This is a genomic window from Specibacter sp. NPDC078692 (assembly GCF_040686835.1).
In the GTDB taxonomy this organism is placed as follows: domain Bacteria; phylum Actinomycetota; class Actinomycetes; order Actinomycetales; family Micrococcaceae; genus Specibacter.
In genome coordinates this window covers 1-47,015 of the sequence record NZ_JBFBLV010000031.1, presented here as the reverse complement: position 1 = coordinate 47,015, position 47,015 = coordinate 1, and the positions used below count along the sequence as shown (strand labels likewise).

Here is a 47,015-nt window from a genome sequence, read left to right as displayed (position 1 = left end):
GGATTATCACTCTTCAAAACCCCGGCCCCCACACCGTTCCCGCAATTTGCCACCTGGTCTACCTGTGGCAAATTGCGGGAACGGCGGCATTTTTCGTGGGGTAGGGCCGTTGAGTTACGGGTTGTACGGCTGGCTGGCCCGGCTGAGGACCTGGCCCTTGAAGAACTCCGGGTGGCGCCAATTCATAATCAGCATCAAGACTGCGCCCAACAGAATCACGCCGGCACCGAGGATAAACACCAGACCGAGGCCGGCAATATTGGAGCCCGATCCGTAGTCGGGATCCATGGAGTCGTAAGCGGTCTTGAAGAACATGACCAATAAGATGACTCCGCCCACCAACGGCGCCAAGAACTTGAACAGGAGCTCCGGATTCCGTGGAACGCTTCTGCACGGAAATACCACACGCAGGCCAGTGCAGTGATGCCGTAGTAGAAGCAGATCATCATGCCCAAGGCCGTGATGGTGTCCCACAGAGCATTCTCTGAGAGTGTGCGGGTAATAACATAGAAGGCCGCCGCAGCAATGGCCGCCGCAATGGTGGCGTAGCTAGGCGACTTGTAGGTGGGGCTGATCTTGCCAAAGCTCTTGGGCAACGCCTTGTAGTGCCCCATGGACAGCAACGTTCTGGCCGGGGATACAAACGTTGACTGCAACGACGCTGCGGACGAACTCAAGATGGCCAACGACATCAGAATCGCGAAGGGCCCCATAACCGGTCCAGCCAGAACAGCGAAGATGCTGCCCTGGTTTTCCGGGTTGCCTGCGCCCAGCCCCTCCGTGCCAATGCCCGCGAACGCCAGCGTGGCCAAAGAAACTGTCATGTAAATGACCATGATCACCACCACCGTGACGGTGGCCGCCCGGCCCGGTGTCTTTTCCGGGTTCTTGGTTTCCTCATTCATGGTCAGGGTGACATCCCAGCCCCAGAAAATAAAGATCGACAAGGAAACACCAGCAGCAAACTGCGAGAAAGACTCCACGGCGAAGGGGTTAAACCAATCGGCCTGGATAGCTGTGGCGTCAAAGGCCGTGCCGTTAGCCACATGGGCGAATGCGGCAATAGCAAACCACCCCAACACCAACAGTTGGAATGCCACCAAAACGTACTGGAACGTCTTAGTAGTTTCCATGCCGCGGTAGGAAATCCAGCAGGCACCGGCAATGAAGACCAAGGTTGTGGCGATATTCAGCGGGAGCACGGTGGTTAGATCGGCTAAGGAATCGTTGCTGAAGACTTGGGCCAGCATCAGGTAGAAGAAGTCCACCGCCACGGCCGCCAGGTTGGACAGCACAATGATGGTTGCTGCGATCAAGCCCCAACCGCCCATCCAACCAAGCCACGGCCCAAAGGCGCGCGATGCCCATGTGAAGGAGGTCCCGGCGTCGGGCATGGCATTGTTCAGTTCTCGGTAGCCCAGCGCCACGAGCAGCATCGGGATGAATCCGACCAGGAAGATGGCCGGCAGGTGCACGCCCACCTCGGACACCGTGGGGCCTAGTGCGGCCGTCAAGGTATAGGCCGGCGCGATGCAGGAAACGCCAATCACGACGGCGCCAATCAACCCTACCGATCCGGCTTTCAGGCCCTTCTCGCTCAGCCCGGTAGTGGTTTTTGTGGCAGTTTCTCGGTTACTCATAACGTGGCCTCTTCGTCTGAAAGTGCGAAGTCGCGCGGGACCACGATCATGGGGACCGGCAGTGCGCGCAGGATGCGGTTGGCGGTGGCGCCTAAGAAGATCGATTTGTTCTGGGCCAGCCGGCTGGAGCCAATCATCAACAGCTCCCCGTCCTCCCAGTCGAGCCGGTCCACGGCGTCCTCAATACTCCGCCCGGTGCCAACAACAATCTCGGGTTTGAGTGTTTCCAGCTCTCCGGGCTCCAGATCCTGACTGGCTTCGGCAACGCCGCGCAGGTGGGCCCGGGCGTCATCCACAGAAGCGCCAGGCTCGCTGGCCCCGGGGCCGTCATTGCCAAGGGCCACGAGGGAAACCAGCCGCAAGGGCAGGCCCCGGCGTTTGGCCATTGCGACGCTAACGGTGAGGACTTCTTCAGCCCCGCTGCGAGTGCCCAGTGCGCAGGTCAGGCGTGTGATGGGTTCAATACGGCTGTAACCCGACGGGGCAAGCGCCACCGGAATCATCGAAGCGTGCAGCAAAGAGCTGGCAACCGAACCGATGGAGAACCGCTTGAACAGCCCAGTGCTGCTGGCCCCAATGACCAACAGACCAGCTCCCAACTCTTGCGCTGCAGCAATGAGCGCTTCAGCCTCGGATTCGCCGCGCTGGATGTGAGCCTGAGCTGGGACGTCGTCCGGGATCAGGGCCAAACCCTCCTCTACCCACTGCGAGATCTGTTGGGACATGATGTCGCCGATACCTGAAACCGGCGGGTACGCCCCGTTGTAGGGAGAGTCTTGGGGCATCACCATGACCAGATCCAAGGCGGCACCCTGCCGGCGGGCCAAGGCGACGGCCAGGTTGACGGCATCGCCGCCACGGGCGTTGGCCGTATATCCAACTACATACCGCATAAGGGTCCTCCTCAGGACTTCGTTGTCGCTAAGAGATACAGCTCAGAGATGTCGCTAATTAGTGCTGGTGAACCGGTGTGCTAGGCCAGTTCTTTAATCAGGGCGGCGGCGGTGAACTGTCCCATGCGGACGGCACCGTCCACGTGTTGGTAGCCCTCGGCGGCCAAATCCGAGCAGGACCAATGAATCGGGCCTACGGGGGTGAGCTGATCCGGGCCGTAGCGGTGCAGGCCGCCCAGATCGTAACTGGCCGCATAGGCACCACGGGTCCACTCTTCCGAACCCCAATCGGATTCGTAGTAGACCACCGGTTCCCCAGCGCCATCGCCGAGGAACTCCGCAAGGGACGCGGTAATTTCCTTCTTCCGCTGCTCCGGCGAAAGCGTGAAAGCGTAGTCGGCCTTTTCATCGGAAACGAAGCCAACCAGCGTGCCGCGGGGGTCCTGGTGGTTTGTGTTGTCGTAGACCTCCTGAACCAACGAGGAGGCACTAAAGCCGGTGCCGGACAGCCCGTCTTTCCGCCAGAACGGGGTTTCATAGACCGCATGAACCTTGATGACCAAACCCAAGGATTGGTGCTGATGCATCTGGTGCTGGCGCCGCGGCAGCGGCGGATCGAAGGAGACCCGGCTGTAGAGGTTGGGCGGAACGGCCATGATCACACGCTTGGCGGTGACGGTAGCGCCGTCGGAAGTCACGGTGGCGAGGTATCCGCCGTCGTTCTTCTCCCAACGGACGGTCCGGGCCGGGGAATTGAGGATGACATCGGCACCGAGCTCGGCGGCGATCGCGAGGGATACGCCCTGCATGCCGCCCACCACGCGCTTATCGAGAATGAAGTTGTCGTCGACGAGGTTGCTGAAGGAGCCGGCGGAGGACGCCATGAAGACCGCCTGCAAAGCCGAGAAGGCGTGGGCGGGTTTGGTCAGCATGCCGCCGGCGATGAACAGGCCGATGTTATTGCAGGCCTCCTCATCGTTACTCTGGGTCCGCAGCCAGTGATGAAAGGAGATGATGTCCAGCTCGCGGGCCTGCGGATGGTCCCAGGGTTTGGCCGGATCCATCGCGGCGGCGAGTTCATCCAAGACGGCGATGAGCTTGTTCATTTGCTCCTCGGTGCCGGCGCTGACGGGGAACATTTCACCTGTGTAGCGCGTGCGCGTGCCGTCGGGGGCGATATACACACTGTCGCCGTCGCGGTAGCGCGAGTAGGTGTCCAGGCCAAGTTCCTCGAGCAGTCCAATCAGTGCCGTCTGGTCCGGAGAGACCCACTGGCCGCCAATTTCCAGCCAGGCGCCGTCGATCGTGTTGGACCAGGTGCGTCCACCCACTCGGTCGCGGGCTTCCAGGACGGCCACACTCAGGCCCGCCTTTTTCAGTTCATGCGCGGCGGTCAGGCCTGATGGTCCGGCGCCGATGATAACGACGTCTCGCTCGATCCTGACGGGATTGTCTGCCGATGTCATTGCTTCCCTCTCCTGCAAAACTTCAGTGATGCCCTTCACTAAATGAATGGCGTTCATTTAGAATAGACTGTAACGGACGTCACTGCTGCCGTAAAGGGGCTGGCCAAAGAAAATAAGAAAACTGCGCCTAGGTGCCTGAAGAAGTTGCGCGAGGAGATTGCGTAAGGATAAGGACGGGGATTTACCTTGGTTGAGACCGCAGATCTGCATCATCAAGCACGACGCCGGGCGGGCCGCCCCCCGCAGGCATTGCTGAGTTCTGCGAGGATCACCAAGGCTGCCCTGAAGCTGATCAGCCACGACGGTTATAAGGGTTTGACCATGGCAGCCCTGGCCAAATCGTTGCATGTGGCGCCATCAGCCCTTTACAACCATGTGCGTTCAAAGCAGGACGTATTGCTGCTCGTGGAGGATCACCTCATGGGCCGCGTGGATGTTTCCGCGTTCAGATCCGAGCCATGGGAATCCGCGGTGGCCAGTTGGGCGCGGTCCTATCGGGATGTTTTCGCCGCGCATTTGCCGCTGATCCCCGTTATTGCGCTACTGCCGGTCACCAATGCACCGGCCACCATCACCATGTATGAGGCCGTGACACAAGGCTTTCTTGCTGCCGGCTGGCAGCGTGAATCCATCATTGACGCCATCGTGGCCTTGGAATCATTCATTTACGGATCTGCCTACGACGTCACCGCACCGGATGACATTTTCGACGTCGGATCCCTCGCCTCGGAGGCACCCCACTTCAGCGACGCCGTGCAGCACAGGGGGCTGGGCCCTTCGCCCGCAACGGGCCGGGCCAATGACGCCGACGCCGCGTTCGCGCTGGGACTCAAAGCAATGATCGCCGGACTAGCAGCAACGTTGGGGCCCAGCGCCTGACTACTCTCTGCACAGCTGTTCGTCTTATCGGATGTGCCGCTCAGTCCTCCGCGTGCGTGGCACCCAGCGGGTCCCGGAGACGCGCCGAAATATCGCCAAACGTGCACACCCCTAGCCAATAGGCACGTGCCCGCCATAGTGTGAAAGCTGAAAACACTGCAACTTTTTCATGAACTCAGGAGCACCCTATGGGATTCAGCATCAGCAACGCCGCACTACGACTGGTTTCCGGAGCGTTCATCCTCAACTCCGGTATTGGCAAGCTCAAACTCGCACCCGAACACGCCGCGGGCTTGCAGTCAGCGGCGGAACGGGTCATTCCCCAAGTGAGCAGCTGGACCCCGGCAGAATTTGGCAGCCGGCTCGCTTACTCCGAGATCGCCGTGGGCGCAGTCGTCTTGGCCCCGTTCGTACCGAGCCGTCTGGCCGGGCTGGCGCTCGGAGCATTCTCCGGCGGACTCGTGGCCACCTATCTGAAGTCCCCCGGGATGACCGAGGACGACGGCATCCGCCCCACCGCCGCCGGGACAGCAATGGCCAAAGATTTTTGGCTGGCCGGAATCGCCGTGGCGCTCCTATTCCACCGCAAAAAGCGGCCGATGGCAGGCTGAGCCGGGATCCGGCGTCGGACTTCAGTGGTGAACTTCAGCGGTGGACTTCAGCGTGAACTTCAGTACGGGCCCTAGCCAGATCAGACCAACGGTGACAGGCTTGGAAACAGGCCGTCTGGGGGCCTGACGCATTGTGCGGCGGCCTTCATTGAAAGGGCATCATGGATTCGCCTCAAGCGCCGGAACCCGCCACCGTCCACACCATCGATTTTGGCGCATTGAGCCGCAATCTGGCCGGTACGCTCTATGAGCCGGGCGCCCCCGTGTACGACGACTTAGCCACGCCATGGAATCTTGCCGTGCAAACCTCTCCGGCCGCCGTGGTGGAAGCCGCCAACGCCGCAGACGTGGTTGAATGCGTGAAATTTGCGGCCGCAAACTCACTCCCCGTCGCCGTCCAGGCAACCGGACACGGCATTGCCAGCAACCTCGATGGCGCCCTGCTCATCCACACCCGGTTGCTAGACGCCTGCACCCTCAACAGCGACAGCAACACGGCGCAGATTGGTGCAGGAGTCACGTGGGCGACCGTCCTCGCCCAGGGCGCAGACCTCGGCCTGATCGGTTTATGCGGCTCGGCGCCCGGAGTTGGCGTGGCTGGCTATACGAGCGGCGGCGGCATCGGCCCCATGGTGCGATCCTTCGGCGCGGCCTCCGACAAAGTGCGCTCCTTCGATGTGGTCACCGGCGACGGCGAATTGCGCCATGCCACGGCACAATCGGAGCCCGATCTTTTCTGGGGTCTGCGCGGCGGCAAAGGCTCCCTTGGCATCATCACGGGTATGGAATTCGAACTCCTCGAACTCCCCGTCATCTACGCTGGCGCCCTGTTTTTCGACACGGCCCACGTCGAAAACGTGCTCCGCATCTGGGCCCAATGGTGCCCCACTCTCCCCCACACGGCCACCACCTCCGTAGCCATGATGCAATTGCCGCCCATGCCCGGCGTGCCCGAACCACTCGCGGGCAGGTTCACCATCGCCGTGCGGTACGTCTTCGTCGGAACAGCGGACGACGGCGCCACCTGGCTTGCGCCGATGCGCTCGGCTGGGGTGTTACTTATGGATGCCGTCGGGCCCATGCCTTCCTCCATGATCGGGTTGGTCCACTCCGATCCTGAAGATTCCATGCCCGCTGCGGAGAGATCCACGCTGCTAGCTGACTTCCCCCGTGAGGCCGTCGAGACACTGTTGGAGGCTGCTGGACCCGACAGCTCCTCCCCGCAACTGATGGTTGAGATCAGGCAACTTGGTGGGGTCCTGCCTCAGCTGCCGGAGACACCAAGCGCGCTGTGTCACCGGGAAGCCGGGTTCGGGCTGCACTCGGTCGCTGTTGGTCCACCTCCGGAGCTGCCAGCCTTTGGCGCGCACGCGGAGGCGATGATCCAAAACATGGCTCCCTGGGCATATGGAGGAAGTCTCGCCAACTTCGCAACTGGCAACGGAGCTGGCGCATTTGCGGAAAGCTACACGCCTTCTGTCCTGGCGAAACTATCCACCCTGGCCCGGCACTTTGACCCAGAGAACGTCTTCAGATTGGGTCAGGTCCCGGCCCGGTAGGCTCATAAGCGCCCCACCGGCCAGCCTTCAGGAGTCCGCAGTGCCCAGCAAGCCCCCAACGCCCGCCTCGCCTGCGTCCCCTGCGTCATCTGCGTTTGAAGCTATCCGCTCGCGTCGAGACGTGACGGTCAGCCGCGACAGACTTGCCCTACTCAACACGGCTGGAGTTACACCCCAAGAGGCCATGGTCGCCGATCTTTTGGCCGTTCGTGCGGCGCTGGATAGTGGCGGGATCGAGTACCTGCTGGTGCGCGGCAACGACGAACGGCCAGTGCTGGCGATCGAGCGTTCCCTGCGCGAACGCCTCGAACGGTGCCTGACGGCCGCCTTCATCCAAGAACCGTTTTATGCGCGCAGCGTTGACACCCGCAAATCCACCGTGTTGTTGGCCGAGGGATTGCTGGCCAAACTGCCCGAAACACAGATCGTGCGTCTCTTCCGCCCACGAGTAGCTCCCACTGGAGGGCTGTATTACGGGGCGGCATGGGGAGTACAAATTGAGTTGTGGGCCTTTTCCGCGGACCACATTGACCTGCCGCTGGAAAACTCGCTCACGCGCCGAACGGTGGAACGTGGGGAAGCTAAGCGCAGCACCGTGGAGCTTCACGGATTGAACTGGCCCACCATTGAGAACATGTTCATTGATCATGCCTTTGATGTCCGCTTCGACATCGACATGGTATTTTCCTGGGTTGACGGCAGCGCCGCCTCTTACCAGTCAGCGCGCCGGGAGCTTGAATCAGAAGCGTTGCTAGGCGAGGGCGATGACCATGAAGCCCGGTTTCGCCAAGTAGATGAACTGAAGTACGCACTACGTTCGGTGCATCTTTTTGCCCCGTGGATCCGGCACATCTTCATTGCCACGGATTCGCCGGCTCCGCAGTGGCTTGCCGAGCACCCGAAAGTCTCCCTGGTCCGCAGCCAGGAGCACTTTGCCGACACCTCAGTCTTACCAACGCACAATTCCATGGCGGTGGAGTCTCAGCTGCACCACATCGAGGGCCTAGCGGAACACTTCCTATATTCCAATGACGACATGTTTTTGGGTCGCCCGCTTTCACCGGACCTCTTCTTTACCCCTGGAGGAATCACCCGCTTCATGCTCTCCCCCAACCGGATCGGGCTGGGCGAAAGCGATGTGCAACGCAGTGGTTTTGAGAACTCGGCCCGCGTCAACCGCAGGCTTTTATGGGAACGTTTTGGCACCTTCACAACCCATCATCTGGAACACAGCGCGGCGCCGCTGCGCCGTTCGGTCCTGGCTGAACTGGAACAGGAATTTGCACCGGAGTTCGTGGCCACGGCCGCCAGCACATTCCGGGCAGCAGGAAACATTTCGGTGACCAACTCCCTTTACCACTACTACGCCTTGCTGACCGGCCGGGCCGTCATGCACAAGGACGGTCGGGGAGTTTACGTGGATACGGCAAATATGGCAGGGCTCGCCGACTTGCCGCAGGTGCTGGCTCGGCGCAATGCCGACTTTTTGTGCCTCAATGACGGCAGTTTCGGCGACGCCGCCCCGGAAAAGCGTAGGGAACTGGTCACCGACTTTTTGGAACAGTACTTCCCGTTCAAGGCGCCGTGGGAAAAATAACGGTTCGAACACACCAAAGAGGTGGTTGTCACCGCTCGCCACCGGTGAACCGGCAGTGAGCGGTGACAACTACCCACGAACGTCTGCGTCCGGCTAGCCCAGATACCCGTTCGGGTTCAGGACGTACTTGGTGGCGGCACCGGCGTCGAACTCGGCATAGCCGCGCGGCGCGTCGGTGAGGGAAATGGCCTGGGCGTTGACGTTCTTGGCGATCTGCACCTTGTCGTGCAGGATTGCCATCATCAGGCCGCGGTTGTACTTCATGACGGGGCACTGTCCTGTTGTGAATGCGAGGGACTTTGCCCAGCCGGTGCCCAGGCTCAGCGACAGCGAACCCTTTTGTGCGGCGGCGTCGATGCCGCCCGGATCGCCGGTCACATACAGGCCGGGAATGCCCAGCGAGCCGCCGGCTGCTGTGATGTCCATGAGGTCGTTCAACACCGTAGCCGGCGCCTCACCGGCACCGGAACCGTGGCCCTTGGCCTCGAAGCCAACGGCATCGACCGCGCAGTCGACCTCGGGCACGCCGAGGATCTGCTCGATCTGCTCCGCCGGCCCGCCCTTGCTAAGATCCACGGTTTCACAACCAAACGCTCGTGCTGCCGCCAGACGATCAGCGTTCATGTCAGCGACAATGACGACGGCGGCACCCAGCAGATGGGCGGATGTTGCCGCCGCGAGGCCCACTGGCCCGGCGCCGGCAATGTAGACGGTGGAGCCGACAGTCACGCCGGCCGACACTGCACCATGGAAGCCGGTCGGGAAGATGTCGGAGAGCATGGTCAGGTCCATGATCTTCTCCAGCGCCTGGTCCCGGTCCGGGAACTTCAGCAGGTTCCAGTCGGCGTACGGCACCAGCACGTACTCGGCCTGGCCGCCCACCCAGCCGCCCATGTCGACATAGCCGTAGGCACTACCCGGTCGGTCCGGGTTTACGTTGAGGCAGATGCCGGTCTTGCGTTCCTTGCAGTTTCGGCAGCGTCCGCATGAGATGTTGAAGGGGACCGAACAAATGTCCCCCACCTTGATGAATTCAACGCCGGGGCCCACCTCGACCACTTCGCCGGTGATTTCGTGGCCCAAAACCAGATCCGACGGAGCCGTGGTGCGTCCTCGCACCATGTGTTGGTCGGAGCCACAAATGTTGGTGGCCACTGTGCGCAGGATGACACCATGAGGAACTTTTCTTCCCACGTTGGCAGGGTTGACGCCCGGCCCGTCCTTGAGTTCAAACGTGGGGTAATCGATGTCAATAACCTCGACGACTCCGGGTCCCTTGTAGGCAACTGCTTTGTTTCCTGACATGGTTTTTCCTTCCCAGTTATTTCAGAAGACACCTAATTGGCGCTTCAAGTGCAATGAGAAATCAACCCCTGCCGCTTCGTGCAGCACACTGAAAGTGCGCGCCTGCGGCGCGTGATGAGTGGTGGTCAACAGGGTTGTTGTCAGTCTAGGCCTGGCCGGGGAAATATGTAAGGGCACCGGTCTCGGCACGCTCGATCACCGACGGGGCTCCACCTGAAGCGAGTACGCAGGCGCCTGACCTTCCGGCGCCCGAGCTACAAACTTTGCTTCTGCGGACCGTTACGCCGTAACCGTGCGCAGCTCATTGAGTGGCGCCTCATTGTGCCTTAACCACGCGCAGGCGCCAAGTCTCCCTGACTCAGGAGGCCCTTAACATAGGCCGCCTGACCGCCGTGTTGCACGCAGTCATCAAGAATGCTGATGAGCCGAACTCCTAGCGTCACCGGCGGATCCCAGCGTTCATCCACGATTCGGTCCAGCTCGGCATCGCTCAACCCACCAACATATTCCAAACTTCGGGCCAGAACCGCCTCGAGGTACTCACGCAGCAGTTCCGTAGAATCCACATGAACGGCGGTCACCTGCTCTGCCGTGTGTCCGTAGCCGGTATCGGCGGGGTCCAGCCCAAAAGCAAAGCGGTCAGCGTACTCTCCGCTGCGCCACACAGATTCAGTCCCGGCCACCTCGGCAATTTGTTCGTCTTGCCCGCGCGACAGGTGCCACACAAGCCAGGCTATGGAATTACCGCTCCCGCCCGGGCGCCAATTCGCGTTCTGTGGCTCCAGACCGTGTAGGACACCGCCAACAATGGTGCCAATTCTGCCGAAAGCGTCAGTCAACAACTCCGAAGATCTCATGCCTGTCATGCTTCCACCGGGAGCGGCAACTGTCGAGAGTTGGCCTCGACAGGCTCGACCACCGGGACTCGGCGATCGAGCAGCGGAGGCGCTACGTCAGGATAATGACGTCCAGGGTTCGCGGTCCGTGGACGCCCTCAACACGTTCGAGTTCAATATCGCTCGTGGCGCTAGGCCCGCTGATCCAGGTTTGCGGTCGGGTTGCTTCCAAACGGGCAATCGCCTCCGGCAGCACCTCCACAATGTCCCCCGCACGCAGGATGCAGATGTGCCGATCCGGAACGAGGGAGATGATACGCCGACCCTGATCATCACTGCCATCCAGCATGATGGTTCCGGTCTCGGACACGGCCGTCGCGGCAGCGGTGACCACGGCGTCCACAGCATCCAGTTCCGCTACGGTGAGGCGGCTCTCCGGCGAGTCAACATGCACAGCCAACGTCCCGGCGTCGTTCTTCAAAGCTGCAAGCCACTCCTGCGCCAGGCCATGCGGCACCACAATCGAGGCACTGCCGGCGAGCAGTTCGGCCAGCCGTGCGGCAACATCGGAGGTGGGTGTGAGGAACACGTTCGCCTTGTAGTCCACCAGCCTGTCCACGAGCTGCTCCAGGCGCTGCGCCGCGGTCATGTCCGAGCTGCGGCGGTAAATCCGGGGCACCACGGGCGTCACCGGCGCATCACGCAGGGCCGATTTGATCCGGTTCATGATGTCCTCGCGGGCGCTCATGCCTGCTCCCCTTCGCTGGTATTTGAGGTGGTGCTTGAGGTGCCCTCGCCAAGTACGACGGCGGCGCCTGGCTGATGTTCTTTGTCCCACCACTGGCGGAACGACTGGCTGGGTGGGGCCGGGATGTTCCTACTCTGGGTCCAGCCACCAGCGATGCCGGGGAGCCGTTTGATGACTTTGGCGCGTCCGGCAACGAGCTTGCCCAAAGGCAAGCCCTTTTCCAGCAGGGCCAGATGTGAGCCCTTGGAGAACGCCCATTCGGCACCCTTCATCATGAGGTCCATCTGGGTGGGGATCTTGACCTTGGCGCGTTTGGAATCAACGTCTTCGCCGCGTAAGTGGACCAGGATTTCGGGGATGTTGATCTTCACGGGGCAGGCGTCAAAGCAGGCGCCGCAGAGGGAGGAGGCGTAGGGCAGGGAGTTGTTTTCCTCGCTCTTGATACCTGTCATAAGGGGTGAAAGGATCGCGCCGATGGGACCCGGGTAGGTGGATCCGTAAGCGTGTCCTCCGGTGCGTTCGTAGACGGGGCACACGTTCATGCACGCCGAACAACGGATGCAGTTCAGTGCCGTGCGGCCGTATTCATCGGCGAGTGCTGCGGTGCGGCCGTTGTCCAGCATGACCAGGTGGACGTTTTGTGGGCCGTCGCCGGGGGTGACGCCGGTCCACAGCGAGGTGTAGGGGTTCATGCGCTCGCCCGTGGAAGACCGGGGCAGCAATTGCATGAATACTTCAAGATCGGTCCACGACGGCAGCAACTTTTCAATGCCCATGACGGTGATGAGCGTTTCCGGCAGGGTCAGGCACATGCGGCCGTTCCCTTCGGATTCCACCACGGTCAAGGTGCCGGTGTCGGCCAAGCCGAAGTTGGCACCCGAGACGGCCACCTTGGCGGAGAGGAACTTTTTGCGCAGGTGTGTGCGGGCGGCTTCGGCCAGACGGGCCGGGTCATCCGTCAGGTTTGGGTCCACCACGGGCATTTCGCGCAGGAAGATTTCGCGGACCTGGCTGCGGTTTTTGTGGATAGCCGGGACCAGGATGTGACTGGGCTTGTCGTGGTCTAGCTGGACGATCAGCTCAGCCAGGTCAGTCTCGTAGGCCGCTATGCCCTGCTCTTGAAGGTATTCGTTCAAGCCGATTTCCTGGGTGGCCATGGACTTGACCTTGACCACTTCAGTTTCACCGGTCTCGCGGATCAGGGAGGTGACAATCTCATTGGCTTCCTGGGCGTCGCGGGCCCAGTGAATGATGCCGCCGCGGGCGGTGAAGTTCGCTTCGAACTGCTCCAGCAGGGCTGGCAAATTCGCCATGGTGGCGTCCTTGATGGCGCTGCCAGCGTTGCGCATGTCTTCCCAGTCGGGAAGTTCGGCAACAACTTTCAGCCGCTTGTCGCGAATGGTGTGGGTTGCGTGGCCCAGGTTGGCCCGCAATTGCTCATTGCCCAGTTCGCGGTGCGCTGCCTTCGGGAAGGGTTCGGTGGCATTGAGGTTACCGCTGCCGAAAACTGGCAATGTGGGCATGCCCAAAAAGGTGTTGCTCATCGCTTGCTCCCTGCCAATTTCACGTCGCCAGTGACTGTTATGGGGTTTTCAAGAGTGCTCGCCAAGATCTCAGCAAAGTGGAGGGTGCCCACCTCGCTGCCCTGGCGGGACAGTCCGCCACCAATGTGCAGGAGGCAGCTGGCGTCGCCGCCGGAACACAGCTCTGCGCCGGTGCCGCAAATGTTGGCCGCCTTGTCGGCGTTCATGGCGGCGGAAACATCGGCATTCTTCATGGAGAAGGTGCCGCCGAAGCCGCAGCACTGATCGGCTTGGGGCAATTCCACCATCTCGATGCCACCCACGCTTGCCAGCAGGTTCAACTGGCGGTCTTCCAGACGCAACAGCCGCATACCGTGGCAGCTGGGGTGGTAGGTGACCTTATGCGGAAAGTACGAACCCAGCTGTTCTGCCGCATTGGTGATGCCCAGAACATCGGTCAGCAATTGGGAGAGCTCGTAGGTTTTGGCGCCTACCTTGGCAGCTCTGGCCTCAAGTGCAGCATCACCACAGCGGCGGGCCACCATCTCATGCTGGTGCTTAACACTGGCAACACAGGAACCTGAAGGTGCCACGGCGACGTCGTAATCATCGGTGTCGAAGGCTTCGACGTGGTTGGCCACAACGGCGTGGGCTTCCTTGAAGTAGCCGGAGTTGACGTGCATCTGACCGCAGCAGGCCTGCCCAGAGGGGAACACAACCTCATGTCCGAGCCGTTCCAGAAGGGCCACAGTGGCCTGTGCCGTGCGCGGGTACATGGCATCGACGATGCAGGTGGCGAAGAGCGCAATTTTCATGATTTCAACTGTAGGGCAAAACACATTGAATGTGGACTGACCACACCCTAACTTCAATCATAGCGCCACTCCATGGAGCCACTTTTGTACCAGGGCAGGTCCACAAAATCCGGGGCGTGGAGGCTAGAGCGGCAGTCCAGCTCCTGGTTTCAGATTCTTCATGACAAGGGTGGAACTGACGCGCTGCACACCCGGGAGGACCGTCAGCTCATTGTCGAAGCACTGCTGATAGTCACTGAGATCCTTAGCCATGACTCTCAAAATATAGTCAGGGTCGCCAAATAGTCGCTGGGCTGAGGTAATACGAGCATTGGCCGAAACCTGCGCCTCGAACTCGTCCATGGTGGAACGGTCAACGCGCGCAAGAGTCACAAACACCAGCGCCTCAAAACCCAGTCCTACAGCAACCGGATCAATGATGGCGCGGTAACCACTAATGGCGCCGGACGACTCTAAATCTTTGAGCCGACGGTGACATGGCGCAACGGTCAAACCCACCTCAGCAGCCAAGGCAGTCGCACTCATTCGACCGTCGTTTTGAAGTGTGCGCAAAATTTCTTTATCAATGGCATCAATCACAGATATATCTTATCGCGGCACTCGTATTTATGGACAAAAAAGGTAAGCACTTATGTCTCCATTTTCCCTAAGCTTGCCGTAGAAGATCAACAACAATGATCAACAACCGCAGTGATCACGACGAATCTAGGCAGCAGGAGCATCATGGAACCGCAGGCACTCGTAGGCTTCCTCATAGTCGCCATCACCCTGACCTGCACACCTGGCCCGGATTGGGCTTTTGCGATCGCTTCCGGTCTGGGAAAGCGCAGTTTCGTGCCTGCCATTGCAGGGCTTTGTGGCGGCTACGTCCTGCATACCATCTTGCTGGCGGCCGGGATCGCGGCACTCATGGCAGCCATGCCTAGTTTGTTGTTGTGGCTGACAGTTGCCGGAGCCCTCTACCTTTTGTGGCTCGGCTTCATGACCACCAGATCATGGCGAGGCGCCGGATTTGTCACCGTGGGACCGAACGGAGAACTGCCCGTGAATCCGGCTGCGGGAAAAGCCATGACGCCTGAGGACTTGACCCCTACAGCCTCCGCACTCGGCAAACCCAACTCAGCCTGGGGACCGTTCCTGCAAGGCTTTGGTACCAGCAGCATCAACCCGAAGGGGCTGCTGCTGTTCGTTGCCCTCACCCCGCAGTTCATCAAGGTCGACGCCGCATTTTCAGTACCACTTCAGTCGGCCATTCTGGGGCTGTCCTTCGTCGCTATGACCGCCGTCATTTACTCGCTCGTGGCAGTCGGCGCTCGGAAATTGTTGCGATCACGTCCAGCTGCGGCTCGCGGCGTGACACTGACAAGCGGCCTCATCATGTGTGCACTAGGCACCCTCCTACTCATCGAGCAGGTGGGCCCGGTGACACAAGCGGCCGGGGGTCTGCTTGCCCTCGGCTGACTTCCGCCGACCACGTTGATTCTGCCCGAGCCTATCCATCGGACGCCACGAAGAACTCAGTCCTGCGCAGCACTCCAAGCAGCCAGCTCACCCAGCAGTTGATGCTTGCGCTCGTCAGAGGCAAAAGATGAGCGGATGGAGTTGGCCGCCAACAGCTCAACTGTCGCCGAGTCCCATTCGAACTCGTCCACGAGCGCGCCAAAGTTAGCCCCAACGTAGCCGCCAAAATATGCGGGATCATCGGAGTTGACGCAGACGTTCAGCCCCGCCGCAATCATCTGCGGCAGCGGATGGGCGGCCAGGGTATCCACGGTACGCAGCCGGACATTCGAGAGCGGGCACACCGTCAATGGAACCTGCTCAGCCACCAGCCGCTTAACCAAGTATTTGTCTTCTACAGCCCTAATTCCATGGTCGATCCGCTCCACACCGAGCAGGTCCAACGCGTCCTCAACATAGCTGGGCGGGCCCTCTTCGCCGGCGTGAGCCACCAAGCGCAGCCCTGCTTCTGCGGCACGTTTGAACAAGCGGATGAACTTCGACGGCGGATTGCCCACCTCTGCTGAGTCCAGGCCAATGCCGATAATGGGCGCGTTCATAGCCAGCAGCTGCTCCAGAACGGCAAGCGCAGACTCTTCAGATTCATCACGCAAGAATGCGGCGATGAGTCCTGTCGTGATACCAAAGTCCGCCTCGCTGGTGGCGAGGGCAGCGGCGATACCGTTGACCGCCGTCGAAAGTTCCACTCCGCGAGCAACATGAGCCTGGGGATCAAACATGATCTCCGCATGGCGGACTCCAGATTCCTTGGCGCGGGCCAAATAGGCCCCCGTCATGTCGGTAAAGTCAGCCTCCGTGATCAGCACGGCCATGTTGGCGTAATACAGGTTCAGGAACGATTGCAGATCGGTGAACTCATACTGTTCCCGTAATGCTTCCAGTGTGGGAAACGGCAGTGTGATGCCGTTGCGCGCCGCCAGCGCCAGAATCAATTCCGGCTCGAGGGTGCCCTCAATGTGCAGGTGCAGTTCGGCCTTGGGAAGCGCAGCCACGGCTGCAGGATCAACGTTTTCAACAGGAGCCTGGGTCATGAATCCAGTCTATGTGGGAGCCCAAGACCTAGCCGACCGCAACAACCCTCCCCCGCGCCCCGCAAATACGGCCCAAAACACCCAATGTCGGAGGGGTACGGCAAGATGATGCTCAGCAGATTCAATGACAACCGGGAACTTTTCGGAACGGCCAACCATTAGGAATATGTAGCGTGAATGGAGATAATTGAATTTGAACAATCCGGGCCCGTGCCGTGAGGCTTCGTGGCACCGAATCCAGATCGATGAAATCCCTGATCCGTGGCAGGTCTTAGGATTTCCTGAGGAGCTTTTTAGCGCGTGTTCATGAGAACTTTTGGCTGGTCCTTCGGGATCACCGCAGTAGCGCTCACCCTCGCCTTTTTCTACGGCGGCATCGAAGCGCTTATCCTCTGTGCCATCCTCGGTGTTTTGGAAGTCAGCCTCAGCTTTGACAATGCCGTAGTTAACGCCCGCATCTTGGAAAAGATGAGCGCGTTCTGGCAAAAAATGTTCTTGACGGTCGGTATTTTGATCGCCGTTGTCGGTATGCGCATCGCGTTCCCGCTCTTGATTGTTGGCGTCACGGCCAACCTCAACCCGATCCAAGCCGTGCAACTGGCGCTGGAAAAGGGCGACATCCATACAGAAGGCAGCTACTCCTACCTGTTGCACGACGCGCACCCGCAAATCGCTGCCTTTGGCGGTGTCTTCCTGCTCATGCTATTCCTCGACTTCATGTTCGAGGAGCGCGAAATCCACTGGCTTAAGTGGCTCGAGAAACCTCTAGCTTTCATTGGTCGCCTGCATGGCGCATCAATGGTCATCGCCCTGCTGATCTTGGTGGCCTCCGCCGCCATGGTCCGCCCCGGCAAGGAAATCGACGTTCTCATCGCAGGCATCCTGGGCATGGTCACCTACATGTTGGTGAACGGCCTCGGTGACCTCTTCGACGTCGACGGTGACGGTGATTCGGACGCAGACGATATTGCTGCCGAGGCGGCAAAAATCACCAAAAAGTCCAACAAGGGCGTCGGCAAGGCAGTGGGCAAGGCCGCGTTCATGCTGTTCCTCTACCTTGAAGTCATTGACGCCTCGTTCTCCTTTGACGGCGTCATCGGCGCCTTTGCCATCACCTCCGACCCCATCATCATCGCCCTTGGCCTCGGCCTGATCGGCGCCATCTTCGTCCGCTCACTGACGGTGTTCCTGGTCCGCGAAGGAACCCTCGATGACTACGAATACCTGGATCATGGCGCCCACTGGGCCATTGGCGCCCTGTCCATCATCTTGCTCTTGACCATCAGTATCGAGGTCAACGAGGTCATCACCGGAATCATCGGCGTGGTCTTCATCGGCGCCTCATTCTGGTCTTCCATTGTTCGAAACAAGCGAGCTGCAGCAGCAGAAATCAAGGTTGAGCAGCTCACTAATTAGCATCAACACCCACGTTTTTCCACACCTATTCACCAAGGAGCTACACGCTATGGGACTTAGTTTGCAAAAGGGCCAGGCCCTTTCACTGAAGAAGAACGACGGCGCCGCCCTCACCCGGGTGCGGATGGGACTGGGCTGGGATTCTGCAGCCCCCGTCAAGCGCGGACTGTTTGGCGGCCTGAAGAAGGCAGCCGATATCGACCTAGACGCCTCAGCCATTTTCTTTGACGCCAGCGGTAAGGCCCTTGACACGGTCTTCTTCAATCAGCTGAAGAGCAAAGACGGCTCCACCCAGCACACCGGTGACAACCTGACCGGTGAAGGCGACGGTGACGACGAGACCATCCTGGTTGATCTGGCCAAGGTCTCACCGGCCGTGTCCCAGATTGTGTTTGTTATCAGCAGCTACAGCCGCCAGACCTTTGACCTGGTAGAGAACGCATTCTGCCGCCTCGTTGACGATTCAACGGCTGGCTCCCCTGAAGTTGCCCGTTTCCAGCTGACCGATTCAGGCACCCACACCGCCATGATCATGGCCAAGGTGTCCCGCGAGGACACCGGCTGGGCGTTCACTGCTATTGGCGAGCGAGCCAACGGACGCACCGCGATGGACCTGATCCAACCGGCAGCAAACTCACTGTAGGGTTTCGCCAAAGGCTATTTCGTTTTAGTTTGTAAGTGGCACTTCAGTTATTAGAGGAGTTCAGTTCAGATGGCATCTTTGACACTTTCCAAGGGCAGCAACCTTTCCCTAACCAAGGCTGATCCCGGCCTGCAGATGGCCATGGTTGGCCTGGGCTGGGATCCGCGCACCACCAGCGGTCACCAGTTCGACTTGGACGCATCAGCATTGCTGGTTACCGCCAGCGGCAAGGTCCGCAATAACGATGACTTCATCTTCTACAACCAGCTCGAATCCAAGGATGGCTCGGTTGTTCACCAGGGCGATAACCGCACGGGTGAAGGTGACGGCGACGACGAGCAGATCCTGATCAATCTCGCCACGGTTGCCGCCGATATTGAACGTGTGGTCATTGTGGTCTCAATCGACCAAGCGGAAGTCCGTGGCCAGAACTTCGGTCAGGTTCGCGACGCCTACTGCCGTGTGATCAACCAGGAAAACGAACAAGAAATTGTTCGCTACGACCTTTCCGAGGACGCCGCGTCGGAGACCACTATGGTTTTCGCTGAAATCTACCGCAACGGCGCAGAATGGAAGTTCCGCGCCGTCGGCCAGGGCTACGCCAGTGGCTTGCACGGCATCGCCACCGACTACGGAATTGTTCTGGACTAGTTCACCGTGGTGCGCGGAGGAATCCGCGCACCACACCGCTTTGACGGTAACCGGCAACCCGCCGGCAGCTCACAAACCATTTACAATGTAAGGACGCGATTTCATGGCTGGACTTTCGCTTGCCAAGGGCAACAACCTTTCTTTGACCAAGACCGACCCCGGCCTGCAACAGGCACTCATTGGCTTGGGTTGGGATCCCCGCACCACCACGGGTGAGGCTTTTGACCTGGACGCCTCAGCTCTGCTGGTCGCCGCATCCGGCAAGGTCCGTTCCGGCGATGACTTCATTTTCTACAACCAGCCTGCTGCCAAGGACGGTTCGGTGACTCACCTCGGTGACAACCGCACTGGCGATGGCGCAGGTGATGACGAGCAGATCCTGATCGATCTGACCAAGGTTGCCGCAGATGTAGAACGCATTGTCATCGTGGTTTCCATCGATCAAGCCGAAGCCCGAGGCCAGAACTTTGGCCAGGTTCGCGGAGCCTACTGCCGCGTGGTCAACCAAGGCAACGAGCAGGAAATTGTGCGCTTCGACTTGAGCGAAGATGCTGCTCCCGAGACGTCCATGCTGTTCTCGGAGATCTACCGTAATGGCAGCGAATGGAAGTTCAAGGCCGTAGGCCAGGGCTACGCCTCCGGGCTGGCCGGCATCGCCACCGACTTCGGCGTCCCTCTGGGCTGACCCCTCACCGTTTCGGCCTTCTCCGTTTCAGCAACGCTTCAACAACCTCCAACTACTTGGAAATTGGATCTCACCATGACTTCACCTTTGACCCCGCCCACCGAAACCGAAACCGCACTGGTACTGAAAGCCCCCGACGCTCCGGCGATCGTCGCGGCTGAAGAAGCCCCCGGCATGGTTCCGGTGCCTGCCGAACGCCAGGCCGAGATCAACCGTCAGGCCAAGGACTACATCGCCGAGATCGCCACGTTCGATGCCCGCAGCCCCGAGTTCACCTCCAAGGTTGATGGCATCTCCAAGCTGGCCGGTTCGGAAATGACCAACTCCTCGAATGCTTCCAGCCGCATGTTGGAGCGCTCCTCAACTTCTGTTGCCGGAGCCAAGAAGAGTGGCAACAGCGCCCAAGCCCAGGTTGCGGGCACTTTGAATGATCTGCGCAGCACGGTGGAGGATCTGACCCCGAACAACGCAGATTTGACCGTTGGCCGGAAGATTCTCGGTTTCATTCCGGGTGGCAACAAGCTGGCCAAGTACTTCCAGAAGTACGAGTCCGCCCAGACCCAGCTCGATGCCATCATCAAGTCGCTCATGGCTGGCCAGGACGAGCTCCTCAAGGACAACGCCAGCCTGGCCGGGGAAAAGGTCAAGCTCTGGGAGACAATGCAGAGCCTGAGCGAGTACGCCGTGTTCGCCAAGGCCCTGGACGCTGCCTGTGTTGAGAAGATCGACTCTACCCGCGCTTCGGGTCAGGTTGAGCAGGCGCAGAAGCTTGAAGCCGATGTGCTGTTCCCCATCCGCCAGCGCCACCAGGACATCCTGACGCAGCTGGCTGTTTCGGTGCAGGGCTACCTAGCCATGGATCTGATCCGTAAGAACAACCTGGAACTCATCAAGGGTGTTGACCGGGCCCGTACCACCACCATTTCGGCCCTGCGCACTGCCGTGATCGTGGCCCAGGCCCTGGCTAACCAGAAGATGGTGCTGGACCAGATTGACGCCATCAACACCACCACCAACAACATGATTCTCAAGACCAGTGAGATGCTCAAGGATCAGACGGTCCGCATCCACCAGCAGGCGTCAACATCCGGCGTCAGCGTGGAGACCTTGCAGAAGGCCTTTGATAACGTCTTTGAAACCATGGACGCCATCGACACCTTCCGCGCCTCGGCCGCCAAGAACATGGAAGGCACCGTGGTAGCCCTAGAAGCCGGCCTGGAGCGGGCCAAGCCTTACTTGGAGCGCTCCCGCCAGTCGGAACGCGAGTAGGCTAAAACGTACGACGACGAAACTAGGGTAATGCGATGATTGGCCGTTTTGTGGGGGGCAGGTTTGGCGGAGGCCAGGCGCCCCAAGTACCTGCCCCGCCGGTAGTTGACCCGGTCGCGGAGGAAATTGCCCAAATGGGTGCCTCCGTGGACAGTTTGCGCGCCGCCGTGCGCCGATCCGGCAGCAGGCTGCCTCCCTTGCTGACTTCACAGTTGCGCCATTTGGGCGACCTCATGCGTGAGGCAGTGGCGGACATTAGCATCAGGGGCTGTTCCACGGAGCAGCGCGTCCTGCTCAACGCCATGATTTGTAGTTACGTCCCTACGCCGTTGCAGTCGTACCTATCGCTACCTCCAGCACACCACGACGAGGAATCGTCGGCAACCTTCATGTTCGCCGAGCAATTGGCCACGCTGGAGGAAACTTTGGCGGATCTACTCAACCAGATCCGCATTGGCGCGGTGGAAGAACTATCTACCCACGGCCGCTTCTTGGCGGATAAATTCTCCGCTCAGGATGCTGCCCTGCAGCTTCAACAACCAGCATCAGAGAGGGACCCATTGCGTTTGGAGGGCCAGTCTTGGCAACACTAGTGGCAGGGGCCAACGCGGCCCTAACGGCTGAAAATCCGGGCCTGGATCAGGTCCTTGTGGCCATGGGGTGGGACATCATTCCCAGCCGCGGCCCCCAGGCCGAGCTGGTCCCTTTCGCTATCATGTGCGATTCAGATGGCAAGGCGGTCTCCAATGAGCACCTGGTGTACTTCAACCAGCTTGCCAGTGCCGATGCCTCGGTGACCTTTGTGGGCTCCGGCGATCAGGAGCAGATCGATGTCGAGCTGGGCAGGATCCCGGCGGACATTTCCAAGATCATCTTCCTGGCTTATGTGGACCCCGAATTTCGTGGTCAGGGCACCTTTGGCGCGGTACGAAACGCCCACATTCGTGTGGCCACGGCAGAGAACCGCGAACTGGTCCGCTTTGACCTGGCCGTCAGCCAGCTGGATTCAGTCACGGCCATGATCTTTGGTGAGCTGTACCGGCACCGCGAGGACTGGAAGTTCCGTGCACTGGGGCAGGGCTACAGCACAGGTCTGGCCGGAGTGGCCAAGGACTACGGAATCAGCCTGTAGGGCCTCACCGTGAATAATCCTTCAGCTCCGCGCACCGACCTGCCGTTTCTGCGTCGCCGGATCAAACCAGGCCCAGCCCAACCGGTTCAGCCCTCCGTTACCTCGGCTATGTCCTCGGCACAGTCGCCGACACAGGTCCCTCGGCAAGCCCCGGCGACCGCACCCGCCGCACCTATGCAGCCATCGTCCGGACCGTCCTTGACTCTGCGCCACCCATCGACACCGGCCACTGCACCCGCGCAACCCTCGGTCCGGCCCCAGGTTTCTGCACCCGCACAGTCATCCTCAGGGCCTTCCTTGACGCTGCGTCAGCCTACTCAGCCGCCGTCTTCCAACCAGCCTGCTCCGGTGGCTGCCCCCCGTCTGCAACCGAGCGCGCCGGCAACCGCCCGCCCCACGTCGCAACCATCCGCACAGGCGGCTTCCGGCGTAGCCTCGCCTCCCAGGACCAGCCCGTCCGGGTTGGTCCTGGGAGGTGCGGCTCCGGCGTCGTCCACGAGTCCCCGTGCCAAGAAACTGGCAGCACAGCGAGAAAAGGCGAAGCTGGAGGATCATGAGGTTCGGCTGTTGTTCCCGGCCCCCGGGATCCGGGACATCTACGAGCTGAACCTGGTGGACCGTGTGCTCAGGCTGACGGTGCTGGAATCGTCGGTGGGCACCTTGGTGGTCAGCGGCAGCACGGCCGTTGCGTGGGAGGATGTGCGCCGGGTGACTGGCGGAGCGACGGTGGATGGCCACAAGGCCGGGACCTCCGTTATGACTTCCGGGAACCGAGAATTGGTGGGTTACCACGGCCGCGATGCGCTGGTTTCCTTGCGCCATGTGCGTGAACTGCGCCGGGCCGTGTTCATCAATCGCAGCAGTGCCGCCATGGGTGTGCGGCTATTCTCCGGTGAATCCGTGGCGCTGCCACCTGCGGCCGATGGCACGCAGATGGTGATGTTGCTACACAGGATCGGCAACGTCCTAGAGATGCGGGCGGAGCCGGTGCCTCATACCTGGACCGACCAGCAGATCTGGCACGAGTTCGACTTGTCCATGACGCATAGCGCGCCCGCCTCCGCCTACGGGCGCTAGGGCATATGCCTCGCGGGCCATATTTTATTTCAGGATTACTTTGAAAGGGCCAATGCGACATTTTCGCTCCTTGACCGCGCTCCAATCCTCTACCCTTTTTCATCGTCTACCTGTGGAATTGACGGCTCATAGCTCGCCCGAGCTGCAGGCCGTTGCCCTTGGCGGGACGCTATATACTCCCGCTAACCGGCCGAATCTAGTCAAGGACATTCTGCGCCAGCGCGATCTCGGCTGCGTGTCTATGGTGCTGTGTTTGGAGGACTCCATCCCCGATGCGGATGTAGCCAGCGCAGAGGACAACGTGGTCTCCACGCTTGGAGTCCTCGCCGAATATGATGACGCCCTGCCGCTGCTTTTCGTCCGGGTCAGGACGCCCGAACAGATGCTCTCGGTGGCCCGCCGGGCCGGTGCCGCCACAGGCGTGCTGACCGGCTTTGTGATCCCTAAGTTCGACAACGAATCAGGGGCAGGTGCGGCCTTCCTCGAAGCGTTGCACATCATTCAGGCCGAGCTGGGCCTGGACGGCAACCACTCAAGCAACACCCGCAGGCTGCGCGTCATGCCCATCTTGGAATCACCGTCCGTGATCCACGTCGAGACCCGGGACGCCGCGCTGACCAACATTTACACGCTGCTCGCCGCCAACCGAGAGGATATCCTCTCGGTCCGGATTGGCGCCACGGACATGTCCAGCGCCTTTGGCCTTCGCCGCTCACGGGATCTAACCATCTATGACGTCAACGTGGTGGCCAGCGTCATTGGCGACATTGTGAACGTATTGGGCAGGCCCGCCGGCGGCTTCGTCATCTCCGGCCCCGTCTGGGAGCACTTCGCCAACACCGAACGCGTGTTGCGCCCACAATTGCGCGTCACCCCGTTCGTGGGCCCCCAGGAAATTGAGCTCCGTCAACGCATCATGACGGCAAACCTGGACACCCTCATTCGGGAGATTGAGCTCGATCTTGCGAACGGACTGCTCGGCAAAACTGTCATCCACCCCACCCACGTGGCCCTGGTCCATTCCATGAGCGTGGTCAGTCACGAAGAATATTTGGATGCCTTGGCCATCGCCGGCAACACCAACGGCGGCGCCGCGGCCTCCCCCTACGGCAACAAAATGAACGAGATGAAGCCGCACCAGGCCTGGGCGCAACGTACCCTGCTGCGCGCCGACGCCTTTGGTGTGGCCGCCGCCAACATTAGTTTTGTCGACCTGCTGGAAGCGAGCATGGCGTGAGTGAGCCGGGCGTAAGTGTCTGGAGCGGCGGTTTTGTTGCCGATCAACTCAACGTCGCCATCCACAGTGACCCCTCCAGTGCCGTTGCCATCGAGGATCTGGTGGGTCTGGCCCTGCGCCGCAACCCCAAGCGCGCCCACCTGCTGGTCTCCCGGGTGTTGGCCAAGCATGTGCCCACCGAGCCGGGTTTGGTCATCGCGGCCGGCGAGCTGCTGGGCGCGTTTGTCGCAGCTTGCCTCTCCACCCTGAAGCACGACGCCGGGACCCCACCTCTGGAATCGGCCCGCGCCGAGGCCATTGCCTCGGCCGCGGACCTGCTCACCGCAGCCCTGCGGGAACGGCCCGGACAGCGGCAGGCGGCCATCGCGTCCCTCACCGCCGCGGTGGCGTCGTTGCGCACACAGGCGCCAGACGCCGTCGTGATTGGCTACGCCGAAACGGCCACGGGTTTGGGGCGGTTGGTGGCTAATGCACTGGGCGCCTATTACATCCATTCAACCCGGCATGCCACGCCCGAGGTGGAGTCGGTGGCCGGGTTTGAGGAGGGGCATTCACACGCCACATCGCACGCCATGGTTCCCACGGATCCGCAGTGGTTGGCGACGAGCGGGCCGGTGGTTCTGGTCGATGACGAGTTCAGCACCGGTTCCACCGTCATCAACACCATCCGCGAGCTGCATGCCCTGACGTCGCATGAGATTTACGTAGTGGCCGCACTCATTGACCTCCGCAGCGCCGCCGACCGGGCTCGCTTCGACGCCTTGGCGACGGAGTTGGGTTGTCAGATCCAGGTGACAGCGTTGGGCACGGGATGGATCGAGCTTCCCGACGATGTGCTCATCCGTGGCCAAGAATTAGTGGAACAAATGCCTGCCGCGGAATCTACCGAGCCCACCGACGAAACTGCCGGGGAAGCTGCCGGGCGGGTGTCCTTCCTTGAGTTCGATGCCGGTTTCATTGCCCCGGTGCGCAGCGACCGCTTTGGCAACATCGCCCCACCTCCGCCGGCCACCGTTGAGGCCATTGCCGGGCATTTGGCTGAACAACTTGCTAGGACCGGCTGCCAGGGTCCGTTCGCAGTGTTGGGCTGTGAAGAAAACATGTCTTTGCCATTAGCCGTGGCACAGGTCTTGGACCGATTGCGCCCGGACGATGACGTGCGTTTTTCCACCACGACGCGCTCACCCATCGCTCCCCTCGACCGGGCTGATTACGCCATTGCTGGCTCCTTGAGCTTCGCCAGCCACGATCTCACCAACGACGGCCCCGGCCCCCGCTTTGCCTACAACCTAACGGGTTCTGGGCAACGGCCCGGAACCATTGTGGCTTTCCCTGAACCTGGCACGGACCGAGAGCAGCTGCTGCACAGCTCAGTCCCGGGCCTTCCCCCACTGACTGTGGTGCTGGCCGCAGCAAGTGATGACACAGTGGTGGTTCTGCTTCCCGTTGATTCCCCCACAGCCGCAGCTCCCAGCCACGCCGCTCCCAGCCAGACAGTAGCGACCCCCACACACCCCAGCCAAACAGAGGATGCTCCATGAGCCTGCCTGCCCTGCCAACACCCCTAACCGGGCCGGATTTTGGCTCCTACGCGGCCGAAGAGGTCACCTGGCTACTGAAGGATTTGAGCCATCTACAGCTGGAAGCACCCACCGCGGAGCGGGAGCGTGCCATCCAGTCCGGTGCCGCCAGCTACGCCGAATCGCTGCCGGTGGAGTACTCGCCCAGTTCCGAATACCAGGAGCTGTACCAAGTTGCTGTGGAGCGTGCGGGTGAGCGAATTGCCACAGCCGTAGGCGTGGTGACGGAGTTGGCGCTGGCCGCCCGCAACAACCAGCCCGTGCTGGTTTCGCTGGCCCGTGCGGGCACCCCCATTGGCATCTTGATGCGGCGTTGGGCTAAGGAGATTCACGGCCTGGATTTGCCACATTTCACCATGAGCATTGTGCGCGGGGTGGGCCTTGACCCAACGGCATTGCGGTATCTGGCTGCCAACTTTGATCCGGATAGAATCCTTTTTGTGGATGGTTGGACCGGCAAGGGCGCCATTTCCCGAGAGCTCACGGCTGCCTTGGATGACTTCGCCGCCAGTTCCGGCACCCGCTTCCCCGACGATCTTGCCGTCCTGGCAGATCCCGGACATTGCGTATCCATGTTCGGCACCCGCGAGGACTATTTGATCCCCTCGGCTTGCTTGAATTCCACGGTTTCGGGGCTGGTCTCGCGCACCGTTTACAACGTGGAGCACATTGGCCCGCACGAATTCCATGGCGCCAAGTTCTATGCGGAATTGGCTCCCAACGATGTCTCCAATGACTTCCTGAACGCCATTGGCGCGCACTTCCAGCGCATCCACCCGGAGGTACTGCGCCTGACCGCCGAACACCAGGCAGCAGCACCGCAACCGAGCTGGATCGGTTGGCAGGCCGTGGAACGGATCAGCTCCGAGTACGGCATCAACAACGTGAATCTGGTCAAGCCCGGGGTGGGCGAAACCACCCGCGTGCTGCTGCGCCGAGTGCCGTGGAAGGTGCTGGTCAATCCTGAGGCGATGACCGACGTCGCACATGTACTGTTGCTAGCCCAACAGCGTGGAACCCCTGTGGAGGAAGTCCCGGGCCTGCCGTACAGCTGCGTCGGGCTGATCCATCCGCAGTTCGACAAGAGCGCCGTGGGCGCCGACGGAAAGGCCGTGCCGAACGCATGAGCACCCCCCATGTTGTTGCCTGCGACCTTGACCGGACGCTGATTTACTCCAAAAACTCGCTCTGGCTCAGTGGTGCCGATAAGGATGCGCCCGCGATGGTGGTGGTGGAGGTTTATGAGGGCGCTCCGTTGTCGTTCATGACGCGCGCCGCCGAAGAATTGCTCATTGGCGTCAAAGCGGCGGCCACGTTTGTTCCCGCCACCACGCGCACACAGGCCCAGTACGAACGTGTTCAGCTGCCCGGTCCGGTCCCCGAATACGCCATCACCTCCAACGGCGGGGTGCTGCTGCATCACGGTGCGCCGGACACCGCGTGGAGTGCGCAGCTCACGGCCCACATGGCGGCAGATTGCGCGCCCCTGGAAGAGATTGAAGCGCATCTGGCCAAGCCGGAATTCGCGCCGTGGATCCTGCGACTGCGCCGCGCCGAGGACCTTTTTGCCTACGCCATCATTGACCGGGATGCCATGCCCTCCGCCTTCTTGGCGGAGCTCGTCGAGTTGTGTGACGCGGCAGGCTGGAGCGTTTCGGTGCAAGGCCGCAAGCTCTATTGCGTTCCAAAACCCATCAACAAGGCGGCGGCTTTGGCAGAAGTTATCCGCCGGACAGGTACCGAGAACGTCATTGCAGCCGGCGATTCGCTGCTGGATGCGGGCATGTTGGACGTTGCCCAGCTCGCTTTCCGTCCCATTCATGGAGAACTGCATGACGCCGGACACATGGCTGAGCAGCTCCGTCTCACCTCGGTGCGCGGGGTTCTTGCGGGCGAGGAGATCCTTCGTGAGATCCTGGCCGAAGTCACCGCAGCCTAGCTCACCATCTCCCGCCGTCCCCTCCCGGTCAGGCCGCGAAAGGTCAGTAGTGGGTCCGTCGTGGCAAAGCAATGTCAGTACTCACCGATAGGCTGGAAATTACCGCTGTTCCTAGCTTGGGGAGAACTCCGTCTTGTCTGCACCACGCCCGACCCGCTCATTTGGGGCAGTCGATTTAATCATGATCCCGCTGTTTGCTTCCGTATTGCTGGTGACCACAGCGTGCGGTGGCGCAGCGACGCTTGAGGTGGCTCCGGCGTCGGCCGCGTCAGCACAGAGCGCAACTCAGAGCACCACACCAACCCCTACCCCGAGTCCTACCCCCACGGCAGATGACGTAGCTCCCCTCGACGGTGAGGAAGTCCCCGATGCCGGCGGTGCCGATCTGGCGTCGAACCAGCAACCCGCCTTTGCCGCGAAGGCGCTTGAGGTGTTGGCGACGCTGCCTATCAAGGGCCGAGCGCCCAAGACCGGCTACGACCGGGCCATGTTTGGGCAAGCGTGGGCGGATGTGGACCGGAACGGTTGCGACACCCGTAATGACATTTTGGATCGGGACCTGACTGCCAAAACCTTCAAGCCCGGCACCCGCGACTGTCTGGTTCTCACCGGTATTTTGGCCGATCCCTACACAGCCACCACGATTGATTTTGTGCGCGGCTCCGCGACCAGCAGTGCGGTCCAGATCGACCATGTGGTGGCCCTCAGCGACGCGTGGCAAAAGGGAGCACAGCAGCTGAGTGTGGAGGTGCGTACCGCGTTCGCCAATGATCCACTGAACCTTTTGGCCGTTGACGGTCCCAGCAACCAACAAAAAGGAGCGGGCGACGCCGCCACCTGGTTGCCGCCGAACAAGAGCTATCGCTGTGACTACGTGGCTCGGCAGATTTCCGTCAAGGCCACCTACAAACTCTGGGTAACCCAGGCCGAACATGACGCCATGGCCAAGGTGCTGGACGGTTGCGCTGGCGTTGAAGTTCCTACGAACCAGACGGCGCCACCAGTCGAACACGTTATCTTGCCCCCTGTTGCCCCGGTTGCGCCGGTGCCCGCAGTGGAGGCGGCACCCGTTGCTCCGGCGGCACCGGCTCCGGCCCCGGCTCCGTTGGTCCAGGCACCAGCACCAGCGCCGGCCCCAGCGCCAGCACCTTATTACCAGAACTGCTCCGCAGTCCGGGCTGCTGGAGCGGCACCCATCCGTGTGGGCCAGCCGGGGTTCCAGTCCAAGTTTGACCGTGATGGTGACGGGGTGGGCTGCGAATAAGCGTCTAGGGAACTTGGAGTGCCGCTGCCGCGCAAGTCAGCTCTGGCACCCCGTGTAGTTCTGACTAGACTTAAAGTGTGAGCTCCCCTAGCGACCAGCCGCTGATCCCAGCTGTATGGCAGCGTCATGACACGGTGATCCTGCCGTTGTGGCGCGAAAGGTTGAGCGCCGAAATGGGCCCGGTGGTGGCCGCCCGCTACGCTGCCGGACTGTTTTTTGAGGACCGACGCAGGCCTATCGCCCAATGGTTTAACCCGGCGTTGGGTGCTGCCCTGCTGGTGGGCATCGAGACCTCTGCTGAATGGCCAGTGCAGCGTTTTGCCCTTTTCTATGCCCCTGCAGGCGGAGGTGTCACCCGGGTCCATACGAACCTCCACGAGTGGTATCTGCGCACTCCGAAGAAATCTCCCACGGAAGAAGAAGCGTTCGCCGGGGCAATCCGTTCTGCAGAGTCATTCCTGCAAGTGGAGATGGACTGGCTCTGAGCCGTCACGCCCCCAAGGCCATCTTCACACCAAGAAAGAGCATGATGGCGGCAATCAGCCCGTCCAAGACGCGCCACGCACCGGGCTTGGCAAAAATGGGCCGCAAGAGTTTTGCCCCGTACCCCAGGGCACTAAACCAGATGATGCTCCCAACAGCAGCTCCTGCACCGAACCACCAGCGCAATTCGCCGTGTTGGTTGGCTAGAGTTCCCAGCAACAGCACGGTGTCCAAATAGACGTGAGGGTTTAGCCAGGTCAGCGTCAGGGCAGTGGCCAGAACTGCTTTGCGGCTCAGGCTCCCCTGCCTCCCCTGCCGGTCCCCAGTAGTCAGCACCCCGGGGCGGAAAGCGCGTTTGGCGGCAAGCCCGGCGTAGACGATCAGAAAGGCAGCTCCAGCCAATCTGATCACCACAACAATGGCAGGCACCGCAGCGATAACGGTTCCAATCCCAAAGATTCCCGCGCCGATCAGGATCACGTCACTGAGCATGCAAACCAAGACCACCAAGCCGACGTGTTCGCCACGAATGCCTTGCCGCAGCACAAAAGCGTTCTGAGCGCCGATGGCAATGATGAGGGCCAAACCAGCGCCGAGCCCGGTAGCCATCGTGGAAAAAATATTCAGTGTAGTCACAAGCATTGAAACTACTAGACTGAACATCAGCAGTACAGCTAATGTTTTTCATGCTACCTAAGGAAATCTAATGGTCAGATTTCAGTCAGAACAACTCCGGACCTTCCTGGCAGTACTGGAGAGCGGCACTTTTGATGCCGCTGCCCATAGCCTGCACGTCACAGCCTCGGCAGTGTCGCAACGCATCAAGGCCATGGAACACGTTGCCGGACAGGTCCTCCTGCTCCGGGGTACGCCCATCACCGCCACGCAAGCCGGGGACGTGGTGCACAAGCTCGCCCGGCAACTGCGCCAGCTAGAAGACGATGCGGCCGCAGAATTGGGTCTAACCACCGGCAACCACGGATCCATCGCCGTCGTGGTCAACGCCGATTCCCTCGCTACCTGGTTCATGGACGCCCTCGCCCTGCTGCCGCCAGACGGAAACATGAGCCTGGAACTGGTCCGCGAGGATGAACAGCACTCCGTCAATTCGCTGCGCTCCGGCGAGGTCATGGCCGCCGTCACCGCCACGGCAACTCCGGTTCAGGGCTGCTCCTCAACCCCGCTGGGCACCATGGACTACCGGGCCGTTGCCTCCGTCAGCTTCATGCAAAAGTGGTTTCCCAACGGCTTCACGGCCGAAACATTCGCAGCAGCCCCCACCGTCCAGTTCGACCGCAGCGACACCCTCCAAGACAACTTCTTCGCACAAGTCACCGGCCGGCGCCGCTCCGGCACTGAACATTTCATCCCCGACACCATCCAATTCGCTGAGGCCGTGAAGCTCGGACTGGGCTGGGGCCTCATGCCCGAAGCCCATTGCCGGGACGGGCTGCGCTCTGGCCATCTCGTGGAATTGATCCCCGGACGACTCTCCCGAATCCCGCTATTCTGGCAGCGCTGGAAGGTCCAATCGCAAGGACTCGATACGCTCTCGGCGGCCGTGGCCCAAGCCGCCGCCCAGGCCCTCGGCTAGGATCCACTTATGATTTCTCTTGACCGTCAGCGCCGCAACCAAGGTGTGCTGGTTGTTGGCCAATTGCTGTCCGGCGTGGGTGTCGCCTCGGGAGTTGCCGTGGGCGGAATCTTGGCCGCTCAATTGGCAGGCACGACGGCGGCCTCCGGTTTTGTGCAGACGGCGTCGGCTCTGGGCGCGGGGCTGGTTGCCGTACCGTTGGCCAACCTCGCCGTTCGGGCCGGGCGCCGCTGGGCTCTCAGCACGGGCTTTGCGCTCGGTGCCATGGGTGCCGGACTAGTGTTGCTGGCCGCCTCGCTGGGTCAGTTCTGGCTCATGGCGGCCGGCATGTTGTTCTTCGGTTCGGCCACGGCGTCCGGGCTGCAGGCACGCTACGCCGCCGTTGACGGTGCCGCCCCAGAAAAAGCGGGCCGCGCCATGGCCATCGTTATCTGGGCCACCACTATCGGCTCGGTGGCTGGACCCAATTTGTCCGAACCTGGCCGATTGTTCGGCATCTCGCTGGGCCTGGTGCCACTCTCCGGCCCCTTTGTCTTCTCCCTGATCGCCTTCATCACCGCAGCGCTCGTCATTGCCGTCTTCTTCGTGGCGCCGGCAGCCAGCACAGCGGCAGGTGACACAGCTACGGCACTAGCGGGGCCGGCGTCGTCCGCTCCCCAACAAGCCAAGCCAACCTCCCCCGCCAGCACAGAAAAGCCGAAGAACCGGGCGAAAAGGGCGAAGCGCCATGGCGCGTGGCGGGCGCTTCGGCTGGCGAGCCACAATCCACGAGCGCTCTTTGCCCTCGCGGCAGTCACGGGCGGGCACGCCATCATGGTGGGCGTGATGGTGATGACCCCCGTAGCCATGGACGCGCATGGGCATTCGCTGGAGATCATCGGTATTGTCATCAGCCTCCATATTCTGGGCATGTATGCTGCCAGCCCGCTATTTGGTTGGCTCGTGGACAGGCTCGGTGCGATGCCCGTGGTCATGCTCGGCTGCGGCATTTTCCTGGCCGCCATTACGCTGGGGGCCATCGTCTCGGAGGGCAACGATCCGGTCCTGATGTCGATGGCGCTGACTATGCTGGGGTTGGGCTGGTCGGCATGTTTGATCGGTGGATCGTCCTTGCTGAATCAGTCCGCACCTGAAGATTTGCGTGTCCCGCTGCAGGGCGCCAATGACATGACCATGAACTTCGCTGCCGCTGGCATGGCCGCTTTGGCCGGGCCAGTGTTGGCGGCCGGCGGATTTTTCTGGGTCAATATGATGGCGCTGGCGGTCCTCATCGTCATGGTCACACTCGGCGTGCGCGCTTGGCGAACGACGCCGGATCCTGCCACCATCGAGCACGTCACCGATGCTGTGAGCTAGGCCAGCTGGTAATCTGGCGGGCATGTACCCGCCTCCTCCACCCAAACCAGCATCGACCACCGGGCCCAAAATTCTCACCTTCAGCGGCATCGCCGTCCTGCTGATAGGACTCGTGGCATTGATCTTCGCCATCACCTCAATGGTCTCGACCCTTCCACTGAACGTCATTACTTCCCAGGGTCAGCCCGGCAGCGGAGCTCTTGCCGGCCTGACGGTGGCCGAAGACCATGAGTTCACTTCCCCTGGTGGTTTGTCCTACGATCTGTGGGAAGTCCAGCAGAGCCCGAATGGGCAATTTGGTTTGGACCGTAAGAGTGTCACCGTCATCGGTCCGGATGGCGCCCGCGTGACCGTCCGGGGATCCGAGGTCAGCGGAAGTAGCACGCTAGGCGGCTTCAAGGCACAGTCCTTTGCTTCCTTCTCCGCGCAGCAGGCTGGCAGTTACACCATCACCATCACCCCGGGGCCCCGCTATTCCGGTCCCAGCAGCAACTCTTCCGGCGCCGAAGGATCCGAGGCTAACAACACCGGAACGGTCGACGCCGTCATCACCGAAGGTTCTGAATTCACCACTCTCTTCACTGGCGTCTTCACGTTCATCGGCGGCATCATGGTGGGGATCGCTGGGCTCCTGCTCGGTGGCGGCCTGACCATTGGCGGAATAGTGTGGTGGATCAACGCCAATGGGCGCCGAAAAAGGGGATTCGCCCCCGGAGTTTGATGCACGGCGTGGTTTAAGCCGCCCGTTAGCCACCCTTTTCCGCACGTTAGCCGCCCGTCAGTGCCGCTCTTTGGCGCCCAGAATGTGGCGCAGGGCCGATTCGAGGTCCGCGTGACGGAACTCGTATCCGGAATCTTGGATCTTTTTAGCGGAAACACGCTGGCTGGCGAGGGCCAGTTCAGCGGCTCCCTGCGTCCCCAGCAGCAGCTTTGGACCAATGGACGGAACCGTCAGCGCGGCGGGACGGTGCAGTACGCGGCCCAGGATGCGCGCAAACTCGCCTGCTGTTACGGGATGTGGCGCAACGCCGTTGACCGGGCCGTTGACCTCCGGTGACAGTGCTGCGTGGGCAAAAATCCCGGTAATGTCATCGATCCCCACCCAGCTTTGCCACTGCTTCTCTCCGAGCGGGCCACCCACGCCAGCCAGATACAGCGGGAGCAGCCGCTGCAAAACGCCACCACCGGCAGAGAGCGCAATGCCTGTGCGGACATTGACCACCCTGACCCCGGCTTCGGCTGCTGGCGCGCACGCGGCTTCCCAGTCTTGGCAGACCTTGGCAAGGAAGTCACTGCCAGCAGGATCGGACTCCACGAGTGCCGCGGGCAGCCGACCCTCAGTGGAGGCGTGCGGATCCGCGCCGTAGTAGCCCACGGCGGAGCCGGAGACCAAGGTGCGTGCCACGCCGTCGGACGCTAGAGACGCCAGAGTCTTGGCCAGCAACCCGGTGCCGCGAACCCTGCTCTGGTGAATGGCCCCCTTGTTGGCCTCCGTGAACCGCCCACCGATGGGGTGCCCGGCCAGGTGGATCACAGCGTGGCAGCGGGCCAGCGCGGCGGAGTCGATCACGCCGGCGTCGGGGTCCCAGAAAATCTCATCATTGGTCCGCGGCGCATGCCGAACCAATTTCAACACCGTGTGTCCGCCGCCGCCCAGCAGCGCACAAATCTGGCGGCCCAGTAAACCCGACGCGCCACTGACCGCGATGACTTGCGGCTCGCCCGCATGTGCGGCATGAAACGCCAGATCAGCCTGCAATTGCCGCTCACGGAAGGCAAACATGCGCCCAAGTTCGCCCTGCATCTGCCGGTGCGTCCAGCTTCCGCGGGCAAGTTTTGGCAGCTCGAAGCGCATCTCGTCGTGCATCAGCGTGGTGCCAGGTTCACCGTCGGAAAAGGTGTGGGTGTGGCTGCTCGATGCCAGTGGCCCCTGGTCCATGACATCGGTGAAGCTGACATCGGGCACCAATTCGGTGTGCAGCGCGTGCCAACGAATCTCCGGGCGAGCCCACGGCAAACGCGCCGGGGCAAAGGGCAGTATGCCGCGCACCGTTCCAGCCGCGGATCCCAGCCACATCCCCAGCCCGCCCGGCAGGCCTACTCCCATGACCGCCGTCGAACCTGGATTGATGCCGTCGCTGGGTTCGGCGTGAATGGTCCCAAAGAACGACGGCGTGAGCCGCACCAGCGCGCCGGGCCGGGTAAACCACCGGAATACCTCCGCACGCGGGTAGGGAAGGATCGTGTCATAACGGAACGTGGGCATGGCTTCTCCAAGTCTGTGTCACCCCCATCTTGCCTCACATGCTGCCCAGCGCGCACCGCGAAAGCGGCAATGTGGGTGGGCCTTGCTAGATTCAAGAGCAGCAACGCTGCATTAAATTACTAGGTACGGCACGGAAGGCACACAATGTTTTTGCTTGACTCCCCCGAGGGCAACAAAACGCTGATCTTTTCGGCGTCGGACCTAGTGACGGCCAGCGAATGCCAGTATCGGACGCTGCGGATTCTGGATGAAAAGCTCGGTCGGACCACCAAGCCGGGCTTCGCCAAGGACGAGATGCTTGAACGCGCCGCTAAACTGGGCGACGCCTTCGAGGACAAGATCGTGCATGAATACAAAGAAGAGTTCGGCGAGTGGGATGCGGCAACGGGGAAAGGCGTGAAGTCTGTTTCCCGCGTGAAAGGCTTCCCGAGTTGGGAAGCCTTGGTAGAGAAGCGCGAAGAAACACTGGAGGCGCTGCGAATAGGTGCTGATGTTGTTTTCCAGGCCACGTTCTTTGACTGCTCAATGGTGGGATTCGCGGATTTCCTGATGAAACAGGACGACGGCTCGTACGCCGTCCACGACACCAAACTGGCCCGCCATGCTCGCGTCAGCGCGCTGCTGCAGCTGGCCGCTTATGGGGACCAGCTGCAGAAGTACGGGATTCCGGTGGCACCCGTGGCCACGCTGGTGCTGGGCAACAGGGAGCACAGCAACCACTCGATGGCGGATTTGCTGCCCGTCTTCCGTGAACACCGGGAACGGTTTCTGGCTCTCACTGCCGCGCACCGAGCCCAACCGCTGCCCGTTGCCTGGCTGCAGAACGGCATTAGTTATTGTGGGCGCTGTGACTACTGCTCGCAGCAGGTGGCCGAGCATCAGGACTTACTGCTGGTCAATGGCATGACCGGCTCCCAGCGCCGCAAGCTCATGGCGCAAGGCATCACCACGGTCCAGGCGCTGGCGGACCTGCCTGAAGACCAGGTCAAGGGTCCGCTGGTGCGTCTGCGCGATCAGGCTCGCATGCAGCTCGGGCTGGAACCTGATGTCAAGACAGTCACCGCGGGCACGGGCGACGGCGCCCACCCCGTCAGTTACAAGGTCCTGCCGACCATCAGTCGTTTGCCAAAGCCAAGCCCCGGGGACATCTTCTTCGACTTTGAGGGCGATCCGCTCTGGCAGGATCCAGACGACGACACAAAGTGGGGACTTGAGTACCTCTTCGGCTCCATCGAGGCTCCAGACCCAGCTGCTCCGGCCGGAACGCCGGAGAAATTTGTGCCGTTTTGGGCGCACTCCCGCGCCGAAGAGGGCAAGGCCTTCAAGGACTTCATCACCTACGTCGAAGCTCGGCGCGCAAAAGACCCCGCCATGCACGTCTACCACTACGCACCTTATGAGAAGTCAGCACTGCGCAATCTGGCAATACTGCACGGCGACAAGGCGGCCGAGGACACGGTGGACGACTGGCTGCGCAGCGGTCTCCTCGTTGACCTACTGGATACCGTCCGACAGTCGGTGCGCATCTCCGAGAGCTCGTACTCGATCAAGAAACTAGAGCCCTTCTATATGGGCGAGAACACCAGATCCGGCGATGTTAAGGATGCCGGCGCATCTGTGGTGGCCTATGCGGACTACTGCAAAGCGCGCGACGCCGGACTGGCCGGGGACGCCGAACAGGTACAAGAAGCCACGAAGATCCTCGCGTCCATCTCCGACTACAACGAGTATGACTGTCTCTCGACCCTGCGCTTACGCGACTGGCTATTTAAGACCAAGGCCGCCGTTGAAATCGAATCGTGGACCGAAGGCAGCGGAAAACTACCAAAAACGGACGACGAAAAGCCGAAAGCGAGCAGCTTCGAACCCACCGAAGGTGAACTCAAGCTCGATGCGCATATTGCGCAGTTGAAGGCCCAGGACAGCACTCACAAACTCAGTGATGACGAGAATGCCATCGCCATGGTGTCTGCCGCGGCGAGCTACCACCGCCGCGAGGATAAGAAGTTCTGGTGGGGGCACTTTGATCGGTTGGAGAAGGGCCCGGAATCATGGAACGAAGAGAGGAACATGCTCCTGATCCAGGATGTAGAAAAACTCGAGGACTGGGCCAAAGCCACTCCCAAAGCAAAGACCGAAACACGCACACTCAGAGTGACCGGCACCGCCACCGAAGGCTCTGATTTCCGCCCTGGCACATCATCGTTTGGCATGATCGCTGGCCCTCTTCCTGAGGGGTTGAGTGAAGACTCCGAGTATCCAAAACTGCGCGGTGGCCTGTTCAATATCACCATCGTGGAGGACGTCTCGGATCCTGCCACACCGGAGCTCACCACGCTGATCGTCAAGGACAAATCCTCTATGAAGGTGCCGCCTTACAACCAGCTCCCCATGGCGCTGACACCCGACCAACCAATCAACGCCAAATCGATCAAGTCTGCTCTGGCTGAGTTGGCCGAAAAAGTTGGCAACAGTCTTCCGCACCTTCCCAATCACCCGGGCATCGACATCTTGCGCAAGACCACGCCCAGGTTCGACGGCGGCGCAAGTCTCCCGTCCGCCGTCGTGCAAGAAGATGGGCACAGCGTCCGCGAATACGACTACATTGGTGCGATCACCGAGGCGTTGCTGAAGCTGGACCACTCCTACCTTGCCGTTCAGGGTCCACCCGGCACGGGGAAGTCGCACATTGGCGCCCATGTCATCGCCAACCTCATGAAGAAGGGCAAGAAAATTGGCGTGGTGGGGCAGTCGCATGCTGTGGTGGAGAACATGCTCCGCAAAGCCATCGAAGTAGCTGACGTTGATCCGGAGCGCGTGGGAAAAAAGCTCGCTGCCCCGCACGATGTCCCGTGGAAAGTCACTGACGATAAGCAGTTCGGCAAGCTCCTCTCCAGTCCTGAGGGTGCGCTGATCGGTGGCACGGCGTGGACCATGACCGGCGCCAATGTCCCTGAAGGCTCCCTGGATTTGCTGGTCATTGACGAGGCGGGACAGTATTCGCTGGCCAACACCCTCGCTGTGGCCCGGGCCGCGAAGAACCTGCTCCTGCTGGGCGATCCGCAGCAGCTGCCCCAGGTCACGCAGGGCTCCCACCCGGCACCTGTGGACGAATCGGCGCTGGGCTGGCTATCGAAGGGTCACGCCACACTGCCCGAAACAATGGGCTATTTCCTCGCCGATTCCTGGCGCATGCACCCCGAGTTGTGCGCCGCGGTGTCCAGGGTCAGCTACGAAGGAAGACTGTTCTCCGCACCGGCGGCGTCCCTGCGTCATCTGGCCGGCAAGGCCCCCGGCGTGGAAACCATCTATGTGGGCCAAAACCCAGGGAGCGATAAGGACAACAAGCAGTCCTCCCCCGAGGAAGCAGCGGAAGTGGTTGCCCAGGCAAAAGAGCATCTCGGCCTAATATGGACGCCGGGCCCTGACAAGGACCCTCGCCCGTTGGCCCAGGAGGACATCTTGGTGGTGGCCGCCTACAACGCGCAAGTCAATTTGGTCCGGGAGACGCTGGATGAGGCGGGGCTGCCCGATGTCAGGGTCGGCACCGTGGACAAATTCCAGGGCCAGGAGGCTCCCGTGGTGCTGGTGACCATGGCCTGCGCGGACCCGTCGGGGGCACCGCGCGGCATGGAATTTTTGCTCAATCGCAATCGCATCAACGTTGCCGTCTCACGTGGGCAGTGGCGGGCCGTCATCATCCGCTCCCCCGAACTGAGCAACTTCATGCCAGGACGCCCCGAAGGCATGGCGGAGCTGGGCGCCTTTATCGGCCTGTGCCGCGGGGATACCGCAACGGGGGCTCCGCCCATGGCATGATCACAGCATGAACCAAGATTCCTCGGCCCGGGCCCGACACCGGCAACTGCGTATTGCCGCAATGCTGGTATGCGGAGCCGCCGCTATCGTTCTCACGGGATTGTTGGGTGCCTGGGTCTACGCCCCAGCAGTGGGTTGGGCCGTCGCTGCACTGATCTATAACGCCACGGTGTGGCTGCAAATTGCCCCGATGGATGCAGCACAAACGGCCACCCATGCACAAGAGGAAGATCCGGGTCTAGGCACCACTGATCTGCTGATCTTGTTGGCAGCGCTGGGTTCCTTGGCCGCCGTGGTGCTCGTCATGGTGGGCAGCAAGGACGTGCAAGGGACCGAACGGTTTCTACTGGCCATGCTCGCGCTGAGCGCTACAGCCATGTCCTGGCTCATGGTCCACACACTATTCACGCTGCGCTACGCCACGATTTATTACAGTGGCGAGCCCGGCGGAATTGCTTTCAACCAAGACGCACCACCGCAATATACGGACATTGCTTACATGGCCTTCAGCGTCGGGATGACCTATCAAGTCTCCGACACCAATATCACCACCCGGGCCATGCGCTCGGCCGTACTGCGCCATAGTCTGCTGGCCTTTGTTTTCGGCACCGGAATCCTGGCCACCACCATCAACCTAGTTGTCAGTCTCGCAGCCTGACTTGCGCTTGGATGGCGGCCCGCGCTTAGACTGCGGCCCCGAAGAACGTCTGCACAATGCGCGCCAGATGGAGCGGGTCATCCACTCCGCATAGCTCCCGCGCCGAGTGCATTGACAGCAACGGCGTGCCCACGTCGAGGGTTCTGATTCCCAGCCGCGTCGCCGTCAATGGTCCAATCGTAGACCCGCACGGAACATCGTTGTTGGAGACAAACTCCTGATACGGAGCATTCGCTGCGGCGCAAAGCTTGGCCCACACTGCCGCGCCCACCGCGTCTGTGGCATAGCGCTGGTTTGCGTTGATTTTCAGCAACGGTCCACCGTTGAGCACCGGCAGATTGGCGGGATCGTGGCGCTCGGAATAGTTGGGGTGGACGGCGTGCCCGGCGTCAGCCGAGACGCAGAATGAGCTGGCGAACGCACGACGTCGTTCACTCACCGATGCGCCCAAACCATCCGACACCCGGGTCAAGACATCCTCCAAGATGGGACCGCAGGCTCCCGAGCGTGATCCCGAGCCGATCTCCTCATGATCAAAGGCTGCCAGTACGGGAATCACCCCGGAAAGGGGTGCTTGGGCTGCCGCGATCAAGGCCACTAGACCCGCATGCACGGAGCTCAGATTGTCCATGCGCCCGGCGGCGAAAAATTCGTTGTTGGCCCCAAATACTTGGCCGGGCTGGGTGTCGGCCACAACAATGTCGTAGCCACCGATCGTGCCCGCATCCACGCCCGCGCGCTCTGCGAGCAGCCCCAAAAGGTCCTCATCCGGCGCATTGCCCTGCCCCCACACGGGATTCATGTGGTGCTGCTTATCGAGTTTGAGCCCATCGTTGACGCCCCGGTCCAAGTGAATGGCCAGCTGCGGGAAACGCAGCAGCGGCCCGGTGGCCACCAACGTTTCAACCCCGTTAAGGCTCACCAAGCGGCCTGCGAATTGCAGTTCACGGTCCAGCCAGGAGTTAATGAGCGGCCCGCCATAAACCTCAACTCCGGCCTGCAGCCAGCCAAATCGGCCCGTGGTGGGCTTCGGTTTGAGCTTGAATGATGGTGAATCCGTGTGCGCACCCAGAATGTTGAACGGCGTCGTGACGGTGGCGTGCTCGGGCACAATCCATGCCATGATGGCGCCGTCGCGGATCATGAAGAATTTCCCGTGCACCGGCCACGGCTCGGTCTCGTTCAGCTGCGTGAAACCTGCCCCGGCGAGTCGGCGGCCAGCTTCACCCGCCGCATGAAAGCTCGATGGTGAGGCATCAATGAAATCGCGCAGGTCCAGGATGTGTTCCACAGAAGTCATACTTCGATTCAATCATGAAGGGTGGCGGCCGGTGCACACAGGCTCTACGTGGCCAGCTAGTAGTCCGGATTGCTGGGGACCACCATGCCGGTTTCGTAGGCATACACCACCACTTGGACCCGATCACGCAGGTGCAGCTTGGTCAAAATACGCCGAACATGGGTTTTGACTGTGGCTTCGGAAAGGAAGAGCGCATGGGCGATCTCGGCATTGGAAAGCCCCTGGGCAATGCACTGAGCAACCTCAAGTTCCCGTGGCGTGAGCTCTTCCAGCAACGGGTCGGGATGAAGATTTTGGCGCGGCGGGCTGTTGCGAACAAAGTTCTCAAGGAGCCGCTGCGTGACGCGCGGGGCCACCACCGCGTCACCACTGGCCACGAGCCGCACGGCGTGAACCAAGTCCGACGGCGCCACGTCTTTGAGCAGGAAGGCGCTGGCCCCAGCCTGCAAGCCGGCAAAAGCGTACTCGTCGAGGTCAAAAGTGGTCAGAATGATGACTCTTGCCTCCGAAGGGGATGCGCTGATTTTGCCGGTGGCTTCGATTCCGTCCATGAGCGGCATCCGCACATCCATCAGCACCACATCTGGTTGCAGGCCCTCCACAGCCCGCAGCGCTTCAATGCCATTGGAGGCCTCACCCACCACCTGCATGTCATCTTCGCCCTCAAGAATCAGCCGGAAACCCATGCGCAGCAGTGGCTGATCGTCCACGAGCAGGACCTTGATGGGACCGTCCGTCCCTACGGAATTGATCAAAATTTCCCCCTTCAAAAAATTCACTCCGAACATTCCGTCGGATGCAGGACTGCCGCCACGAGCCACCCGCCCCGTGGAGCCGGTCCGGCGTCGACCGTGCCGCCATAAATGCGCGCACGTTCCTGCATCCCCACAATGCCACGTCCCGTGCCAATCGAAGCATCGAGGGTCCCGCGGCCGTCGTCGGCGACCCGTACCGTGAGTTCGCCGTGGATCAGGTTGTTCTCCACCACCACCACAACCCGGGACACCGAGGCACCGTAGCGCAGCACATTGGTCAGCGACTCCTGCACGATCCGGTAAACGGTCAGTGCCAGCGCCGGGTCTTCCGGCAGCGGCGGACCCGACTGGGTGAATGTGAGAGGCAGCCCCGCCTGGCGGAAACCTTCGATCAAGGCACCCATGTCTGTGTGGTCGGGCTGCGGGGAACGGATGCTGCCGGCATCTTCGCGCAGCACGCCCAGCACGCGGCGCATATCCGCCAACGCCGTGCGCCCCGTCTGAGACAGCTGCCCCAGCACGTCTCCCGCCTTGGCCGGATCACGTTTAACCACGACGGCGGCCCCATCACTAAGTGCCACCATGACGGTCAGCGAGTGAGCCACCACGTCATGCATTTCCCGGGCAATCCTGTTCCGTTCTGCCACGGAGGCCAGTTCGGCGGTGCGGACAGCCCACTGGCGCAATTCGGCCTCATGTTTGCGACTGCTACGCACTGCGGCACCAATTCCAGTGGCAACGATGTTTGACAGCAGGATGACAATCGCTGAAATGACATTGCTGGCGGCGGCGCTGGGGCCACCTTCGGGAAGAAGCTCGGTCGGGTACTGGTAGAGAAACAAGATGAAAACCATCAGCGGTACGCCGGACACCAGCCCCAACGCAAAGCTGATCACCGCTTTGTACCGCACGGCCACGGAATACAAGGCAAACCAAATGCCAACACCAATATTGCCGGCCGTAGGTACCACCACAATATTGAGGACTTCAAAAACTGAAACGATCGCCAGCACTGCCAGTGGTTTATCGCGGCGGAACATCAGTACCGTGGCCGAGGCCAGGACGATGACCACGTGCTCGCTTAGATTGACGTTAAGGTCGCCACTGAGGAAAATTCCTGATCCCGCCAGCAGATACGCAAAAACCACCACCACGTCCATGACGCGGGGGTGGTTATAAAAGTACGTTCGGAGCGCGCCACGACGGCGGGCCGTGAATTCATCGGCCCGCCGTGCAGCGGAAGGTAAGTCGGCGGGGGAAACGGCCGTTCGTTCCGCGGCCCCCGCCTGGTCTTTTGTGCGCATAAGTCAGAGCTTAGGTTCCCCAGCAAATCGCTGGAGACCTCAGCGTCTCTTAGACGTCACGAGTCTTGAGGGAAATCAAGGCCGGGATCATGAACAGCAAGATCCAGCCCACGAAGATCATTCCGCCTGCGAAGGGGGTGATAAACGCCGCCTTCTCAGTGATCTCCAACATGCGGCCGCCAGCCACACTGGGTACGTACTGGTTCAGGTTCTTCCAGAATTCACCAGGCAGCAATGTCAGCAGCTGAGTCCCAACATCTAGGAGGAAGAAGACCACAACGAGGACAATGATGCCGCCGGCGGAGCTGCGCAGCAGCGTGCCCAGAGACAACCCAATCAAGGAAACACCTGCCACATACAGGCCACCCATGAGGATGGAATACACAACACCGTCCGTGCCGAAGGACAACTCAACGCCGTAGGCGCTGAAGATGGGAATGGCTACCAAGGTGGTGACGATGGCGGCGAGCAGGGTCAGCACGTAGGAAACAACTACCAGCACAACTGCTTTGGCGAAGAACGCAGGGAGGCGCTTAGGCACAGCCGTCATGGTGGAGCGGATCATGCCCGTGCCGAACTCCGAGGAGATCAGCATGACTGCCAAGGCACCCAAGATCAGGATGCCGATCTGCAGGCCCGCATTGGGAATTGCGTAAAGATTAAACCCCAATGCCTCTTGAGCTTGATCCAGAGTCATGGTGGTGGACGGTTCGCCTGGCATGCCCATACCCATACCGCTCTGCATCACCCCTTGAACGGTCCAGGCTTGAACCCATGCTACGAAAATACCAATGCCTGCCACCGCCAGAAAGGTGAAGGCCAGCAGCAACTGGGTGGAGCGCAGGGACCGGAACTTGATCCATTCGCTGCGCAGCACACCGGCAAAAGTCAGTGAGCCGCCGGTAGCGCGCTGAGGTGAGGAAATCGTCGTCGTGCTCATCTTTAGAGTCCCTTCACAGCGGCCGGAGCCTGCGCATTGTTGTTCAGATCCTGCGAGTGGTACTCCACCGCATCCTTGGTCAGGTTGAAGTAGGCGTCTTCCAGGGAGGTGGTCAGCGGCATCAGCTCATAGACCAGGACCTGGTTTTGCAGCGCCACTTGGGCGATCTGGCGCGGGTCGAGCCCGGTGACTTCCAGGGTTTCGTTCTCGTGACACTGCACCTGAACGCCCTGGTTAGCCAATAGCTGGCTCAGCCGGGTCACCTCAGGAGTGCGGACCCGCACCTTGGCCTGCTGTGTGCCGGCGAGGATCTGAGCGATCGGGGCATCGGCGATGATCTGGCCGCGGCCAATCACAATCAAATGATCGGCGGTCAGCGCCATTTCACTCATGAGGTGCGATGACAAGAACACGGTTTTCCCCTGCGCGGCAAGGTGCTTGGCGAGGTTACGCACCCACAGCACGCCTTCGGGATCCAGGCCGTTGACCGGCTCATCTAAGATCAGCGTCTGCGGATCGCCCAGCAATGCTGAGGCAATGCCGAGCCGCTGGCCCATACCGAGAGAAAATCCACCAGCCTTCTTCTTCGCCACGGCGGCCAGACCGGTCATATCGATGACCTCGTTAACACGCTTGGTGGGGATGCTGTGCGTGGCGGCCATGGCCAGCAGGTGGTTATAGGCGCTGCGTGAGGTGTGTACGGCCTTGGCATCCAGCAAAGCGCCAACCTGTCGTAGCGGATCGCGGTGCTTCGCGTAGGGCTTGCCGTTGACGATCACGGTGCCGCGCGAGGGCGCATCCAGCCCCACGATCATGCGCATGGTGGTCGATTTGCCAGCACCGTTCGGGCCTAGAAAGCCCGTCACCATTCCCGGCTTGACGGTAAACGTGACACCGCCAACCGCGGTCTTGGCCCCATAGTGCTTGGCCAGGTTTACTGCCTCAATCATGTGGACATCCCCTTTGGATGAGCGCCGCCACGTCCATGGCGAGCGTCTTTTTTCGAATCTATAACAACCGTACGCACTCAAACCGCAGATATCTTCCATCTCAGGGATGATTCAGGGTTCATTCAGGGTAGTCCTATTGGATGACACGTCCAGCAAAGATCCGCCCCCTAAACTTGAAGGATGCCCCACTCCACAAATCCATCTGCTGCGCTGCATCCCTTGGCATGGTCGCGGCCGCGACTGTTGTGGGTTTCGCTGCCCGCTCTAGCGATTCTGTTGGCCGGGGCTTGGCTGATGTTGGTCACCGGCAACCATCCTCCTTTTCAAAAGTTCGACGACGGCTGGTACCAGCTGATGCGCAGCTCCCGGACACCGTGGCTCACCGACGCCAACCGGGTGCTGGATTTTGCTGGCAATACCGGCATGGTCATCTACTCTGTGCTTTTACTCTTGGTGCTATTGCGCCGCCATTGGCGCTTGGCGCTCTTCACGGCTGCCGTCAATTTGGGTGCCTTGGGGCTAACTCATCTGATCAAGTTTTTGGTGGACCGACCCCGTCCCGTAGACCGTTTGGTCTCTGTGGACCACGGTTCTTTCCCCTCGGGGCACGTAAGTGGCACGGTGACTGCCATGGTGGTCACGGCAGTGGTTCTGGGCAGATTATGGATGTGGGTCAGCGGCACCATTCTCAGCGTTGCCATGATGTTCAGCCGCACGTATCTGGGTGTCCACTGGGCCTCAGACACCATCGCCGGAGCCTTGTTGGGCGTCGGGCTGACGCTGCTCCTCTGGGCCTTATTGAGAGATAAATGCTTGACTCGCAATATTCGTGCGGGCAGCGTTCAAGCGGACTCGCAGACCGCCTAGTTACTGGCCTTTTCAAACTCCGACTCGGGCAGTGGTTTCGCTGCTGGTGCGGTCAGGATGGAAGCCACAATGGCAACGGCGATCGCCAGCAGCGCCCAGCGAATGGTGACATGATCGCCAAGGAATCCCAGCAGCGGCGGGCCCGCCAAAAACGCCACATAGCCAATGGTGGAAACCACTGAGACTCGGACGGCGGCCCGCGCAGGATCATCGGCAGCCGCGGACATGCCCATCGGGAAGCCCATCGCGGCACCGGCACCCCAGAGCACGGCACCCATGCCGGCCAGCAGCATATTTGGTGCCAGAACAAAAATGACTAGGCCCAGCAGCGCTGATCCCAAACTGCCGTACAGCACCGGAACCCGGCCAAACTGGTCAATCAAGCGGCCGCCAAAGAACCTGAAGAGCGTCATGGATGCAACAAAGACTGCGAACATGATGGCGCCTTGGGCTTCGCTGGAGCCGAGCCCGTCAACGGCAGCCTTGGCAATCCAGTCATTGGCCGCCCCCTCGGTCAAGGCCGCACCAAGCACCACCAGCCCCACCAGGAGTGTTCGCTTCTCGGTCCAAGCACTGCGGCCCTTGAGAGCCGTGGTGGCTTGTGTCTGCTGGCTGTCGCTGTTGGCCGTCTCCGGCAGGAAGTAGCGCGGCACAAACACCATGGAGATGCTGACGCCAATGACGATGACGAACAAATGGGCGGACATGCTGACATCGAGAGCCGAAAGGCCGGCGCCCACGAGCGCTCCGAGGAGGGCGCCGCCGCTGAAACCTCCATGGAATTGCGGCATGATGGTCTTGCCGCGATGCCGTTCAACGTCTGCGCCCTCAATGTTCTGCGCCACGTCCCAGAGGCCAATACCAATGCCGAAGAAGAACAGGCCAATACCCGTCAAGAGGACCGAGTGCTGCGCCAAGGCGATGGCAACAATGAGGCCACCAACAGCAACTGTGAAGCCGCCAACACGAATCGTGTTCGCCGTGCCGATCCGGCCCACAACAGTTCCGGCCATCGGGAGCGCAATGACCGAACCCGCGGCGATCGTCAGCAGGAGCAGACCCATTTCGCCCGATGTCAGATCGAGGATACGGGTCACTGCTGGAATCCGTGCAGCCCAACTGGCAAACACAAAACCATTGATGGCGAAGACGGCAAAAGTGGCCATGGTGGCCGCGCGGACCGCCTGCTTATTCATAGGGGATTTACTCTTTACACAAGGGTGATCAAAGACATGTCGCCGAAGTTTTTTGCGACGTTGCGTCAACTCTAGCGGCATGTCTTGGGCAGCTATGAAAAATGCCATAGTTTGACGATCCCGCGGTGTCAGCGAATTCCGCCTCATCACCAAGCACGCGTACAAGCCGGCACTGATCCCCATCATCACCGTCATGGGTCTGCAGATCGC

At 61.0% G+C, this 47,015-nt stretch carries 42 protein-coding genes and 1 pseudogene; 25 read left to right on the top strand and 18 right to left on the bottom strand.

The genetic code is table 11. The annotated features are described in order from the left end of the window. Positions 1 to 114: 114 nt before the first annotated feature. From AB0O97_RS17125 to AB0O97_RS17115, 3 genes and pseudogenes are all read right to left on the bottom strand, one after another. Positions 115 to 1,640: pseudogene (locus AB0O97_RS17125) on the bottom strand (APC family permease). Beyond that, positions 1,637 to 2,533 (bottom strand): universal stress protein, encoded by an 897-nt coding sequence (locus AB0O97_RS17120; RefSeq protein WP_363884260.1) that lies wholly within the window; start codon positions 2,531 to 2,533, stop codon positions 1,637 to 1,639. Before AB0O97_RS17120 ends, AB0O97_RS17125 begins: the two are co-directional and overlap by 4 nt. Before the next feature lie 80 nt (positions 2,534 to 2,613). Continuing rightward, positions 2,614 to 4,056 (bottom strand): FAD-dependent oxidoreductase, encoded by a 1,443-nt coding sequence (locus AB0O97_RS17115; RefSeq protein WP_363884258.1) that lies wholly within the window; start codon positions 4,054 to 4,056, stop codon positions 2,614 to 2,616. A gap of 129 nt (positions 4,057 to 4,185) precedes the next feature. On the opposite strand from AB0O97_RS17115, the gene AB0O97_RS17110 reads away from it, so the two are divergent. The 4 genes from AB0O97_RS17110 (at position 4,186) to AB0O97_RS17095 (ending at position 8,645) form a co-directional block, all read left to right on the top strand. Beyond that, positions 4,186 to 4,878 carry a TetR/AcrR family transcriptional regulator gene (locus tag AB0O97_RS17110; protein WP_363884257.1) on the top strand — a complete coding sequence of 231 codons (693 nt, stop codon included), beginning with the start codon at positions 4,186 to 4,188 and terminating at the stop codon, positions 4,876 to 4,878. Positions 4,879 to 5,066: 188 nt separating this feature from the next. Then, positions 5,067 to 5,489, top strand: coding sequence for a hypothetical protein (locus tag AB0O97_RS17105; protein ID WP_363884255.1), 423 nt, complete (start codon positions 5,067 to 5,069; stop codon positions 5,487 to 5,489). A gap of 161 nt (positions 5,490 to 5,650) precedes the next feature. After that, positions 5,651 to 7,048 (top strand): FAD-binding oxidoreductase, encoded by a 1,398-nt coding sequence (locus AB0O97_RS17100; protein WP_363884253.1) that lies wholly within the window; start codon positions 5,651 to 5,653, stop codon positions 7,046 to 7,048. A gap of 40 nt (positions 7,049 to 7,088) precedes the next feature. Next, positions 7,089 to 8,645 carry a stealth conserved region 3 domain-containing protein gene (locus tag AB0O97_RS17095; protein WP_363884252.1) on the top strand — a complete coding sequence of 519 codons (1,557 nt, stop codon included), beginning with the start codon at positions 7,089 to 7,091 and terminating at the stop codon, positions 8,643 to 8,645. Positions 8,646 to 8,738: 93 nt separating this feature from the next. Here the strand turns inward: AB0O97_RS17095 and fdhA are convergent, their stop codons facing one another. The 6 genes from fdhA to AB0O97_RS17065 all read right to left on the bottom strand — a co-directional run bounded on the left by fdhA (position 8,739) and on the right by AB0O97_RS17065 (position 14,451). Further along, entirely contained in the window at positions 8,739 to 9,950 is a 1,212-nt protein-coding gene (gene fdhA, locus AB0O97_RS17090) for a formaldehyde dehydrogenase, glutathione-independent (RefSeq protein WP_363884250.1), read from the bottom strand. A 326-nt stretch (positions 9,951 to 10,276) separates the two neighbouring features. Then, positions 10,277 to 10,807, bottom strand: coding sequence for a DinB family protein (locus AB0O97_RS17085; RefSeq protein ID WP_363884248.1), 531 nt, complete (start codon positions 10,805 to 10,807; stop codon positions 10,277 to 10,279). A 91-nt stretch (positions 10,808 to 10,898) separates the two neighbouring features. Next, positions 10,899 to 11,534, bottom strand: coding sequence for a lactate utilization protein C (locus AB0O97_RS17080; RefSeq protein ID WP_363884247.1), 636 nt, complete (start codon positions 11,532 to 11,534; stop codon positions 10,899 to 10,901). After that, on the bottom strand, positions 11,531 to 13,078 hold the full coding sequence (locus tag AB0O97_RS17075) for a LutB/LldF family L-lactate oxidation iron-sulfur protein (RefSeq protein ID WP_363884245.1): 1,548 nt from the start codon (positions 13,076 to 13,078) through the stop codon (positions 11,531 to 11,533). The genes AB0O97_RS17080 and AB0O97_RS17075 overlap by 4 nt, the downstream gene beginning before the upstream one ends. After that, positions 13,075 to 13,872: a (Fe-S)-binding protein gene (locus tag AB0O97_RS17070; RefSeq protein ID WP_363884243.1), complete on the bottom strand. Its 798-nt coding sequence runs from the start codon at positions 13,870 to 13,872 to the stop codon at positions 13,075 to 13,077. The genes AB0O97_RS17075 and AB0O97_RS17070 overlap by 4 nt, the downstream gene beginning before the upstream one ends. Before the next feature lie 123 nt (positions 13,873 to 13,995). Beyond that, positions 13,996 to 14,451, bottom strand: a complete 456-nt coding sequence (locus tag AB0O97_RS17065) for an Lrp/AsnC family transcriptional regulator (protein ID WP_363844022.1) — start codon at positions 14,449 to 14,451, stop codon at positions 13,996 to 13,998. Between the two features lie 144 nt (positions 14,452 to 14,595). On the opposite strand from AB0O97_RS17065, the gene AB0O97_RS17060 reads away from it, so the two are divergent. Then, complete coding sequence (locus tag AB0O97_RS17060; RefSeq protein WP_363884241.1) at positions 14,596 to 15,333, top strand: LysE family translocator; 738 nt, start codon at positions 14,596 to 14,598, stop codon at positions 15,331 to 15,333. 56 nt (positions 15,334 to 15,389) lie between these two features. On the opposite strand, the gene AB0O97_RS17055 is transcribed toward AB0O97_RS17060, so the two are convergent. Beyond that, entirely contained in the window at positions 15,390 to 16,424 is a 1,035-nt protein-coding gene (locus tag AB0O97_RS17055; RefSeq protein ID WP_363884240.1) for an adenosine deaminase, read from the bottom strand. Between the two features lie 306 nt (positions 16,425 to 16,730). On the opposite strand from AB0O97_RS17055, the gene AB0O97_RS17050 reads away from it, so the two are divergent. From AB0O97_RS17050 to AB0O97_RS16985, 14 genes are all read left to right on the top strand, one after another. Further along, positions 16,731 to 17,840, top strand: a complete 1,110-nt coding sequence (locus AB0O97_RS17050; RefSeq protein ID WP_363884238.1) for a DUF475 domain-containing protein — start codon at positions 16,731 to 16,733, stop codon at positions 17,838 to 17,840. A 49-nt stretch (positions 17,841 to 17,889) separates the two neighbouring features. Continuing rightward, positions 17,890 to 18,483 (top strand): TerD family protein, encoded by a 594-nt coding sequence (locus AB0O97_RS17045; RefSeq protein WP_363884236.1) that lies wholly within the window; start codon positions 17,890 to 17,892, stop codon positions 18,481 to 18,483. Positions 18,484 to 18,552: 69 nt separating this feature from the next. Beyond that, the gene (locus AB0O97_RS17040; protein ID WP_363844030.1) at positions 18,553 to 19,134 is read left to right on the top strand and encodes a TerD family protein; all 582 of its coding nucleotides are present in this window, start codon (positions 18,553 to 18,555) and stop codon (positions 19,132 to 19,134) included. 103 nt (positions 19,135 to 19,237) lie between these two features. Then, entirely contained in the window at positions 19,238 to 19,819 is a 582-nt protein-coding gene (locus AB0O97_RS17035; RefSeq protein ID WP_363844033.1) for a TerD family protein, read from the top strand. A gap of 75 nt (positions 19,820 to 19,894) precedes the next feature. After that, positions 19,895 to 21,088 carry a toxic anion resistance protein gene (locus tag AB0O97_RS17030; RefSeq protein WP_363844036.1) on the top strand — a complete coding sequence of 398 codons (1,194 nt, stop codon included), beginning with the start codon at positions 19,895 to 19,897 and terminating at the stop codon, positions 21,086 to 21,088. Between the two features lie 35 nt (positions 21,089 to 21,123). Continuing rightward, on the top strand, positions 21,124 to 21,681 hold the full coding sequence (locus AB0O97_RS17025; protein WP_363844039.1) for a hypothetical protein: 558 nt from the start codon (positions 21,124 to 21,126) through the stop codon (positions 21,679 to 21,681). After that, positions 21,669 to 22,220 carry a TerD family protein gene (locus tag AB0O97_RS17020; RefSeq protein WP_363844042.1) on the top strand — a complete coding sequence of 184 codons (552 nt, stop codon included), beginning with the start codon at positions 21,669 to 21,671 and terminating at the stop codon, positions 22,218 to 22,220. The genes AB0O97_RS17025 and AB0O97_RS17020 overlap by 13 nt, the downstream gene beginning before the upstream one ends. Positions 22,221 to 22,568: 348 nt before the next feature. After that, positions 22,569 to 23,297, top strand: a complete 729-nt coding sequence (locus AB0O97_RS17015) for a hypothetical protein (RefSeq protein WP_363844045.1) — start codon at positions 22,569 to 22,571, stop codon at positions 23,295 to 23,297. A 112-nt stretch (positions 23,298 to 23,409) separates the two neighbouring features. Continuing rightward, complete coding sequence (locus AB0O97_RS17010; RefSeq protein WP_363884234.1) at positions 23,410 to 24,534, top strand: HpcH/HpaI aldolase/citrate lyase family protein; 1,125 nt, start codon at positions 23,410 to 23,412, stop codon at positions 24,532 to 24,534. After that, positions 24,531 to 26,075, top strand: a complete 1,545-nt coding sequence (locus tag AB0O97_RS17005) for a phosphoribosyltransferase domain-containing protein (protein WP_363844051.1) — start codon at positions 24,531 to 24,533, stop codon at positions 26,073 to 26,075. Before AB0O97_RS17010 ends, AB0O97_RS17005 begins: the two co-directional genes overlap by 4 nt. After that, positions 26,072 to 27,241: a cysteine protease StiP family protein gene (locus AB0O97_RS17000; protein ID WP_363884232.1), complete on the top strand. Its 1,170-nt coding sequence runs from the start codon at positions 26,072 to 26,074 to the stop codon at positions 27,239 to 27,241. The genes AB0O97_RS17005 and AB0O97_RS17000 overlap by 4 nt, the downstream gene beginning before the upstream one ends. After that, the gene (locus AB0O97_RS16995) at positions 27,238 to 28,053 is read left to right on the top strand and encodes an HAD family hydrolase (protein WP_363844057.1); all 816 of its coding nucleotides are present in this window, start codon (positions 27,238 to 27,240) and stop codon (positions 28,051 to 28,053) included. Before AB0O97_RS17000 ends, AB0O97_RS16995 begins: the two co-directional genes overlap by 4 nt. Before the next feature lie 181 nt (positions 28,054 to 28,234). After that, positions 28,235 to 29,317, top strand: a complete 1,083-nt coding sequence (locus AB0O97_RS16990) for a DUF1524 domain-containing protein (protein ID WP_363884230.1) — start codon at positions 28,235 to 28,237, stop codon at positions 29,315 to 29,317. 77 nt (positions 29,318 to 29,394) lie between these two features. Then, the gene (locus AB0O97_RS16985; protein WP_363844064.1) at positions 29,395 to 29,802 is read left to right on the top strand and encodes a hypothetical protein; all 408 of its coding nucleotides are present in this window, start codon (positions 29,395 to 29,397) and stop codon (positions 29,800 to 29,802) included. A 4-nt stretch (positions 29,803 to 29,806) separates the two neighbouring features. Here AB0O97_RS16985 and AB0O97_RS16980 read toward each other — a convergent pair whose 3' ends face one another. After that, a complete protein-coding gene (locus AB0O97_RS16980; RefSeq protein WP_363884228.1) occupies positions 29,807 to 30,442 on the bottom strand; it encodes a LysE/ArgO family amino acid transporter in 636 nt (211 codons plus the stop codon). Positions 30,443 to 30,506: 64 nt separating this feature from the next. Here AB0O97_RS16980 and AB0O97_RS16975 point away from each other — a divergent pair, with 64 nt between their 5' ends. From AB0O97_RS16975 to AB0O97_RS16965, 3 genes are read left to right on the top strand one after another with little or no spacing between them, the layout of a single operon-like run. Next, positions 30,507 to 31,394: a LysR family transcriptional regulator ArgP gene (locus AB0O97_RS16975; RefSeq protein WP_363884227.1), complete on the top strand. Its 888-nt coding sequence runs from the start codon at positions 30,507 to 30,509 to the stop codon at positions 31,392 to 31,394. A 9-nt stretch (positions 31,395 to 31,403) separates the two neighbouring features. After that, complete coding sequence (locus AB0O97_RS16970; RefSeq protein ID WP_363844073.1) at positions 31,404 to 32,750, top strand: MFS transporter; 1,347 nt, start codon at positions 31,404 to 31,406, stop codon at positions 32,748 to 32,750. Positions 32,751 to 32,772: 22 nt separating this feature from the next. Beyond that, positions 32,773 to 33,471, top strand: a complete 699-nt coding sequence (locus AB0O97_RS16965; RefSeq protein ID WP_363884225.1) for a hypothetical protein — start codon at positions 32,773 to 32,775, stop codon at positions 33,469 to 33,471. Positions 33,472 to 33,528: 57 nt separating this feature from the next. Here AB0O97_RS16965 and AB0O97_RS16960 read toward each other — a convergent pair whose 3' ends face one another. Then, complete coding sequence (locus AB0O97_RS16960) at positions 33,529 to 35,016, bottom strand: TIGR01777 family oxidoreductase (protein ID WP_363884224.1); 1,488 nt, start codon at positions 35,014 to 35,016, stop codon at positions 33,529 to 33,531. A gap of 144 nt (positions 35,017 to 35,160) precedes the next feature. On the opposite strand from AB0O97_RS16960, the gene AB0O97_RS16955 reads away from it, so the two are divergent. Together AB0O97_RS16955 and AB0O97_RS16950 are read left to right on the top strand one after the other, a co-directional pair. Next, on the top strand, positions 35,161 to 38,835 hold the full coding sequence (locus tag AB0O97_RS16955; RefSeq protein WP_363884222.1) for a TM0106 family RecB-like putative nuclease: 3,675 nt from the start codon (positions 35,161 to 35,163) through the stop codon (positions 38,833 to 38,835). Positions 38,836 to 38,842: 7 nt separating this feature from the next. Further along, on the top strand, positions 38,843 to 39,493 hold the full coding sequence (locus tag AB0O97_RS16950; protein WP_363884221.1) for a DUF1345 domain-containing protein: 651 nt from the start codon (positions 38,843 to 38,845) through the stop codon (positions 39,491 to 39,493). A gap of 25 nt (positions 39,494 to 39,518) precedes the next feature. Here AB0O97_RS16950 and AB0O97_RS16945 read toward each other — a convergent pair whose 3' ends face one another. From AB0O97_RS16945 to AB0O97_RS16925, 5 genes are all read right to left on the bottom strand, one after another. After that, positions 39,519 to 40,793 (bottom strand): M18 family aminopeptidase, encoded by a 1,275-nt coding sequence (locus AB0O97_RS16945; RefSeq protein ID WP_363884220.1) that lies wholly within the window; start codon positions 40,791 to 40,793, stop codon positions 39,519 to 39,521. A gap of 56 nt (positions 40,794 to 40,849) precedes the next feature. After that, positions 40,850 to 41,581, bottom strand: a complete 732-nt coding sequence (locus AB0O97_RS16940) for a response regulator transcription factor (RefSeq protein ID WP_363884218.1) — start codon at positions 41,579 to 41,581, stop codon at positions 40,850 to 40,852. Further along, positions 41,569 to 42,402 (bottom strand): histidine kinase, encoded by an 834-nt coding sequence (locus AB0O97_RS16935; protein ID WP_363884263.1) that lies wholly within the window; start codon positions 42,400 to 42,402, stop codon positions 41,569 to 41,571. The genes AB0O97_RS16940 and AB0O97_RS16935 overlap by 13 nt, the downstream gene beginning before the upstream one ends. 499 nt (positions 42,403 to 42,901) lie before the next feature. Beyond that, positions 42,902 to 43,792 carry an ABC transporter permease gene (locus AB0O97_RS16930; protein ID WP_363884217.1) on the bottom strand — a complete coding sequence of 297 codons (891 nt, stop codon included), beginning with the start codon at positions 43,790 to 43,792 and terminating at the stop codon, positions 42,902 to 42,904. 2 nt (positions 43,793 to 43,794) lie between these two features. Next, positions 43,795 to 44,742, bottom strand: a complete 948-nt coding sequence (locus AB0O97_RS16925) for an ATP-binding cassette domain-containing protein (protein ID WP_363884215.1) — start codon at positions 44,740 to 44,742, stop codon at positions 43,795 to 43,797. A 180-nt stretch (positions 44,743 to 44,922) separates the two neighbouring features. Here AB0O97_RS16925 and AB0O97_RS16920 point away from each other — a divergent pair, with 180 nt between their 5' ends. Continuing rightward, the gene (locus AB0O97_RS16920) at positions 44,923 to 45,609 is read left to right on the top strand and encodes a phosphatase PAP2 family protein (RefSeq protein WP_363884213.1); all 687 of its coding nucleotides are present in this window, start codon (positions 44,923 to 44,925) and stop codon (positions 45,607 to 45,609) included. Here AB0O97_RS16920 and AB0O97_RS16915 read toward each other — a convergent pair. Beyond that, complete coding sequence (locus tag AB0O97_RS16915) at positions 45,606 to 46,952, bottom strand: MFS transporter (protein WP_363884261.1); 1,347 nt, start codon at positions 46,950 to 46,952, stop codon at positions 45,606 to 45,608. The two genes, AB0O97_RS16920 and AB0O97_RS16915, sit on opposite strands and share 4 nt — an antisense overlap. Between the last annotated feature and the right edge of the window lie 63 nt (positions 46,953 to 47,015).

Bases quoted from the DNA above. Each gene is read 5' to 3' on its own strand.
- AB0O97_RS17120 (WP_363884260.1), bottom strand. From the start codon at position 2,533: ATGCGGTATGTAGTTGGATATACGGCCAACGCCCGTGGCGGCGATGCC.
- AB0O97_RS17115 (WP_363884258.1), bottom strand. From the start codon at position 4,056: ATGAACGCCATTCATTTAGTGAAGGGCATCACTGAAGTTTTGCAGGAG.
- AB0O97_RS17105 (WP_363884255.1), top strand. From the start codon at position 5,067: ATGGGATTCAGCATCAGCAACGCCGCACTACGACTGGTTTCCGGAGCG.
- AB0O97_RS17100 (WP_363884253.1), top strand. From the start codon at position 5,651: ATGGATTCGCCTCAAGCGCCGGAACCCGCCACCGTCCACACCATCGAT.
- fdhA (WP_363884250.1), bottom strand. From the start codon at position 9,950: ATGTCAGGAAACAAAGCAGTTGCCTACAAGGGACCCGGAGTCGTCGAG.
- AB0O97_RS17085 (WP_363884248.1), bottom strand. From the start codon at position 10,807: ATGAGATCTTCGGAGTTGTTGACTGACGCTTTCGGCAGAATTGGCACC.
- AB0O97_RS17080 (WP_363884247.1), bottom strand. From the start codon at position 11,534: ATGAGCGCCCGCGAGGACATCATGAACCGGATCAAATCGGCCCTGCGT.
- AB0O97_RS17075 (WP_363884245.1), bottom strand. From the start codon at position 13,078: ATGAGCAACACCTTTTTGGGCATGCCCACATTGCCAGTTTTCGGCAGC.
- AB0O97_RS17070 (WP_363884243.1), bottom strand. From the start codon at position 13,872: ATGAAAATTGCGCTCTTCGCCACCTGCATCGTCGATGCCATGTACCCG.
- AB0O97_RS17060 (WP_363884241.1), top strand. From the start codon at position 14,596: ATGGAACCGCAGGCACTCGTAGGCTTCCTCATAGTCGCCATCACCCTG.
- AB0O97_RS17055 (WP_363884240.1), bottom strand. From the start codon at position 16,424: ATGACCCAGGCTCCTGTTGAAAACGTTGATCCTGCAGCCGTGGCTGCG.
- AB0O97_RS17050 (WP_363884238.1), top strand. From the start codon at position 16,731: ATGAGAACTTTTGGCTGGTCCTTCGGGATCACCGCAGTAGCGCTCACC.
- AB0O97_RS17045 (WP_363884236.1), top strand. From the start codon at position 17,890: ATGGGACTTAGTTTGCAAAAGGGCCAGGCCCTTTCACTGAAGAAGAAC.
- AB0O97_RS17040 (WP_363844030.1), top strand. From the start codon at position 18,553: ATGGCATCTTTGACACTTTCCAAGGGCAGCAACCTTTCCCTAACCAAG.
- AB0O97_RS17035 (WP_363844033.1), top strand. From the start codon at position 19,238: ATGGCTGGACTTTCGCTTGCCAAGGGCAACAACCTTTCTTTGACCAAG.
- AB0O97_RS17030 (WP_363844036.1), top strand. From the start codon at position 19,895: ATGACTTCACCTTTGACCCCGCCCACCGAAACCGAAACCGCACTGGTA.
- AB0O97_RS17025 (WP_363844039.1), top strand. From the start codon at position 21,124: ATGATTGGCCGTTTTGTGGGGGGCAGGTTTGGCGGAGGCCAGGCGCCC.
- AB0O97_RS17000 (WP_363884232.1), top strand. From the start codon at position 26,072: ATGAGCCTGCCTGCCCTGCCAACACCCCTAACCGGGCCGGATTTTGGC.
- AB0O97_RS16995 (WP_363844057.1), top strand. From the start codon at position 27,238: ATGAGCACCCCCCATGTTGTTGCCTGCGACCTTGACCGGACGCTGATT.
- AB0O97_RS16990 (WP_363884230.1), top strand. From the start codon at position 28,235: ATGATCCCGCTGTTTGCTTCCGTATTGCTGGTGACCACAGCGTGCGGT.
- AB0O97_RS16980 (WP_363884228.1), bottom strand. From the start codon at position 30,442: ATGCTTGTGACTACACTGAATATTTTTTCCACGATGGCTACCGGGCTC.
- AB0O97_RS16975 (WP_363884227.1), top strand. From the start codon at position 30,507: ATGGTCAGATTTCAGTCAGAACAACTCCGGACCTTCCTGGCAGTACTG.
- AB0O97_RS16970 (WP_363844073.1), top strand. From the start codon at position 31,404: ATGATTTCTCTTGACCGTCAGCGCCGCAACCAAGGTGTGCTGGTTGTT.
- AB0O97_RS16965 (WP_363884225.1), top strand. From the start codon at position 32,773: ATGTACCCGCCTCCTCCACCCAAACCAGCATCGACCACCGGGCCCAAA.
- AB0O97_RS16960 (WP_363884224.1), bottom strand. From the start codon at position 35,016: ATGCCCACGTTCCGTTATGACACGATCCTTCCCTACCCGCGTGCGGAG.
- AB0O97_RS16955 (WP_363884222.1), top strand. From the start codon at position 35,161: ATGTTTTTGCTTGACTCCCCCGAGGGCAACAAAACGCTGATCTTTTCG.
- AB0O97_RS16950 (WP_363884221.1), top strand. From the start codon at position 38,843: ATGAACCAAGATTCCTCGGCCCGGGCCCGACACCGGCAACTGCGTATT.
- AB0O97_RS16945 (WP_363884220.1), bottom strand. From the start codon at position 40,793: ATGACTTCTGTGGAACACATCCTGGACCTGCGCGATTTCATTGATGCC.
- AB0O97_RS16940 (WP_363884218.1), bottom strand. From the start codon at position 41,581: ATGTTCGGAGTGAATTTTTTGAAGGGGGAAATTTTGATCAATTCCGTA.
- AB0O97_RS16935 (WP_363884263.1), bottom strand. From the start codon at position 42,402: ATGGTTTTCATCTTGTTTCTCTACCAGTACCCGACCGAGCTTCTTCCC.
- AB0O97_RS16930 (WP_363884217.1), bottom strand. From the start codon at position 43,792: ATGAGCACGACGACGATTTCCTCACCTCAGCGCGCTACCGGCGGCTCA.
- AB0O97_RS16925 (WP_363884215.1), bottom strand. From the start codon at position 44,742: ATGATTGAGGCAGTAAACCTGGCCAAGCACTATGGGGCCAAGACCGCG.
- AB0O97_RS16920 (WP_363884213.1), top strand. From the start codon at position 44,923: ATGCCCCACTCCACAAATCCATCTGCTGCGCTGCATCCCTTGGCATGG.
- AB0O97_RS16915 (WP_363884261.1), bottom strand. From the start codon at position 46,952: ATGAGGCGGAATTCGCTGACACCGCGGGATCGTCAAACTATGGCATTT.